36 protein-coding genes and 1 pseudogene are annotated in these 41,630 nt (G+C 58.9%); 28 read left to right on the forward strand and 9 right to left on the reverse strand.

Annotated features, from left to right (window positions below; genetic code table 11):
* From atpA to Q0U90_RS08350, 7 genes are all read left to right on the forward strand, one after another.
* Positions 1–1,633 (forward strand): F0F1 ATP synthase subunit alpha (gene atpA / locus Q0U90_RS08320; protein WP_297453484.1); only part of this gene is annotated, 1,633 nt, incomplete at its 5' end.
* A 53-nt stretch (positions 1,634–1,686) separates the two neighbouring features.
* Positions 1,687–2,667 (forward strand): F0F1 ATP synthase subunit gamma, encoded by a 981-nt coding sequence (locus Q0U90_RS08325; RefSeq protein WP_297453487.1) that lies wholly within the window; start codon positions 1,687–1,689, stop codon positions 2,665–2,667.
* A 2-nt stretch (positions 2,668–2,669) separates the two neighbouring features.
* Positions 2,670–4,109, forward strand: coding sequence for a F0F1 ATP synthase subunit beta (atpD, locus tag Q0U90_RS08330; protein WP_297453490.1), 1,440 nt, complete (start codon positions 2,670–2,672; stop codon positions 4,107–4,109).
* Between the two features lie 11 nt (positions 4,110–4,120).
* A complete protein-coding gene (locus tag Q0U90_RS08335) occupies positions 4,121–4,492 on the forward strand; it encodes a F0F1 ATP synthase subunit epsilon (protein ID WP_297453493.1) in 372 nt (123 codons plus the stop codon).
* Between the two features lie 217 nt (positions 4,493–4,709).
* Positions 4,710–5,213 (forward strand): DUF2550 domain-containing protein, encoded by a 504-nt coding sequence (locus tag Q0U90_RS08340; protein ID WP_297453495.1) that lies wholly within the window; start codon positions 4,710–4,712, stop codon positions 5,211–5,213.
* Positions 5,214–5,290: 77 nt separating this feature from the next.
* On the forward strand, positions 5,291–5,983 hold the full coding sequence (nucS, locus tag Q0U90_RS08345; protein ID WP_297453498.1) for an endonuclease NucS: 693 nt from the start codon (positions 5,291–5,293) through the stop codon (positions 5,981–5,983).
* A gap of 2 nt (positions 5,984–5,985) precedes the next feature.
* Positions 5,986–6,333 (forward strand): ATP/GTP-binding protein, encoded by a 348-nt coding sequence (locus Q0U90_RS08350; RefSeq protein ID WP_297453501.1) that lies wholly within the window; start codon positions 5,986–5,988, stop codon positions 6,331–6,333.
* A 3-nt stretch (positions 6,334–6,336) separates the two neighbouring features.
* Here Q0U90_RS08350 and mce read toward each other — a convergent pair whose 3' ends face one another.
* Positions 6,337–6,789, reverse strand: a complete 453-nt coding sequence (gene mce, locus Q0U90_RS08355) for a methylmalonyl-CoA epimerase (protein ID WP_297453504.1) — start codon at positions 6,787–6,789, stop codon at positions 6,337–6,339.
* Between the two features lie 31 nt (positions 6,790–6,820).
* On the opposite strand from mce, the gene Q0U90_RS08360 reads away from it, so the two are divergent.
* Complete coding sequence (locus tag Q0U90_RS08360; protein WP_297453507.1) at positions 6,821–7,126, forward strand: thiamine-binding protein; 306 nt, start codon at positions 6,821–6,823, stop codon at positions 7,124–7,126.
* A gap of 93 nt (positions 7,127–7,219) precedes the next feature.
* Positions 7,220–8,269, forward strand: coding sequence for a tetratricopeptide repeat protein (locus Q0U90_RS08365; RefSeq protein WP_297453510.1), 1,050 nt, complete (start codon positions 7,220–7,222; stop codon positions 8,267–8,269).
* Positions 8,270–8,279: 10 nt separating this feature from the next.
* On the opposite strand, the gene Q0U90_RS08370 is transcribed toward Q0U90_RS08365, so the two are convergent.
* Complete coding sequence (locus tag Q0U90_RS08370) at positions 8,280–8,675, reverse strand: TIGR02611 family protein (protein ID WP_297453513.1); 396 nt, start codon at positions 8,673–8,675, stop codon at positions 8,280–8,282.
* 208 nt (positions 8,676–8,883) lie between these two features.
* Between Q0U90_RS08370 and Q0U90_RS08375 the strand changes: the two genes are divergently transcribed.
* Positions 8,884–10,011 carry a serine hydrolase gene (locus tag Q0U90_RS08375; RefSeq protein ID WP_297453516.1) on the forward strand — a complete coding sequence of 376 codons (1,128 nt, stop codon included), beginning with the start codon at positions 8,884–8,886 and terminating at the stop codon, positions 10,009–10,011.
* 131 nt (positions 10,012–10,142) lie between these two features.
* On the opposite strand, the gene glgB is transcribed toward Q0U90_RS08375, so the two are convergent.
* Both glgB and Q0U90_RS08385 read right to left on the reverse strand, forming a co-directional pair.
* Complete coding sequence (glgB, locus tag Q0U90_RS08380) at positions 10,143–12,338, reverse strand: 1,4-alpha-glucan branching protein GlgB (protein WP_297453519.1); 2,196 nt, start codon at positions 12,336–12,338, stop codon at positions 10,143–10,145.
* 182 nt (positions 12,339–12,520) lie between these two features.
* Positions 12,521–14,551 carry an alpha-1,4-glucan--maltose-1-phosphate maltosyltransferase gene (locus Q0U90_RS08385; RefSeq protein WP_297453522.1) on the reverse strand — a complete coding sequence of 677 codons (2,031 nt, stop codon included), beginning with the start codon at positions 14,549–14,551 and terminating at the stop codon, positions 12,521–12,523.
* Between the two features lie 154 nt (positions 14,552–14,705).
* Between Q0U90_RS08385 and Q0U90_RS08390 the strand changes: the two genes are divergently transcribed.
* The 8 genes from Q0U90_RS08390 (at position 14,706) to Q0U90_RS08425 (ending at position 23,482) form a co-directional block, all read left to right on the forward strand.
* The gene (locus Q0U90_RS08390; protein ID WP_297453525.1) at positions 14,706–15,542 is read left to right on the forward strand and encodes an ABC transporter ATP-binding protein; all 837 of its coding nucleotides are present in this window, start codon (positions 14,706–14,708) and stop codon (positions 15,540–15,542) included.
* A gap of 6 nt (positions 15,543–15,548) precedes the next feature.
* The gene (locus tag Q0U90_RS08395; RefSeq protein WP_297453528.1) at positions 15,549–16,388 is read left to right on the forward strand and encodes an NUDIX hydrolase; all 840 of its coding nucleotides are present in this window, start codon (positions 15,549–15,551) and stop codon (positions 16,386–16,388) included.
* 53 nt (positions 16,389–16,441) lie between these two features.
* The gene (locus Q0U90_RS08400; RefSeq protein ID WP_297453531.1) at positions 16,442–17,626 is read left to right on the forward strand and encodes an SAM-dependent methyltransferase; all 1,185 of its coding nucleotides are present in this window, start codon (positions 16,442–16,444) and stop codon (positions 17,624–17,626) included.
* Positions 17,627–17,963: 337 nt separating this feature from the next.
* Positions 17,964–18,749, forward strand: coding sequence for an electron transfer flavoprotein subunit beta/FixA family protein (locus tag Q0U90_RS08405; RefSeq protein ID WP_297453535.1), 786 nt, complete (start codon positions 17,964–17,966; stop codon positions 18,747–18,749).
* A 54-nt stretch (positions 18,750–18,803) separates the two neighbouring features.
* A complete protein-coding gene (locus Q0U90_RS08410) occupies positions 18,804–19,748 on the forward strand; it encodes an electron transfer flavoprotein subunit alpha/FixB family protein (RefSeq protein WP_297453538.1) in 945 nt (314 codons plus the stop codon).
* Positions 19,749–19,995: 247 nt separating this feature from the next.
* The gene (locus Q0U90_RS08415) at positions 19,996–21,192 is read left to right on the forward strand and encodes a cysteine desulfurase family protein (protein WP_297453541.1); all 1,197 of its coding nucleotides are present in this window, start codon (positions 19,996–19,998) and stop codon (positions 21,190–21,192) included.
* Positions 21,193–21,292: 100 nt separating this feature from the next.
* Positions 21,293–22,414: a tRNA 2-thiouridine(34) synthase MnmA gene (gene mnmA / locus Q0U90_RS08420; RefSeq protein WP_297453544.1), complete on the forward strand. Its 1,122-nt coding sequence runs from the start codon at positions 21,293–21,295 to the stop codon at positions 22,412–22,414.
* A gap of 27 nt (positions 22,415–22,441) precedes the next feature.
* The gene (locus Q0U90_RS08425; RefSeq protein ID WP_297453547.1) at positions 22,442–23,482 is read left to right on the forward strand and encodes a methionine synthase; all 1,041 of its coding nucleotides are present in this window, start codon (positions 22,442–22,444) and stop codon (positions 23,480–23,482) included.
* Here the strand turns inward: Q0U90_RS08425 and Q0U90_RS08430 are convergent.
* The gene (locus Q0U90_RS08430; RefSeq protein ID WP_297453550.1) at positions 23,415–24,101 is read right to left on the reverse strand and encodes a TetR/AcrR family transcriptional regulator; all 687 of its coding nucleotides are present in this window, start codon (positions 24,099–24,101) and stop codon (positions 23,415–23,417) included. The genes Q0U90_RS08425 and Q0U90_RS08430 overlap by 68 nt on opposite strands.
* Before the next feature lie 183 nt (positions 24,102–24,284).
* On the opposite strand from Q0U90_RS08430, the gene Q0U90_RS08435 reads away from it, so the two are divergent.
* Positions 24,285–26,465, forward strand: a complete 2,181-nt coding sequence (locus tag Q0U90_RS08435) for an MMPL family transporter (RefSeq protein ID WP_297453553.1) — start codon at positions 24,285–24,287, stop codon at positions 26,463–26,465.
* 33 nt (positions 26,466–26,498) lie between these two features.
* Here the strand turns inward: Q0U90_RS08435 and Q0U90_RS08440 are convergent, their stop codons facing one another.
* On the reverse strand, positions 26,499–27,179 hold the full coding sequence (locus tag Q0U90_RS08440; RefSeq protein WP_297453556.1) for a 3'-5' exonuclease: 681 nt from the start codon (positions 27,177–27,179) through the stop codon (positions 26,499–26,501).
* Between the two features lie 107 nt (positions 27,180–27,286).
* Between Q0U90_RS08440 and ligA the strand changes: the two genes are divergently transcribed.
* A complete protein-coding gene (gene ligA / locus Q0U90_RS08445; RefSeq protein ID WP_297453559.1) occupies positions 27,287–29,374 on the forward strand; it encodes an NAD-dependent DNA ligase LigA in 2,088 nt (695 codons plus the stop codon).
* Here the strand turns inward: ligA and Q0U90_RS08450 are convergent.
* Positions 29,371–31,737, reverse strand: coding sequence for a glycogen/starch/alpha-glucan phosphorylase (locus tag Q0U90_RS08450; RefSeq protein WP_297453562.1), 2,367 nt, complete (start codon positions 31,735–31,737; stop codon positions 29,371–29,373). The two genes, ligA and Q0U90_RS08450, sit on opposite strands and share 4 nt — an antisense overlap.
* A gap of 101 nt (positions 31,738–31,838) precedes the next feature.
* Entirely contained in the window at positions 31,839–32,504 is a 666-nt protein-coding gene (locus tag Q0U90_RS08455; protein WP_297453565.1) for an amino acid-binding ACT domain protein, read from the reverse strand.
* Between the two features lie 227 nt (positions 32,505–32,731).
* On the opposite strand from Q0U90_RS08455, the gene gatC reads away from it, so the two are divergent.
* The 7 genes from gatC to Q0U90_RS08490 all read left to right on the forward strand — a co-directional run bounded on the left by gatC (position 32,732) and on the right by Q0U90_RS08490 (position 40,369).
* Complete coding sequence (gene gatC / locus Q0U90_RS08460; protein WP_297453568.1) at positions 32,732–33,025, forward strand: Asp-tRNA(Asn)/Glu-tRNA(Gln) amidotransferase subunit GatC; 294 nt, start codon at positions 32,732–32,734, stop codon at positions 33,023–33,025.
* Positions 33,026–33,040: 15 nt separating this feature from the next.
* Positions 33,041–34,555 carry an Asp-tRNA(Asn)/Glu-tRNA(Gln) amidotransferase subunit GatA gene (gene gatA, locus Q0U90_RS08465; RefSeq protein ID WP_297453571.1) on the forward strand — a complete coding sequence of 505 codons (1,515 nt, stop codon included), beginning with the start codon at positions 33,041–33,043 and terminating at the stop codon, positions 34,553–34,555.
* An 84-nt stretch (positions 34,556–34,639) separates the two neighbouring features.
* Positions 34,640–35,725, forward strand: a complete 1,086-nt coding sequence (locus Q0U90_RS08470) for an iron ABC transporter permease (RefSeq protein ID WP_297453573.1) — start codon at positions 34,640–34,642, stop codon at positions 35,723–35,725.
* Positions 35,726–36,526: an ABC transporter ATP-binding protein gene (locus Q0U90_RS08475; RefSeq protein ID WP_297453576.1), complete on the forward strand. Its 801-nt coding sequence runs from the start codon at positions 35,726–35,728 to the stop codon at positions 36,524–36,526.
* Positions 36,527–36,538: 12 nt separating this feature from the next.
* Positions 36,539–37,663 carry an ABC transporter substrate-binding protein gene (locus Q0U90_RS08480; RefSeq protein ID WP_297453579.1) on the forward strand — a complete coding sequence of 375 codons (1,125 nt, stop codon included), beginning with the start codon at positions 36,539–36,541 and terminating at the stop codon, positions 37,661–37,663.
* 53 nt (positions 37,664–37,716) lie between these two features.
* Positions 37,717–38,748, forward strand: coding sequence for an ATP-dependent 6-phosphofructokinase (locus Q0U90_RS08485; protein WP_297453582.1), 1,032 nt, complete (start codon positions 37,717–37,719; stop codon positions 38,746–38,748).
* Positions 38,749–38,905: 157 nt separating this feature from the next.
* A complete protein-coding gene (locus tag Q0U90_RS08490; protein WP_297453584.1) occupies positions 38,906–40,369 on the forward strand; it encodes a hypothetical protein in 1,464 nt (487 codons plus the stop codon).
* 31 nt (positions 40,370–40,400) lie between these two features.
* On the opposite strand, the gene Q0U90_RS08495 is transcribed toward Q0U90_RS08490, so the two are convergent.
* On the reverse strand, positions 40,401–41,234 hold the full coding sequence (locus Q0U90_RS08495) for a class I SAM-dependent methyltransferase (protein ID WP_297453586.1): 834 nt from the start codon (positions 41,232–41,234) through the stop codon (positions 40,401–40,403).
* A gap of 53 nt (positions 41,235–41,287) precedes the next feature.
* On the opposite strand from Q0U90_RS08495, the pseudogene Q0U90_RS08500 reads away from it, so the two are divergent.
* Positions 41,288–41,630: pseudogene (locus Q0U90_RS08500) on the forward strand (Asp-tRNA(Asn)/Glu-tRNA(Gln) amidotransferase GatCAB subunit B); the annotation flags it as partial.

Here is a 41,630-nt window from a genome sequence, read left to right on the forward strand (position 1 = left end):
GACGATCTCCTCCGATGAGATCCGTAGCGCGATTGCGAACTACACCTCGAGCTACTCCCCGGAGGCCTCCCGTGAGGAGGTTGGCGTTGTTATCAGTGCAGCTGATGGTATCGCCCAGGTTTCGGGAATGCCGTCGGTCATGACGAATGAGCTTCTGGAGTTCCCGGGCGGCGTCATTGGCGTCGCTCAGAACCTCGACACCGACAAGGTCGGTGTCGTGGTGCTGGGTAACTTCGAGTCGCTCAAAGAGGGTGACGAGGTAAAGCGGACGGGTGACGTCCTTTCGATTCCGGTCGGGGACAAGTTCCTCGGTCGCGTAATTAACCCCCTGGGCCAGCCGATCGACGGCCTGGGCGACATTGAGGCTGAAGAGGACCGCGTCCTCGAGCTGCAGGCACCGACTGTGCTGCAGCGTCAGCCGGTTGAAGAGCCGATGGCCACTGGTATCAAGGCCATCGACGCTATGACCCCAATTGGTCGTGGTCAGCGCCAGCTGATCATTGGTGACCGTAAGACCGGTAAGACCGCGGTCTGCCTGGACACCATCTTGAACCAGAAGGCTAACTGGGAGTCCGGTGACCCGAGCAAGCAGGTGCGATGCATCTACGTTGCTATCGGTCAGAAGGGCTCTACCATCGCTGGTGTGCGCCAGACCCTCGAGGAGCAGGGCGCACTCGAGTACACCACCATCGTTGCTGCCCCGGCGTCGGATGCCGCAGGCTTCAAGTGGCTTGCACCATTCGCAGGCGCCGCACTGGGTCAGCACTGGATGTACCAGGGCAAGCACGTCCTGGTCATTTACGATGATCTTACTAAGCAGGCAGAGGCCTACCGTGCCATCTCGCTGCTGCTGCGTCGCCCGCCGGGACGCGAAGCTTACCCGGGTGACGTCTTCTACCTCCACTCCCGTCTGCTGGAGCGTGCTGCAAAGCTCTCCGACGACATGGGCGCAGGCTCGCTGACCGCACTGCCGATCATCGAGACCAAGGCGAACGACGTGTCGGCCTTCATTCCGACCAACGTCATTTCCATTACCGACGGTCAGGTCTTCCTCGAGTCCGACCTGTTCAACCAGGGTGTCCGCCCGGCTATTAACGTCGGTGTGTCGGTGTCCCGTGTCGGTGGTGCCGCACAGACCAAGGGCATGAAGAAGGTTTCCGGTAACCTGCGTCTGGACCTCGCGTCCTACCGCGACTTGGAAGCATTCGCAATGTTCGCTTCCGACCTGGACGATGCCTCCAAGCGTCAGCTGGAGCGCGGTCAGCGTCTGGTTGAGCTGCTGAAGCAGAAGGAAAACCACCCGCAGCCGGTCGAGTACCAGATGACCTCCATCTACCTCGCAGGCGAGGGCGAATTCGACGACGTTCCGGTTGAGGATGTCCGTCGCTTTGAGGCCGAGCTGCTTGAGCACCTGCAGGACACTCAGCCTGCAGTCTTCGAGCAGATTGACGGCGGCGTTGCCTTCTCCGACGAGTCCAAGGCTGCTCTGAAGTCCGCTACCGCTAACTTCAAGAAGTCCTTCCAGACTTCCGAGGGCGCACCGCTGGCTTCTGAGGCTCCGGTCGAGGCACTCGACAAGGGCGAGCTCAAGAAGCAGCAGATTACGGTCTCCCGCAAGACTGCCCAGAACTAGGCAGGTTGAGCTATTCAATGACCGTTTTCGCAATTGAAGGGAGGGAATAGGACATGGCGAATCTTCGTGAACTTCGAGCCCGCATCAAGTCGGTGAACTCGACCAAGAAGATCACCAAGGCCCAGGAGCTTATCGCAACCTCGCGCATCACCAAGGCGCAGCGTCGCGTGGCAGACTCCCAGCCGTACGCCGACGAAATCGAGAAGGTCATCGGACGTCTCGCATCGGCTTCGTCGTTGGATCACCCGATGCTCGTAGAGCGTGAAGGTGCCCAGCGTGTTGCAGTTCTGGTTGTAACCAGTGACCGCGGCATGTGTGGCGGCTACAACCACAACGTCCTGAAGAAGGCTGCAGAGCTGCGTACCGCTCTGGAGGAGCAGGGGCATGAGGTCGTTCTCTACGTAACTGGCCGTAAGGGCACCGACTACTACGACTTCCGTGGTGTCGAGCTCGCCGGTACGTGGGAGGGCTTCTCCCAGGATCCGGACTACGCCGCAACCCACGACGTGCGTCGTCACCTCATTGATGGTTTCAACGCTACGGCCGAGGGCACTGCCAAGTACCGCGAAGGCCTGCGTGGCACCAACGGCGAAGCCGTTCAGGGCTTTGACCAGGTCCACGTTGTCTACACGGAATTCGTATCCATGCTTTCTCAGATTCCGCGTGCACACAAGATGCTCCCAATCGAGCCTGTGTACGAGGACGTCGAGATTGCTCAGGGTGAGGACATGCTTTCCGACGGATCGGATGACCTCAAGCCGGACTACGAATTCGAACCTGATGCAGACACCCTGCTGGCAGAGCTTCTGCCGCAGTACGTGTCCCGCACCCTGTTTGCAGTGATGCTCGAGGCCGCTGCCTCTGAGTCCGCTGCCCGTCGTAACGCTATGAAGTCTGCGACGGACAACGCTACTGAGTTGGTCAAGGACCTCTCCCGCGTTGCTAACCAGGCACGTCAGGCACAGATTACCCAGGAAATCACAGAAATCGTCGGTGGCGCCGGTGCGCTCGACGACAGCGGAGAAAGTGACTAGATATGAGCACAGCTCTAAGTGAGCAGAACACCACCACGGCTGTGGGCCGTGTTGTGCGTGTCATCGGTGCCGTCGTCGACGTGGAGTTCCCGCGTAACGAACTGCCGGCACTTTACAACGCGCTGACCGTGGAAGTTACCCTTCCGTCGGTCGCCAAGACCATTGTCCTCGAGACTGCTCAGCACCTCGGCGACAACATGGTTCGTACCATTGCTATGGCCCCGACCGACGGCCTGGTCCGCGGTGCAGAGGTCAAGGACACCGGTAATCCGATTTCGGTCCCGGTTGGTGACGTCGTCAAGGGTCACGTCTTTAACGCAATGGGCGACTGCCTGGATGAGCCGGGCCTGGGTCGCGATGGCGAGCAGTGGGGCATCCACCGTGAGCCGCCGGCCTTCGACCAGCTCGAGGGTAAGACCGAGATTCTGGAAACCGGTATTAAGGTCATCGACCTGCTGACCCCGTACGTTAAGGGCGGCAAGATTGGTCTGTTCGGTGGTGCCGGTGTCGGTAAGACCGTTCTGATTCAGGAGATGATTACTCGTATTGCACGCGAGTTCTCCGGTACCTCGGTCTTCGCCGGTGTCGGTGAGCGTACCCGTGAGGGCACCGACCTCTTCCTGGAAATGGAAGAGATGGGCGTTCTCCAGGACACCGCCCTGGTCTTCGGCCAGATGGACGAGCCTCCGGGAGTCCGTATGCGTGTCGCTCTGTCGGGCCTGACCATGGCAGAGTACTTCCGCGATGTTCAGCACCAGGACGTGCTGCTCTTCATCGACAACATCTTCCGTTTCACCCAGGCCGGTTCTGAGGTTTCGACCCTGCTGGGTCGTATGCCTTCCGCCGTGGGTTACCAGCCGACTCTGGCTGACGAGATGGGTGTCCTGCAGGAGCGCATTACGTCCACCAAGGGCCGTTCGATTACCTCTCTGCAGGCCGTTTACGTGCCTGCCGACGACTACACCGACCCGGCTCCGGCAACGACCTTCGCCCACCTCGATGCAACCACCGAGCTCGACCGCTCGATTGCATCGAAGGGTATTTACCCGGCAGTGAACCCGCTGACCTCGACCTCTCGTATTCTCGAGCCGTCGATCGTCGGTGAGGAGCACTACCGCGTTGCTCAGCAGGTTATTAACATCCTGCAGAAGAACAAGGAACTCCAGGACATCATCGCCATCCTCGGTATGGACGAGCTGTCTGAGGAGGACAAGGTGACCGTGCAGCGTGCACGTCGTATCCAGCGATTCTTGGGTCAGAACTTCTTCGTTGCTGAGAAGTTCACGGGTCTGCCTGGTTCGTACGTCCCGCTGAAGGACACCATCGTTGCCTTCGACCGCATCTGCAAGGGCGACTTCGACAACTACCCGGAGATGGCCTTCGACGGCCTGGGTGGCCTCGACGATGTCGAGAAGAAGTACGCTGAAATGCAGAAGAAGTAAGGGGCATCCTCATGGCTGAAATCACCGCTGAACTGGTCGCTGTTGAGCGACCGCTCTGGAAGGGCAAGGCCACCCTGGTCTCTGCTCAGACCACCGAGGGTGAGATCGGCGTGCTGCCCGGACACCAGCCGTTGCTTGGCCAGCTGGTCAACAACGGTACGGTGACCATCAAGACCGCAGACGGCAAGGTTCTTGTCGCCTCGGTACAGGGTGGGTTCATTTCCGTGTCTACCTCGAAGGTTTCGATCCTCGCGGACAAGGCAATCTGGGCTGACGAGGTTAACCTCTCCGAGGCCGAGTCCAACCTGACTTCGGATGACCCTGCAGTAAAGGCACAGGCTGAGTCGGAGGTTCGCGCGGCTCGTCGCGCTACCACCAAGTAGTCTGTCTGCCCGAACATCCGGTCGCACGACCGTATTCTTCCTGCTTCTTTAGACGGGGCGGGGAGCTAGCAAGAGATATCTTGTAAGCTCCCCGCCCCGTTTTTCTTAGAATATTTTCATGTGGGCTCAACAATCGGGTAAAGTTTGTAAAAAGCCTCTAATGCGCTTTTGAACCTAGGTTCGTCGTCTATTCACCCGGATGCGAGGCTGGCAGACAGTGTTTTCGAGCGTAACCATGATGTCAATCATGTTCATGATTATCGGTGCGATATTGATCGTCGGCGGGGCCCTTGCCCTGTGGCGTTTCGCCAGCCTGCACGCAAAGGGAACCCCCGTTATTGCTCGCCGTCTGCCTGCAGGAGATGGCTGCCACTGGCGCCATGGAGTCATGGTTTATTCCGAATCGACGTTGAAGATGTACAAGCTACGTTCACTGCGTCCCGGTTGTGATGCCGAATTTGCCCGTCACGATGTCACCATTGTTGATCGTCGAGATCCGACTGACGTCGAGGCGGGCTTTTTTGCTCCCGGGCTACGGGTAGTTCGGATTAAGACCCCACAGAATGCCGAATGGGAGTTTGCCATGGACTCATCGTCGGATACCGCGTTGGTTGCGTGGGTGGAGTCGAAGCCGTCGTCACGCCAGACGCGTGAGTTTCCCACAGACATCGAACGTCGCTTCCGTTCGGCCTACAACCGCGGGCGGGGAAGTCAGTACTAGGCACTGACGGAAGGTTCTTGCGCAGCCTGTAGCGGGTGCTGTTTTCTCCCGCGTGGCAGTCACGTTAGGCTAGGAGAATGCGCCTTGTGATTGCTGAATGCACCGTCGACTATGTTGGTCGCTTAAACGCCCATCTGCCACACGCCCCGCGATTGCTGTTGGTGAAAGCTGATGGTTCTGTTTCTGTGCACGCAGACGACCGTGCGTACAAGCCGCTGAACTGGATGACACCGCCGTGTACGCTGACGGAAAAGGACATCCTGGACGATTCAGGTGAGGACACCGGCGAAAAGCTCTGGGTTGTCGAGAATAAGAAGGGTGAGCAGCTCCGCATCACCATCGCGAAGGTGTTGGCGGATAGCACCTATGAGCTGGGAGAGGACCCCGGCTTAGAGAAGGACGGCGTGGAAGCGCATCTGCAAGAGTTGCTGGCCGACCAGTTCACGACATTCGGAGAGGGCTACACGCTAATCAGACGCGAGTATCCGACTCCCATTGGTCCAGTCGATTTGCTCGGTCGAAATCAAAACGGCGGCACTGTCGCAGTGGAGGTCAAACGCCGTGGCGGTATCGACGGTGTGGAGCAGCTCACCCGCTACCTGGAGATGCTGAACCGCGATGAGCTTTTGGCGCCAGTGGAGGGTATTTTCGCGGCCCAGGAGATTAAGCCGCAGGCAAAGACGCTCGCAGAAGATCGTGGTATTCGCTGTGTAACTGTGGATTACGATGCTCTGCGGGGTCTGGAATCCAACGAATTGCGGCTGTTTTAACTATGCCTAGGCGAAACCACAAGCGGCGCGGTAGCCGACGCGGCGAGCGTAATGGTCAGGGACAGATCCGCGGTAGCCTGCCCGCATTTGGCAGTTCTTTCCAGAACACTCGCACTGAGTCTGGGCCTGCAGGGTGGCAGGATGTGGACTTCTCGGTGCGCAATATCAGTGCCGGCCAGTCCACCAAGGCTTACCGCTGCCCGGGCTGTGATCAGGAAATTATGCCTGGGACCTCGCACATTGTGGCGTGGCCCCAGGATTATGGTGCGGGTACCGATGACCGGCGACACTGGCACACCAACTGCTGGCGCAACAGGGCACACCGCACCATTACGCGGCGCTGGGGATAGTTTTTACTTAGCTGGCTCAACCAGCTCCAGCAGGACGCCGCCGGCATCCTTCGGGTGGATGAAGTTGATGCGGGAACCCGCGGTGCCAATCTTCGGCTCCGGGTAGAGCACGCGGGTGCCCTGCTCCTTCAGGTGCGCCATCAGGGCCTCCAAATCAGTGACGCGAACTGCGTACTGCTGGATGCCCGGACCCTTCTTTTCCAGGTACTTCGCAATCGTAGACTGGTCATTCAGCGGCGCGAGAATCTGAACCAGAGTGCCGCCTTCAACCTTGTCAGCCGGGCCGAGCATAGCCTCGTGGACGCCCTGCTCTTCGTTGACTTCATCGTGGTAGTTGATGAAACCAAGGTTTGCGCGGTACCACTCAACCGCGGCATCAAAATCTGGAACTGCGACACCTACGTGATCTACAGCGACTACGTACTTATGGGGAACGGGAATCTGTGTCTCACTCATAGTTTCCAGAATACTCGCTATTATCGGCGCCATGATTGTCGCGTTTTCTGTCGCCCCCACTTTCTCCGATCCTGAGCAAGGAATGGCCGAGGCAGTCGCTGAAGCCGTCCGCGTTGTGCGCGAGTCCGGCCTACCCAATGAAACCAACGCCATGTTCACCCTGATCGAAGGGGAGTGGGACGAGGTTATGGATGTCATCAAGCGCGCGACTGAGGCAGTCAGTCGTGTCAGCCCACGGACGTCGTTGGTGATTAAGGCGGACATTCGCAATGGATACACGGGACAGCTGCGCGCCAAGGTCGATGCGGTGGAGGATGCCCTCAAAGCCACCGATTAGCAGTTCGCGCAGCTCGGAAAAGTAGGCTGTATGTAAGTTGTACGTAGGCTGTACTAGGGCTTTACGACGACACTGGAGAGGAAAACCAATACGATGCCAGCTGGACATGGTCACTCACATGGCCATTCTCATGGTCACTCGCACGGAGCAGACGGGCACCGAGAGTGCTCAACTCCTCCGCCACCGCCCGGAACTGTCGACTTGGAGCAGCTTCACCAGCGTGCTGAGGCCGAGCGTAAGCGCCGCGAGGCGATCGAGCGGGCAACCAGCGACCAGGGGGAGGGGCTGCCACCAGTCGTCGAAATTACCCCGCAGAATCTTGAAGCGGAGGTGGTCCTACGCTCGGAGCAGGTGCCGGTTATCGTCTTGATTGGCATGGCCGGTGCAGCCGATTCACTGCATCTTCGCGCTGAGTTGGAAGGCATGGCTCGTGAAGCCAATTTGAACTGGATTCTGGCGTGGGTAGATGCGGAGGAGCACCCGCAATTGGCCCAGGCATTCGGTGTGCAGGCCGTGCCGACAGTCACGGCTGTGGCCATGGGTAGCCCGATTGGCATGTTCGTGGGAGAGAAGACCCGCGACTGGCTGGAGCAGTGGCTGGCGCAGGTCATGGAGGCCACCCGGGGGCGTCTCAAGGGGCTACCGGCGGGAACTCGTATGGCTGGAGAAGACAGCGCGATAGAGGCACCGGAGCCGACCGACTTCTTCGGTAATCCCGTCCCCACAGATGATCCCCGTTTGGAGCAGGCAGAAAATCTGCTTGCCGAGGGCAATTTCGATGAGGCCCTGGCACTCTATGACTCCATGGTGCAGTCCGAGCCCGCGAACCAGGGGCTGAAGCGCGCCCACGCTAATGTGTCGTTCTTTGCCCGCGCAGCCAAGATTGATCGCAGCGCGGATCCGATTGCAAAGGCCGATGCCGAGCCTAAGAATGTCGCGCTCGCACTCGATGCCGCGGATGTCACGATGCTTGTCGACGATCCTGCCAAGGCGCTCGATCGTTTGTTGACGTTGCTTCCGCAGGTGTTTGGCAGTGACCGCGAGGCCGTTAAGACTCGTTTATTAGAGCTGCTTGCTCTGTTCGATACCACGGACCCGGTGGCGTTGGATGCGCGGAGAAGGATGGCGAGCGCACTGTATTAGTCCCTGGGGATTAGCCTGAAGCGTCGGTGTACGGCCAGTCTTCCGGTGCCATGAAATAATAGACGCTACCCATGACTGTCGTCATGAACGCTAGCAACAAGACGAACAATGTCGCTTTCATGGCAATATGACGCTCGGCATACCAGGCGTAAAAAGCATCGAGCTTTGATGCCAACCAGATGTTCAGGCGGCGTGTTGGCGGGTGAACCAGCGAGAGAATTCCCAGTGCCACAAAGATGCAGAGCCAACCGGGGGCGGGGGTCGGCAGAATAATAATGCCAACAATTAGTAGTGCGAAGCCCGCTACGAGCAGAACAGGGGAGAGTACCGGCCCGTACCAGGTATTGCGCATATGGGCATGCTGAATCTGCATGCGGTCCATCAAACGATGTACCTTTTCCTCCATCGCGATTCACTTCCTCTGGTTTTAGGAGCAACGTGGTACTTCCAGCAGTAATCTTGCGGGGCACGTCGATATTTCACCCATTGTGGCACAGATAGCGGTACTTGGTGCATCGAATTTGTTCCCAAGGTGGTAATCTGCCAACCGTTCAAACTGGCCTCACTGTGTGAGGTTTCTCTGATTCTCGGCTGTCACCAGCCAGGAGCTTTGCATGCGACTTCGCCCTAATGCCCGCCGTGCGACCTCGATTATGGCCATTGCTGTGCTTTCGGTCTCACCAGTGTTGGTAGGTTGCACAATTGATGTTTCTCACAACGCCGGGCCCACATCCGATACGGCGGTTGCGGCGCCGGAAAGCTCGCAGGACGGCTGGGATGTTGCCGAAGAAGTGGAGTGGACGGATGCGCAGGAGGTCCTCGATACGGCGGCTAAGAACTTTTCGGACAACTATGGCATTGATTTGGGTGTCTATTTGCGGGTCATCGATGGCCCGTACAAGGGGCTCACAGCGTCGGTAGGCAAGGACGAGAAACAGTATTCGGCCTCCACCATCAAGGCTGCGCTGGTGGTCACAGTACTGAAGAAGTTCGGAGATAATCTTGACAAGACCGTGACCGTCGATTGGGACAATGGCGTTGGCGGAAGTGTGATTGGCCCGGGGCAGTACACGTTAGACGGGCTGTTGCAGTACGTGATGCGGTATTCAGATAACACTGCGGCCAATGGGCTTATCGACGCGGTCGGGGATTTTGATGAGGTCAACAAGACCATTAAGGAGGCCGGTGTTGATGACGAGCGCTACCACCTGGGCAATAAGTTCAATATCCCCAACCCAAGTGGGGATCGCTCGTGGTTCACGCCCTCTCAGGCCGCGCTCTTTATGGCACGCCTCCAGGAGGTGGCCGACGGCACCTCAAAGCACAACTTCGTCACCAAGGACACGGCCCAAACTGCACTGACATACCTCACGTACGGAGGCTCGCAGAAGTTCGTGATGTATGTCGGCTCCGCGGTGCAGAAGACCGGGGATACCGCCGCTGGTGTTAATGATCACGGTATTTTGTACACGGCCGCAGGCCCCATCGCTTACGCAATTACGACGCGCTTCGAGGTTCCGCTCAATGAGCTTACCGACGGTCTGCTCGGCCAGCTCGGTTCGCAGATTGTCCCACTCCTGCCGGATTACAACCGCCTTGGCAAAGACGGTAAGCCACTGACTGCGAAGCAGGCTGCGACGTGGAGTGCACATGAGGATGGCTCCGGTTACACCGATGATTCGGATCCCTCGAACTACAACGAGTCCTTGGAACCCGACTGGTTTAATCCATTCCGAGAATAAGACCTGGGTAAGCTCTGTAAAACCGAAACTGCCCGTGTAGCAGGATTTTCTGGCCGGAACCCCAGGCCGCTGAAAACCGTGCAACACGGGCGATTTCTATTTAATTGTCTATTGTTTGGCTGGATTCGGGACTAGCCCTGCCACTTCAGCCACACAGCGGTGTTGGCCGGCAATACCAGGTCAACCGAGTGAGCTTGGCCATTCCAGCCTTCCTCAACTGCCGTAACGGTACCGTTTTCGCCGTAGCCGGAACCTTCGTAACGCGATGCGTTGGTATTCAGGATTTCGGTCCACTGGCCGCCGCGTGGCACACCAATCTTGTAGACCTCTTGCGTGCTTCCGGACAGGTTGTAGACGCAGGCGATGACCGAACCATCGGTGCCGTAGCGAACGAACGACACGACATTGTTCGCGGAGTCATCGGCGTTAATCCACTGGAAGCCCTCTGGGCGGTCATCCTGGGTGTAGAACGCCGGGTTGTCCTTGTAGATGACGTTGATGTCCTTGACCAACAGCTGAATGCCGCGGTGGAACTCACCGCCCCAGCCTTCGAGGTTGTCCCAGGCCACGGATTCATCGTGATTCCACTCGTGGTTCTGACCAAGGTCCTGGCCCTGGAAGAGCAACTGCTTGCCCGGGTGCGCCCACATGAAAGTCAAGAACGTACGCAGGCCGGCGGCCTTGTCCCAATCGCCGCCCGGCATGCGCTCCCATAGCGAGCCCTTGCCGTGCACAACCTCGTCGTGGCTAATCGGCAGAATGAACTCTTCCGAGTAGGCGTAGACCATAGCGAAGGTGAGCTCATGGTGGTGGTAGGAGCGGTAGATTGGCTCCTTGCTGAAGTACTCCAGCGTGTCATTCATCCAGCCCATGTTCCACTTCATGGAGAAGCCGAGGCCACCGTGTTCGGTTGGCGCAGTCACACCTGGCCAGGAAGTAGATTCCTCGGCGACTGTGAGGAATCCCGGGTGGTGCTTGTGCACAGTGGCGTTGAATTCCTGCAGGAACTGAACAGCATCGAGGTTTTCACGGCCACCGTACTGGTTCGGTAGCCACTCGCCCTCGTTGCGGGAGTAGTCCAGGTACAGCATGGAGGCAACAGCGTCGACGCGCAGACCATCGATGTGGAACTCCTCCGCCCAGTACAGTGCGTTGGCGTAGAGGAAGTTGCGGACCTCATTGCGTCCGAAGTCGAAGACGTAGGTGCCCCAGTCGCGCTGCTCGCCGCGGCGCCAGTCCGGGTGCTCGTAGCAGGCGGTGCCATCGAAACGGGCGAGAGCGAACTCGTCCTTCGGGAAATGACCCGGGACCCAGTCCATGATGACACCAATACCGGCAGCGTGGAAGGCATCAACCAGGCCACGGAACTGATCCGGAGTGCCGAAGCGGCTGGTCGGAGCGTAGTAACCGGAAACCTGGTAGCCCCAGGAGCCTGTGAATGGGTGCTCAGATACCGGCATGAACTCCACGTGGGTGTAGCCCATGTCGACGACGTAGCGCACCAGCTTCTCAGCCATGACCTCATAGCTCAGGCCCTGCTTCCACGAACCCAAGTGGACCTCGTAGATAGAGATAGGCTCTTCTGTCCAGTCAGTGTTGGCACGCTTTTCCATCCACGCCTGGTCACCCCAGGTGTAGTCGGAGCTCGTAACAATCGACCCAGTTGCCGGTGGCAGTTCAGCCGCACGCGCCATCGGGTCAGCCTTATCTCGGCGGTGTCCCTCCGGGGTAGTGATGGCGAACTTGTAGACATCGCCCTCACCAACACCCGGGATGAACAGCTCCCAGATACCTGCGCCACCCATAGAACGCATTGGGTACTGCGCGCCGTTCCACATGCAGAAGTCACCGACAACGGCAACGCCACGTGCATTGGGAGCCCAAACAGTAAACGAGGTGCCCTCGACCGTACCCAGTTCGGTGTCGTAACTATGCAGGTGTGCACCGAGGACCTTCCACAGCTCCTCGTGGCGTCCCTCTCCGATTAGGTGCAGGTCACCGGCGCCAATGGTGGGGAGGAAACGGTAGCCGTCGGCACGCTCCACGGTCTCGCCCGAGTCCCACGTAATGCGTAGGCGGTAGTCGAAGTCATCGCCTCCCGGGACGAGTGCGGTGAAGAAACCGTCGCCCAGGTTCTCCGCTTCGAATTCGCCGCGAGTGCTAACGACAGTAACCGTCTGAGCACCGAAAACCCTCGTGCGAATAACCGTGTCGCCGTCTACGACATGTGCGCCGTAGATGCTGTGCGGATCGTGATGGGTGCAGTAGCGCAGGCGATCCATATCGCCGGAATCAATTGCGAGGCGGGGATCTGTGTGGGCTCCCATGGAAGGTCCTTCCGAAGCGTTTCTAGGTAGGGGAATGTGAAGTTATTGAGTTCAGTTTTAAAGAAATAACGGGGACGTAGGGGAGAAGCAGGCTACTAACTCACCCGCCAGCCTAACGACGAAACGTTGTGACTGTGGCCAGGTCCGCAGCTCACTAACCCCGAAAGTTCCCAGCCGGCGTCCTAGCCCTCGTAGTCGGGGACTTCGCGCCAAGCCAACTTGTGGCGAAGCTTGACATCAATCTCCGGCAGCTTGATGATGTGCGCGACGTTTTCCCACGGAGCCAGGCGGACGTAGTTGTCCTTGCCCCAGTTGAACTGGTTGCCAGTAATCAAGTCGGTGACATCCATACGGTCGTGGTTGCGGTGACCGATGCGGTCCATGTCGAGGTGCAGGGTCGCTTCCTGGGCATTCCACGGATCGAGGTTGAGAACAACCAGGATGGCGTCGCCCGTGACCGGGTCAAGCTTGGAGTACGCCAGCAGGTTGTCATTGTCGATGTCGTGGAAGTGCAGGTTGCGGAGCTGCTGCAGCGCCGGGTGCTCACGGCGAATCTTGTTCAACGTGGCAATGAACGGTTCCAGCGAGTTTCCGGTGGCCAGAGCCTGGTCGTAATCGCGGCTGCGGAGCTGGTACTTCTCGCTGTCGAGGTACTCCTCGGAGCCGTCCTTGACCGGAACATTCTCAAACAGTTCGAAGCCGGAGTACATGCCCCAGAGCGGCGACAGTGTCGAAGCTAGCGCGGCACGGATAGCAAATGCGCCGCGGCCACCCTTGACGAGGAACTCATGCAAAATATCCGGGGTGTTTACCCACAGGGATGGGCGGGCGATGTCCGCGTGGCGGGTAATCTCCTCACCGAACTCAGTCAGCTCCTTCTTCGTGGTCTTCCACGGGAAGTAAATGTAGGACTGAGTGAAGCCGGCCTTGGCCAGGCCGTAGAGACGGGCCGGGGCAGTGAAGGCCTCTGCCAGGAAGATGACCTCTGGGTTGGTCTCGTGGACGGTCTCAATGAGCCATTCCCAGAAGTTGCCCGGCTTGGTGTGGGGGTTGTCCACGCGGAAGACCTTGACACCGCGCTTGATCCAGAACTTCACTACACGCAGGACCTCGGCGTACAGGCCCTTGGCGTCGTTGTCGAAGTTCAGCGGGTAGATGTCTTGGTACTTCTTCGGCGGGTTCTCTGCGTAGGCAATAGTGCCGTCCGGCAGTACGGTGAACCACTCAGGGTGAGCCTTAGCCCACGGGTGGTCCGGTGCACACTGCAGCGCCAGGTCGATAGCGACCTCCAGGTCGCGCTCCTTGGCGGCCGCGATGAACTCCTTGAAGTCCTTCTCGTCACCGAGGCTCGGGTGGATGGCATCGTGGCCGCCCTCATCGGAGCCGATTGCCCACGGAGATCCGACATCGCCCGGTTCCGGGGTCAGGGTGTTGTTGCGCCCCTTTCGGTTGATTTCACCAATCGGGTGAATCGGCGGTAGGTAGACGGTGTCGAAGCCCATGCGCTGGGCGCGGTCGAGCTGGGCAACCGCAGTCTTGAAAGTACCGTGCAGCAGTTCGCCGTTTTCGCCGAAACCGCCGTTAGAACGCGGGAAGAATTCGTACCACGAAGAGTAGAGGGCCTCGCGGCGGTCGACCTTAATCTTGCGGGTCTTGCCGCGGGTCAAAAGGTCACGCACCGGGTGTGCCTCCAGGATGGCCCTGGTCTCGTCGGAAAGCGCGGCTGCGATGCGGGCGCGGAGGTCGCCTTCACCACGCAGGCCTGCAGCGACGGAGCGCAGATGGTTGCGGTGGACAGCAGCGGCGCTCGTAGCGGCGCGGTCGAAGAGGCCGGCGCCAATCTCCAGGTCGTTGGCAAGTTCTGCCTCGCTCTGACCGGCCTCGAACTTCTTGGTGATGGCATTGCGCCACGTCGCCATTGGGTCCGACCAGGCATCAATGCGGATGGTCCACAGTCCGGGAACGTCAGGAACAAAGGTGGCGTTGACCTGGTTTGGATCGTGGTCAGAAAAGTGCATTGGAATGCGCTGCGAACGGGAAGCAAACGCTGATTCCTTCGGCCCCTTGACGTTGAGTGTAGCGTTCATCGCATCGTGGCCCTCGCGCCAGATGACGGCGAAGGTTGGGACGACTTCACCCACTACGGCCTTCGATGGAGTTGCACCACCGTTGATTTGGGGGCGGATGTCGTCAATACCGATTCGACCAGTCATAAAAGACGTTCTCCTAATTCTCGGCGAGCTGGGTGAAAATCGACGTGGAAAATCGAAGTAAAAGTCATCTCGAGCGAACTCGATTTGCTCCCTACCGAGGATAGTTGAGAATGTCCAAGCGCACATTCGGGCAAAGTTAAGGCACCATAGATGTGTGGCTGATTTGGAAGAAGACTTTAACGAAGATCTGCTCCTCGACTTTCGCGACGTAAACCTGGTTCGTGGTGGCCGTACGCTGGTCGGGCCTGTGGATTGGCAAGTAGAACTCGATGAGCGCTGGGTCATCATGGGCCCGAATGGTGCGGGCAAGACTTCTCTGATGCGCATTGCGGCAGCGGAGGAGTTCCCGTCTTCAGGGGTGGCTTATGTGATGGGTGAGCAAATTGGTCGAACCGATATGCGTGATTTGCGCACCATGATCGGGTTGACATCATCGTCGATTGCTCACCGCATCCCGAACGATGAGAAAGTCGCAGACCTCGTCATCTCCGCCAGTTACTCCGTCCTGGGGCGCTGGCGTGAAACCTATGAAGAGATGGACTTCGAACAGCTCGCCGAGATTCTTGAACGCATGGGCGCTGAGCATCTCGCAGATCGCACCTGGGGAACGCTCAGTGAGGGAGAGCGCAAGCGCGTGCTCATCGCACGAGCCATGATGGTTAACCCCGAACTACTGCTTCTCGACGAGCCGGGGGCCGGGCTCGACCTGGGCGGCCGCGAGGACCTGGTTGGGTATTTAGGTGAACTCGCACTCGACCCGGATGCGCCGGCAATGGTGATGATTACGCACCACCCAGAGGAAATTCCGTACGGCTTTACCCACGCGATGCTTCTCGACGAAGGAAAGATTGTCGCCCAGGGTCTTATCGACGACGTTCTGACCGGGGAGAATTTGACCAAGGCCTTCCACCAGGAAATCGTTGTGGATCGCATCGATGGGCGCTACTTTGCGCGCCGGGCACGACGTGCTGGAAAGCATCGGAAGAAGTAGGCGCTCATGTCGGCACCGACACCTGAAACACCTAAAATTCCCGCCACGCCGAAGCTCGCTGCAACGGTCCTCCTACTGCGTGACACCCACTGCGGTCTTGAGGTCTACGTCCAAGAGCGTGTGTCCTCCATGCGCTTCGCCGCAAACATGACTGTGTTTCCCGGCGGCGGTGTCGACCGGCGTGATTTTCCCGCCGTCGCAAATGAGGACGTGACTGCGCCCCAGAATCCCGGTGCTGACCCAGAGCTTCGAATTGCACAGTTGTTTAACGTCGACCGCGCACGGGCGCATGCCCTCACCTGCGCGGCGGTACGGGAGACATTTGAGGAAACAGGCACCCTCTTGGCGCGCGACGCCAGCGGAGAGCTTGTTTCTGACGGGCATCGCTTCCACCTCCAGCGGCGGCAACTGGAAGCGCACGAGTTGTCATTGACCGAGTTCCTCATTGGCGAGAACCTGACCCTCGACGCGGACCTGGTCAGCCCCTGGGCCAACTGGGTGACACCTGAGTCCAACCCCATCCGCTACGACACCTATTTCTTCCTCGCCGCGCTTCCCGACGGTCAAAGGGCCGACGGTGACACCTCGGAGGCCTCATCCTCCGGTTGGTTCCGGCCGACCACCATTTTGGACGGGTGGCGACGTGGCTTGCTTGGCCTCATGCCGCCGACCTGGGCACAACTCAGCCGCTTGGATCGAGTGAGTACTGTGGCCGAGGCGCTAGAGGTGGCTAGGAGCACCCCAGTACGCCGCACCAACAGTGACTTCCTCGGCGAACCCTTTATGGATGAGTACTTTGCGGTTGCTACCCACATGGGTCACTTGCGCAAAGGCATGAAGCGATAGTCGGCTACCCGCGCTATAAGCCGGCTAATCCCTTAACTGGAAGGAAAATACGAGTGTCCCTGTCCGCTGCAGAGGTGCGCGCCATTGCTGCACACCCGGAGTGGCTGTATGAGGCAGACCACCTCGCCTTGACCAAGAAATCTCTTATTGCAGATTCCGCGCACCTTCGCGAGCACTGCGGTGAGTACGGTCGCGCGGTCATTGAAGTGGCCACTGCCCGACGCTCGGCGGCTGCAAAATTGCCTGGAGCCTGGATTTTCTCTTCCGAAGCAGCGCAACAGGCCACGCCCTTTGTCGTGGCCACCGCTCGTGCTCGTAGGCTTGCGCAACTGGGAGTCGAGGCAGTAGCCGATGTGACCTGCTCCATTGGCACGGAGGTGGCAGCTATTGACCACGAGGGCCTAACAGTTGTCGGCTCCGACCTCGATTCCGCACGCCTGTCCATGGCGCGGCACAACGTCGGCAAAGACATCTTCGCGCAGGCCGATGCTTTGCAGCCGGCCTTCGACGCACCCGTCATCGTCGCTGACCCCGCACGTCGCTCCGGTGGGCGCCGAATCACCAACCCGGAGGATCTGCTTCCACCGCTGTCTTCACTCATCGCAGCGTGGCCGGGCCGAGAATTGGCTATCAAATGCGCGCCGGGGCTCGACTTCAGCGAGTGGAGCGGGGAAGTGGCTCTCACTTCGGTGGATGGTTCAGTCAAGGAGGCGTGTCTATATACGCCAGGGCTGGCCGGTGTTACCGATGGGCGACCAGTAACGCGGTCGGCGATGGTTATCCAGGCCGTCGATAAGCACAAACCGTTGGAACTATCGGCGGCGCACGTGCAGACGTACGACGACACCATGTCTGACGATGTCGATGTCCAATCTGCTGGCCGTTACATCATTGACCCGGATGGGGCGGTTGTGCGCGCCGGGCTGGTGCGACATTTCGCGGCGGCGCATGGGCTGTGGCAGCTCGATGAGCGGATTGCACACGTCAGCGGCGATGTATTGCCGCGGGGAATTGCCGGTTTTGAGGTTATTGAGCAAGTTGGGCTGAAACAGGTTCGTAAGGCCTTGGCGGCATTGGATTGCGGGTCGGCGGAGATTCTCGTGCGCGGTGTAGATGCGAATCCGGATGTGTTGCGCAAACAGTGGAAGCTGAAAGGCACCAGGGCGTTGGCGGTGGTGGTCACGCGCATCGGACGGAGCGCGACGGCGTTCATCTGTCAGCCGCGCGAGGTCGGTTAGAGACCGCTTTACGACGGAAAATTGGTGGGGGTAGCCTGTTGGGGATCGGTGTTTGCTGTTGGCGAATACTGCCGAGCCGGCAGCGGCCGATTGCGTATTATTAACCTCTGACATGCGGGAATGTCATGTTTGTGGATGGGGTGGGTCCGTGGCGCCAGAAAAAATTTAAAAAAATAACGACATTGTTATCTGGATCACCTTCGCATTGGCGACAGGTTCTGTTATCTTCAACACAGACGACCTAGAGCGTGGCCTGGTTCACTTTATTGTGAAGTGGTTTGCGAAGTAAGGTCAGATAAACGTTCACCAGTAATCAACCAGTAAGGACGACAGAAAAATGCCGAACATCGTGGTTCTGGTCAAGCAGGTTCCGGACACCTGGTCCGAGCGTAAGCTCACTGACGACAAGTTTGTCCTCGATCGTGAGTCTGCAGACGCAGTTCTCGACGAAATTAATGAGAACGCAGTTGAGGCTGCACTGCAGCTGAAGGAAGAGCACGGCGGTAAGGTTACCGTCGCAACTGTTGGCCCGGATCGTGCCGTCGAGGCACTGCGCAAGGCTCTGTCCATGGGTGCTGACGATGCCGTCATCCTCTCCGACGACGCACTTGAGGGCTCCGACGCAGTCCAGACTGCCTGGGCTCTGTCCAACGTCATTGACACTCTCGAGGATGTTGACCTCATCATCACCGGTAACGCTTCCACCGACGGTGGCACCGGTTCTGTCCCGGCAATTCTCGGTGTCTACCGTGACCTCCCGGTTCTGACTCACCTGCGCTCCGTCGCTATCGAGGGTGACTCCATCACCGGTGAGCGCGAGGTTGAAGACGGCATTTACCAGCTGAAGGCATCCCTGCCGGCAGTTGTTTCCGTCACTGAGAAGGCAAACAGCCCGCGCTTCGCATCCTTCAAGGGCATCATGGCCGCTAAGAAGAAGCCGGTCACCGAGCTGACCCTGGACGATGTCGCTGCTGAGGCAGAGCAGGTCGGTCTCGAAAACGCTGCTACCGGCGTCACTGGCTCCACTCCGAAGCCGGCTAAGACCGCTGGTGAGCGTATTAACGATGAGGGTGACGGCGGTGCCAAGCTAGCCGAGTACCTCAAGGCCCAGAAGTTCATCTAAGGCGCTTGACGCGAATAGAAGACAAATAGAGACACAAGTAGGAGAAAGATCACTATGACCGACGTCCTCGTTCTCGTCGAGCACGCAAATGGCGAGCTGAAGAACACTACCACTGAACTGCTGACCGCTGCTTCCGCATTCGGCACCCCGGCTGCAGTTGTCGTGGGTACCCCGGGCACCGCTGCTGGCTTCGCAGACACCCTGGCTTCCTACGGCGCTGGCGAGATCCTCGCAGCTGAGTCCGACGATGCCGACAAGTACCTGATTACCCCTGAGGTTGACGTTCTCGTCGGCCTGGCCTCCGAGCGTGAGGTTCCGGTGCTGGTTTCCGCTTCTGCAACCGGCAAGGAAATCGCTGGCCGCGTTGCAGCACTGACCGGTTCTGGCCTGCTGTCCGACGTCACCGCTATCAACGACGACGCTTCCGTGAAGTACTCCATCTTCGGTGGCGAGTACATTGTCGACGGCGTCGGCTACGGCGCATCCCCGGTCTACGCTCTGCGCCCGGGTTCCGTTGACCCGGAGGAGAAGTCCGGTTCCGCTGACGTTACCGAGATTGCATTCCCGGAGATTGGCAACAACGCTGTCGAGATTGTTTCCTTCGCACCGGCTGAGGGCGGCGACCGTCCGGAGCTGACCGAGGCTAAGCTGGTTGTTTCCGGTGGCCGCGGTGTCGCCTCCGAGGATGGCTTCAAGAACGTTGTTGAGCCGCTGGCAGACGTTCTCGGTGCTGCTGTTGGTGCTTCCCGTGCTGCTGTTGACGCTGGCTACTACCCGGGCCAGTTCCAGGTCGGCCAGACCGGTAAGACCGTTTCCCCGGACCTCTACGTTGCTCTGGGCATCTCCGGTGCAATTCAGCACAAGGCTGGTATGCAGACCTCCAAGACCATCGTTGTGGTCAACAAGGACGAAGAGGCTCCACTGTTCGAGATTGCTGACTTCGGTGTCGTCGGTGATCTGTTCGACGTCGTCCCGCAGGCCATCGAGAACCTGAAGTAATACACGCCTGTTGCAAGGCCACAAGGCTGCTAGCCGGCAGCCCACTGGTTGGTAACTCCATGCTCGGGGTGGGCACAGATTTCCATGTCTGTTCCCGCCCCGAGCATTTTTGTTGGTTGTAACTGATTTCTTGTTCGCCCCTGATTGTGTCCGTGTGGGCTGCCGGTGTGGACTTCCCGCGTGGGCAGAGAGTCTTAGCCTGTGGCGGGTAGTGAGCTTTAGGTGCGCCCGGCGTTATACTGCCTGCATGATTAATGACCACAGTGCTGCCGCTCCGAGCAAAAGGAGTGACGTGAAGTTGTCTACGAAGGCGCGCCACTTTGTGGATCATGCCGCCACCACACCACTGCGCCCAGAGGCACGCGCTGCGATGGTCGATAACCTAGATTTGGCCAATCCTTCGGGGCAGTACGCTACTGCCCGAATCGCGAAAAAGGTCCTGGAAGAGTCTCGCGAAGAGATTGCGGAGCTGCTCGGTGCTGATCCGATCGAGGTAGTTTTCACCTCTGGCGGTACGGAGGCTGACAATCTGGCGATTTCGGGCCTGTATTTCAAGGCCCCTGGCTCTGACATTGTGGTTCCGCCCATTGAACATGACGCAGTGTTGAAGACCTGTCGTCATGTGGAAAAGGAACACTGGGCGCGAATCGTCCCCGCCCCGGTGGACGCTGCTGGAAGGGTGGATGTAGAAGCCTTGCCCACGCTGGATAGGAACTCCACTGCGTTGGTTACCTGTATGTGGGCCAATAATGAAACTGGCGCTGTACAGCCAATCAGTGAGATTTCAGCACTCGCTAAAAAGGCGCGTGTTCCCTTCCATATTGATGCAGTGCAGGCTGCTGGTCACCTCCCCATAGATTTCCATTCCTCGGGTGCCGCAACAATGGCCATTTCGGCACATAAGTTTGGCGGACCCCGTGGAATCGGAGCACTGCTGGTGCGCCGAGACGTAACACTGTGTCCACATAACAATGGCGGCGGGCAGGAACGCGGCTTGCGGTCCGGAACTCAAGATGTCGCATCGGCAGCGGGCATGGCGGCTGGTTTGCGTGCGGCAGTTTCTGAGATGCAAGCCGAACAAGAGCGGGTAAAGAATCTCACTGAACAGCTCACCCATGCGATTGCTGGTATTGACGGTGCGATTGTGCACACCACTCAGCCGGCATTAGCTGGGCACGTGTACGCCAGTTTCCCCGGTGCAGAAGCGGATAGCCTCATTATGCTCTTCGATGCTGCCGGTATTGATTGCTCTACTGGTTCGGCATGCAGCGCAGGCGTTAATCGCCCCTCTCATGTGCTCGCAGCGATGGGTGTGAGTGAGCCGGAGGCGCGTTCGGCAATTCGGTTTACGTTGGGGTGGACGTCGACGCAGGGCGACGTCGATGCTGTTATTGCTGCATTGCCAGAAACCGTGATGCGCGCACGCAAGGCAGGTATGGCGTAGCAGGCGGCGCGCACTATGCGGGGAGCCGAACGATGGTACGGTGACACGAGCTTTCCAACAGTGGCAAAGCTAGGTGTACAGATCACAGAAAGGATTCACTATGCGTGTTTTGGCGGCTATGAGCGGTGGCGTCGATTCTTCGGTGGCAGCTGCTCGCGCACTAGCAGCAGGACACGAGGTTGTGGGTGTGCACTTAGCCTTATCGAAGGATCCGCAGTCCGTTCGTGCGGGCTCCCGGGGATGCTGTTCTCTGGAAGACTCCGGCGACGCGCGACGGGTATGCGATGAGCTGGGAATTCCGTTCTATGTGTGGGATTTTTCCGAGCGCTTCAAAGAAGAGGTCATGGATGACTTCTATGATTCGTACGAACGCGGCGAAACTCCCAATCCCTGCCTGCGTTGCAACGAGCGCATCAAGTTCGCAGCTCTGCTGGAACGAGGTCTGGCGCTCGGCTTCGACGCGGTGGTAACTGGTCACTACGCCTTGCTTGGCGACGATGGCCTGTTGCGCCGGGGCCGCGATATGAAAAAGGACCAGTCGTATGTCCTCGGAGTGCTCGACCGCGAGCAACTTAGGCACTCCCTTTTCCCGGTCGGCGATACCGAAAAACCCGAGATTCGCGAAGAAGCGCGCGATATGGGGCTGGGCACGGCAAATAAGCCAGATTCTTACGACATTTGTTTCATTCCGGACGGCAATACCCAGGCCTTTCTCGGCGCTAAAATTGGGCGTCGACCTGGTCTCATCGTAGATAAGGAGACCGGCAACACCGTTGCTGAGCACGACGGTGTCTACGGGTTCACGATTGGCCAGCGCAAGGGCATTGGCCTGCCGGGACCAATGGCTGACGGAAAGCCGCGCTATGTCACGGGAATCGATGCGGATACGGCAACGGTGACCATTGGCACTGCTGATGACCTCAACGTCAATGTGCTACAGGCTGACCGCGCTATCTGGTTGGCAGAACCTTCCGAGGTTGTGGCAGCGGCAGCTGATGGGAAACTACAGGTGCAGGTGCGTGCCCACGGCAAACCTGTGGACTGCACTATAGAGGTTACTGCTGGTCCCGATGACGAGGTCACTGGTCGAGGTGGCTCCTTTGAGCTAAAGCTCTCTGAACCAATGCGAGGCATCGCTCCTGGCCAGGCGGCAGTGCTTTACTACACTGATCCCGCTGGCGACTACGTGCTCGGTTCTGGCACGATTGTTGCTACTGTTTAACCCTTTCTTCAGGAGAGCGCGTTTTCCGTGACATCCTTTGTCGGTTTAGGCCCCATGCCGGGAATCAATCCCCACGAGGCAGCAGAGATCATTATTGGTGAATGCTTGGACGGACATGTAGCGCTGCCATTACTTCCTGCGCGCGGCCTCGGTGCTGATTTGATTGGCCGCACGGCTGTACTCATGGCCGACCTGAACGTGGATAGGGGAGCGCGGAGCTGGAAGATAGCCGACAGAGCCGGCCGGCTTCAATCCCGGGCACGTGATTTTCTCGCCCGTGACATTGATGCCTGCGAAGAACTGTGGGAAACGGCGCCTCAGCTGGTTCGCCTGGTAGCAGCTGGCCCCTGGACTATGGCAGCTTCCGTGGAAACTGCCGGAGGCAGATTAGTAGCAACAGATCATGGCGCGGTTTCCTACTTTGCTGAATCGCTGGCTGCTGGGCTCATCTCCCAAGCTGCTGACGTGCGGCGTCGCTTTGATTGCGCCGTGGAAGTCCTTCTCGTTGAACCGATGCTCAGCGCCGTTGCTCGCGGGGCAGTGCGCGCCCCATCAATGATGCTTGGGGTCAATGGCTACCTTCCAGCTGTCGGTTCGCGAGAGATTGCCGAGGAGTACCGCCGTCTTACAACCGAATTGCTTAACGACGGTATTGAGACCGTAATCGCCGTGGAGAAAATTGACGGCATTGATTTACGCGCAATCTCTGACTCCGGTGCCACCGGGCTGTGGATTCCGCATACTGAACTCTCGACGAATGCACACTTGGACTTTGTCGCTGCTGCGGTCGATAAGGGATTAGAGCTGCAGCTTGGCATCGTGCCCGTGCATGTCGCGGAGCGGGACGAATTTAGCGGAGAGGCCATCGGTAGCTCTCCCCGCGGAGTAGCTGAGCAGGCTGCACGGTTGTGGGAGGAATTGGGGTATTCCCATCAGGACCGCGCAACCAAGCTATCAATCGCTCCGGTGTCAGGGTTTGCGCACAGCGATGTTGATGAAACTATTGCTCAGCTTCGTGCGGGGCGCGAGACGGCTGAGCTGATGCGTCGCGCTGCGGGGGATTTGTAGCCTGTGCGGTAGCGGAGACCAAAATCGCTTCCACGGCTTCTTCATGCCACGCAATGTAGGTTTTCAACTGTTCGTCGTTAAGCGAAAGTGCTTCTACGGCGGTGACGGCAGAGTTGACAATGTTTTGGATTGTGCGGGCGACGAGAAAGCCCTGAGACTCGGCGAGACTGTCGAGCTTCGTGATTGCGACGACGAGAATGTCGTGTAGTTCGGCGTGGATTGCCCCGATTTCGCGCTGGGCATCTTGGTGAAAGTGGTAGGAGAAAACTGCCGTTCGCCACGCGTGTTTTGAGTCGCTGGCCATGCTGATGTTGGCGCGGACGAATGCGCGAGCAGCGGAAATAGGGTCCGGGGCCGCTTTCACGGATGTGGCAACGGCGGTTTTCCATTGGGGAAAATCACGCAGGACGAGCGCTGCGACCAGATCATCGACAGTGTTGTAGTAGCGATAGAAACTGGACCGAGCAATTCCGGCCTCCTTTGCGATCTCACCCACCTTAAGGGGTGCCTCTATGTCGCTAACTGCTTGTTGTGCGAGCAGGCTGCTCGCAGCATCCATCAGCTTTTCATTGACTTGTCGACGGTGTTCGACAACGGTGGCCGCAGAAATTCTAGGCATGGCGAAATCCTTGGTTTCTGAGAAAGAACGGAGCGTTCTTTCCGCTGATTTTATAAGTCACGGTGTTCTCATAATCTCAGGAACTGGAGATAATCCACAAGAATAGGCAGATAATCACCTAGAAAGGACATCCGCGTCATGTATCGGCGATTCAACGCTGCTTTATTTGGCACCAAACGACGCATGTGGCTCACCATCGTTATTTCGGTGCTGATAGTGGGGCTTCTATCAGCGGTGGCGCCCTCCGTGGAGGACGTAAAGACGAACTCCGGCGAAGGCCCGTCAGAGACGGCGCAGTCAATGGAAGCGAAGCAGCGTCTCCATGAGGCTTTTCCCACAGAACCCAATCTTCTACCTGCCGTCGTAGTGCTGACTTCAGACTCGGCGAAGACCACTGAGAAAGCTGCGCACGATGTCCTCGCCAACCTAGCTGAGCGAGACGGTGGATTTACTCGAGCACCGATTAGCCCTGTGTGTACCAGCCTGGGCAGCCAGGTCCTTCGTGAAGGTAAGTGCATCCCGGGCTCGCCGGAAGGAACCCGCAGCGAGGATGGAAAGACCGTAACCATCGTTGTCCCCACGGTGGGCGATGCTACTGAGAAGTCCTACCGCGATGACATTGATGCGCTGCGCGAGGATATCGCAGCGATTGCCGACAAAGCTGGCCAGGCTAATAATGTTGGCACGGTTGAAACTCACCTCACCGGCCCAGCGGGCATCGTCACCGATACTGTGAAGGTCTTTTCCTCAGGTGACCGAGTGCTCATGCTCGGAACCATTCTCTTGGTCCTAGTTATTTTGCTGCTGGTCTACCGTTCGCCGGTTCTTGCAATCCTGCCGTTGCTGGCCGTTGGCGTGGCAATGCAGCTGGCCCAGAGTGTCGGCGCGCTGCTCGCAGATGCTGGTGTGATTGAGATTAGCTCGCAGACTGCGTCGATTATGACGGTGCTGCTCTTTGGTGTTGGTACTGACTACGCGCTAATTATCAATGCGCGCTATCGAGAAGCCTTGGCTGCCCAGCGAGCGGCGGGGCAAGAGCTGGACCGCAACGCTGCAATGGTGGATGCAATGGGGCGTACGGGCGAGGTGCTCGCCAGTTCGGCAGGCACCATCATCCTGGCAATGATGGCGCTGCTATTTACTAAGTCGCCAGCGCTGCAGGGCTTCGGTCCGTACCTCGCTATTGGTGTGGCCTCAATGGCCATCGTCGCTGCCGTGTTCCTACCGGCCTTGTTCATCGCTGTGGGGAAGGCCGCATTTTGGCCGGGAGGCTATGACAAGGCGCTCCAGCGGGTTGACTCGAAGATGTGGACGAAGGTCGCCAATACCGTCGACAAGAAGCCAAAGGCCGTTCTGGCTGCAGGCTTGGCCCTGCTGATTGTGATGTCGCTGGGTTCCCTGAACTACAAGGAGTCTTTCAACTTCCTCACCGGTTTCCGCGTGGACACCGACTCGGCGGCAGGACAAGAAATCGCAGCCCGCGATATTGGTGCGGGCGAAATCGCTCCGACTACCTTGCTCATCGAAGGGAAGAATCTCAATTTACTGCAGCTGCAGCAGGCCGCTGATGACGTGGCAAAGAAGGATTCTGCAGATATTGCCCGAGTCAGTGTCACCGCCCGTGATATCACCGATGACGGTCAGACGGCGCGCATGACGGTTGTGCTCAATCAGGATCCGTATATCACAGAGTCCATGGAAGCTTTGGAGCCCATCAGCAATGATGTGCGCGATGCACTGAAGGCAGTTGGTGCTTCCGCAGACACGACAGTGACCGCAACTGGCGAAACCGCTGAGCTTCGCGACGTTCGTGCCGATCTCGACCGCGATATCAAGATGCTGGTGCCGGTGATGATTATCATCGTGGCAATCGTGTTGGCAGTATTACTCCAATCCTTGCTAGCACCGCTGTACCTGGCGGCGACACTGTTGCTGTCGTTCGCCGCCACGATGGGGCTGACTGTCCTTATCACGCTGAATATTCAGGGCGATGAGGGCATCGGTAACCGCGTGACCGCCTACATTCTGGTGTTCCTGATTGCGCTGGGTGTGGACTACACCATCTTTGTGATGAGCAGGCTGCGGCAGGAGATGAAGCACCACGATGTGCGTGAAGCGATGAAGATTGCTGTTGCCCGCACTGGCGGTGTGGTTTCTTCGGCAGGTCTGATTCTGGCGGCTACCTTCGCGGTGCTGATGACCCAGCCAATCCGTGAGCTCTACCAGTTCGGTTTGGGCTTAGCGCTAGGTATTCTGCTGGATACCTTCGTGGTCCGACCCTTCATTGTCCCGGCCATTGTCAGACTGATTGGCGCTAATGCACTGTGGCCGACGAAGCCGGAAACAGTGCCGGTAGAGAGCTAGTAAAAGATGCGCCGACTTTAAACGTCAGAGAAATCAAGCATCAGCGACGTCGGTCGGCCACCCGAAAGTGAAGTCCGATACATCGCGGCCTTGATTCGCCAGCCGACGCTGCAGGTTCTTCTTGTACTGGTAGTACGTGACGGCCTGCAGCTCCATCAGTTCTTCTCCCGACTTTTCGGTTAATTCCCGGAAGTGACGCGCCATCACCCATGCGATGCGCGCGGCAGCGAGAGCATCTTCGGTGGCATCATGTGCCCCGTCGAGGCGCACCTGATAATGGCGGGAGACATCAGTTAGAGTGCGCTTTTCGCGACGGTCTGGATCAAAGTAGTGGTCCAGCACGAACGGATCGACCACGAGGCCGTCAACGGTAAAACTGGGATCCTGCGAGCGCAGTACCGTCAAATCATAAGCCGCGTTGTAGGCCACGACGGTCAGCCCATCGCGCCAGGCGGCTTGCAGGCCCGCAATGGTATCCGCCAGTACTTCATCATGCGGATGCCCCTCCGCGCGAGCTTTTTCCGTGGTGATGCCATGCACATCGGCCGCAGCTTGCGGAATTTCGACACCGGGATCGGCGAGCATGATGGTGGAATCTTTGCCTTGCTCAGTCAGCCGGACCAGCGCAGAAGTGACAATTCTGCAGGTGCGGGGGTCCGTGCCGGTCGTCTCCAGATCAAACGCGAGCATGCGTCGCGGATCGAAATTATGCATGTCTCAACTGTAGCGGAGACCGCGGATTCGCAGAGAAGAGCAGGGACGGGACAGGGGCGGGCCAGGAGAATTTCAGTTCGATCGACGCATCCGGGCAATGACATAGAATGAGCGACGTGACTTCCTCGACCGATGAGAACTCCGACCTGTCAACTTCCGAGCCGGCTCCGGCAGATGTCCGGGAGAGGTGGCAAGATTTAGCAACTCGCATCCGAGAAAACGCCGCGCTGTATTACACCGCACAGCCGGTTATCTCTGACGCTGAGTACGACGAGATGTTCCGCCAACTGCAGCGGCTAGAGGAGCAGTGGCCCGACCTGGCGGTGTCGGACAGCCCGACGCAGCAGGTTGGTGCGCAGGTAAACACTCCTGCAGACGGTGAAGTATTCGAACCCGTTGAACACCTCGAACGCCTCTACAGCTTGGACAATGTTTTCGATGAGCAGGAGTTGCGCAGCTGGCTGGTCCGCACTCCGGCCAGCACGTACCTGACAGAGCTGAAAATCGATGGCCTATCCATCGACCTGGTCTATGAGCAGGGCCGCCTCGTTCGAGCCGCCACCCGTGGAGATGGCCGGGTGGGCGAAAACGTTACTGCCAATGCACGCACCATCGCAGATATTCCGCACGAAATCAGCGGCGAGAACATCCCGGACGTGCTCGAAGTGCGTGGTGAGGTCTTTATCTCGCTGGAAGAGTTCGAACGCATCAACGCCGACCGTGTCGACGCAGGCCAGAAGCCGTTTGCCAATCCCCGCAACGCCGCCGCCGGTTCACTGCGGCAAAAGGACGTTGCAGAAGTGGCAAAGCGCCGTTTGTCCATGATCTGTCATGGAATTGGTCATATCGAGGGCTGGCGTCCGCAGTCCCAGCACGAGGCCTACCGCGCCTTGGACGAGTGGGGCTTCCACGTGTCGCCGTATACAAAACAGGTTCATTCCGCGGATGACGTCGTCAAGCAGATGCAGTACTGGGGCGAGCACCGCCACGATGCCATCCACGAGATGGACGGCCTTGTGGTCAAGGTCGATTCTCTTTCTGAGCAGCGTGCACTGGGGGCGACCTCTCGTGCGCCGCGGTGGGCGATTGCCTATAAGTATCCGCCGGAAGAGGTTACGACCGACCTGTTGGATATTCGCGTCTCCATCGGCCGAACTGGTCGAGCGACACCGTATGCAGTCATGAAGCCAGTCTTTGTGGCGGGTTCGACGGTGGAGATGGCGACACTGCACAACCCGTCTGAAGTGCACCGAAAAGGTGTGCTCATTGGTGACCGCGTGACTATCCGCAAGGCCGGTGACGTGATTCCAGAGGTGCTCGGTCCCGTGGCCGATCTCCGCGACGGAAGCGAGCGCAAGTACATCTATCCGACCCTGTGCCCTGAGTGCGGTACACGTTTGGCGCCGGCAAAGGACAGCGACGCCGATTGGCGTTGCCCCAACACCCGCTACTGCCCAGGTCAGCTGCGTCGTCGAATTGAATTCCTCGCCTCCCGTTCCGGGTTCGATATTGAAAACCTGGGGGAGCGGGGTGCTGCCGATTTGATTCATCGCGGCGTGCTTGACGACGAGTCCCTGCTCTTCGACCTCACTGAGGAAGATTTGCTCGGCACTGAGGTCTACACCACGGCTTCGCGCAAGTCGCTCAATGCCAATGGGAAGAAGCTGCTGGCCAACATTGAGGCCGCCAAGGACAAAGAGCTGTGGCGGGTGTTGGTCAGCCTGTCCATTCGTCATGTGGGGCCGACAGTGGCGCGGACCTTGGCGCAGAAGTTTGGTTCGATGGAGGCGCTGCGGGTTGCGAGCCGCGAGGAGATTTCGGCCATCGATGGCATCGGTGAGATTATCGGCGATTCCGTGGCCGATTGGTTCGAGGTGGATTGGCACCGCGAGGTTGTCGAACGCTGGGAAGCCGCGGGCGTGCGCATGGCTGATGAGGTTAACGACCGGCCGGAGCAGGTGCTAGAGGGGCTGACCGTGGTGGTCACCGGTTCGTTGGAGGACTTCACTCGCGACAGCGCAAAGGAAGCCATTATCTCCCGCGGCGGCAAGGCAGCGGGGTCGGTGTCGAAGAAAACCGACTACGTGGTGGTTGGCGAAAACGCCGGCTCCAAGGCCACAAAGGCCGAGGAGCTGGGCTTGCCCATCCTCGATGAGGATGGGTTCAAGCGGTTGCTGGAAACTGGGCAGGCCTAAATCTTGGTCTCTTCCAGCTTCCAGACGTCGTTGGCGTAATCGCGGATGGTGCGGTCGGAGGAGAAGCGGCCCGAACGGATGACATTCAGGAAGCACTTCTTGGCCCATGCCAGCTCATCGCGGTAGTCCTCGGCCATACGGTCGCGAGTTTCACGGTAGTCGGCGAAGTCGCCGAGGACGTAGTAGACATCGGCCGGCTCGTACCCGTTGGACTCCAACAGCGAGAAGTGCAGGTCATGGAACATTCCGCTGCCACCGTCATCAAAAGTGCCGTCGATAAGCGAATCGACAGCGCGCTTGAGACCCGGCACCGTTTCGTAGGTGCCACGCGGGCTGTAGGTGCGACGCAGCTCTGGCAGGTTCTCTTCCAGCGCGCCGAAGATGTAGGCGTTCTCTTCGCCGGCGGCGTCGACAATCTCGACGTTTGCGCCGTCCATGGTGCCCAGCGTCAGCGCGCCGTTCATCATGAACTTCATGTTCGAGGTACCCGAAGCTTCCTTACCAGCAGTGGAAATCTGCTCCGAGACGTCGGTGGCCGGGATGATGTGCTCGGCCGGGGTGACGTTGTAGTTCTCAACGAAGGCGACCTGCAGGCGGCCGTCCATGTCCGGATCGTTGTTGACCTTCTCGGCGATAGCGTTGATGAACTTAATAATGGCCTTGGCGCGGACGTAGCCCGGAGCCGCCTTGGCGCCGAAGATGAATACGCGCGGCGGCACATCCAGAGCCGGATCTTCCTTGAGGCGGTAGTAGAGATCCAGGATGTAGAGCGCGTTGAGCAGCTGACGCTTGTACTCGTGCAGACGCTTAATCTGGGTATCGAAGATGGCATCCGGGTTCACCGAAATGCCCTGGCGGTGCTCCAACCAGGTGGCGAAGTCCTTCTTGTTCTCGTGCTTGATGTCGAGAATCTCACGCAGGACGGCCTCGTCGTCGGCGAACTTTTCAAGCTCAGTGAGCTTATCCAGATCGGTGACCCAGGCGTCCGATCCCGACAGGCGAGTCAGCAGAGCCGACAGGCGCGGGTTGCACTGGTTGAGCCAGCGGCGCGGAGTGACGCCATTGGTCTTGTTGTTGAAGCGCTCCGGCCAGATGTCGTGCCAGTCCTTCAACGTCTCGCGCTTAATGATTTCCGTGTGCAGAGCCGCAACACCGTTGATGGAGTAAGCGGCGTAGCAGGCAATCCATGCCATATGGATGCGGCCGTTGGAAATCGGTGCCATGTAGTCGATTTTGCCCTGGTCGAAGCCGCGCTCCGCCAAGTCTTCGCGGAAGCGGCGGTCAATCTCACGGGTAATTTCCAGGACGCGGCCGAAGAGGCGGTCAAAGATGGAGTATTCCCAGGTCTCCAGCGCTTCTGCCAGCACGGTGTGGTTGGTGTAGGCGAAGGTGTTGGACACGACGTTCCAGGCGTCGTCCCAGCTCATGTCGTGCTCATCCAGGAGCAGACGCATCAGCTCTGGGATGGCGAGCACCGGGTGGGTGTCATTGAGCTGAATGGAATTGTACTTGTGGAAGTCACGCAGGTCCTCGCCGTGATTCTCAATGTAGGAATCAATCATCGTCTGCAGTGACGCGGAGACGAAGAAGTACTGCTGGCGGACACGCAGGACCTTGCCGTCATAGGTCGAGTCATTCGGGTAGAGCACACGGCACAGGTCGTGGACGCGCTCGCGCTCGACGATGGCGTCGGTGAAGCGCTGCGAGTTGAAAGCGTCGTAGTCGAACTCGCGCATCGGCTCTGAGTGCCACAGGCGCAGCGTGCCGACGTTATCGGTGCCGTAGCCGGTAATTGGCATGTCATACGGAACTGCGCGAACGACCAAATCATCAAAAGCGACAATCTTGGACAGTTCCTCGCGGCGAATGACGAAGGGGTAGCCCTCTTCCATCCACGGGTCCGGGTGCTCCTCCTGGAAGCCGTTTTCGAAGGTCTGCTTGAACAAGCCGTAGCGATAGAGGATGCCGTAGCCGGTCACCGGCAGATTCTGTGTTGCACAGGAATCCAAGAAGCAGGCTGCCAGGCGGCCCAGACCACCATTGCCGAGAGCGGCATCGTGCTCAGCCTCCAGCACATCGGACAGGTTCTTACCGTACTTTTCCACCGCGGCAGAGGCCTCATCCACCAGGCCCACATTGAGTAGGTTGTTCAGCAGGGCGCGACCCATGAGGAACTCAGCGGAGAAGTAGTGCTGCTGGCGGGTGGCCGCGTACGCCTCCGTGGTGCGCTGCCAATTGTCTGCAAGGTCATCGACAACAACCCGTGACAGACCGGACCAGAATTCCATCTCTGTGGAGGACTGGGGAACGCGGCCGGACTCGGCGCGAATATGGGACCCGACGAGGTCACTCAAGTTCGACATCAAAGAAGCTCCTTATTGGACTGGTTTCGCTTCCAGACTCTACCGTTAAGCGCGAAACGATGCGCTTCATAGGGGAGGAGCCACTCCTCGTCAAACTACTGCTAGTCGATAATTGCCCCGACAATCGTGCCAATGCGTCCCAGATGCTCAACCTCACTGGGCAAAAAGTCCGGCCCTCCGGGGCGGCCAATGATGAGGACCAGGCCCTTGCCCATTGGGGTAGCGGCAATGGAGGAATCCATAACTGTCCAGTCCTCCGGCAACCATGCATCTGCTTCCGGGTCCAGATTGCGCGGTGAGTGAATTGGGGCAGCCGGTAGCGTCTTGCCGTTGTCCTCGGGGGCCGCGCTAGACGAAGCCAGGCGCACCCACTGCCCATCGCTGTGCTCTCCGAGCACAATTGCCCAGCCTGCAGTCATCGTCTGTGGCAGGCCGTCGACAATCTCGCCGAGGGCGCGGTCCAGGTTGTTGGTGTGCTGCGAGAACTTGGCCAACAGCGCAATCTGGCCGCGGCGGTCAACTGATCCGGAAAAGGGTCGAATCGAATCAACTTCGACTCCGCTGATGGACTGAGCGGCGGTAATCAGCGTGTCCGGCAGCATTCCCGTAGGCAGGTCGACCACGATGTCGTCGATAACAATGCCGCCAGTGCCGTGGTGTACGACATCGACGCTGCGAATGTCACCATCTACTTCGCCCAGTGCAGCCGCGACGTATCCAAGCGAGCCTGGTTCGTCGGGAAGCTGGATACGAAGGAGGTAACTCATGGCTGTGTGCACAACCTTTCGGATAACTGATAGTGATTCTTGCGGTGTAACTATAGAAGCAGTGATTTAGGCTACAGGGTAAACCTTTGAAATGTAAGACCCTGCGGACAACTGCTTGACGGCAACGACTACTGTAAGCAAGTACAGCCCGCTAGCGCGGTTTACATTCAGTTTCAACTAAACTTCGGTGCACTAGCTTCGTACGAAGAAATGAAAGGGGTACTAGCGTGCCAGCTATCTCACGTGATGAGGTCGCCCACCTAGCGCGATTGTCCCGTCTGGCTCTGACTGACGCGGAACTCGACGAGTTCGCCGGTCAGATTGACGGCATTATTAACCACGTCCAGGCCGTTCAAAAGGTGGCTGCGGATGATGTGGAGCCGATGAGTCACCCCTCTTCGCTGTCCGGTGTGATGCGCGAGGACGTCGTCAAGCCGACACTGACTGCGGAGCAGGCCCTGGACCAGGCGCCGTCCCAGGAGCGTCAGCGCTTCGAAGTTCCCCAGATTCTCGGCGAGTAGGAGTACGTGGAAGAAATGACTGCAGCTAACCCGAACCTGCATGCCGCTGTTGCCGAGGACCCGATTCTGGGTCTGAGTGCTTTCGAGCTCGCACAGAAGATTCACGCTCGTGAGCTGACCTCGGTGGAGGTTACCCAGGCGTTCCTCGACCGCATCGCGGCGATCGATGAGGACATTCACGCATTCCTGCACGTCGGTGCTGAAGAGGCACTGGCGGCAGCTCGCAAGGTCGACGAGTCGCTGGACGCTGGCGAGGAGCCGGCCTCCGCACTGGCCGGTGTGCCGCTGGCGCTGAAGGACGTCTTCACCACCACCGACGCCCCGACGACCTGTGCGTCCAAGATGCTCGAGGGCTACATGAGCCCCTACGACGCGACGGTTACCGCCAAGCTGCGTGCAGCCGGTATCCCAATCCTGGGTAAGACCAATATGGATGAGTTCGCCATGGGCTCGTCGACCGAAAACTCCGCCTACGGCCCGACCCACAACCCGTGGGACGTGGAGCGCACCGCAGGTGGCTCCGGTGGCGGATCCTCGGCAGCTCTGGCCTCCGGTATGGCTCCGCTGGCAATCGGTACCGACACCGGTGGCTCTATCCGTCAGCCGGCAGCTCTGACCGCAACGGTCGGTGTGAAGCCGACGTACGGCACGGTATCCCGCTACGGCCTGGTTGCCTGTGCCTCCTCGCTGGACCAGGGCGGCCCGACCGCGCGCACGGTACTGGACACCGCGTTGCTGCACGAGATTATTGCTGGCCACGACGAGAATGACTCGACCTCTACGGATCAGCCAATCGCTGACGTGGTGGCTGCCGCCAAGGAGGGTGCTACTGGTGACCTTTCGGGGGTCAAGGTCGGCGTCGTCAAGCAGTTTGACCGCACCGACGGCTACCAGGAAGGCGTGTTGGACAGCTTCCACGAGGCCGTCGACAAGCTGAAGGAAGCCGGCGCGGAGGTCGTCGAGGTCGACTGCCCGAACTTCGACCACGCACTGAGCGCGTACTACCTGATTCTGCCGTGTGAGGTCAGCTCCAACCTGGCTCGTTTCGACGGTATGCGCTACGGTCAGCGCGTCGGTGACGACGGTACCCACTCGGCCGATGAGGTCATGGCTATGACCCGCGCCGCTGGTTTTGGTGATGAGGTCAAGCGCCGCATCATCATCGGTACCTACGCGCTGTCGGTCGGCTACTACGACGCCTACTACATCCAGGCACAGCGTGTCCGTACCCTGATTCAGCAGGACTTCGAGCGCGCCTTCGAGCAGGTGGATGTCCTGATTTCGCCGACCACTCCGACCACTGCATTCAAGCTGGGGGAGAAGGTCGACGATCCGCTGAGCATGTACATGTTTGACCTGTGCACGCTGCCGCTGAACCTGGCCGGTATGTGCGGTATGTCTGTGCCGTCGGGCCTGGCGGGAGACACCGGCCTGCCGGTGGGTCTGCAGATTATGGCTCCGCGTCATGGCGATGACCGGCTGTACAAGGTGGGCGCTGCCTACGAAAAGGTGCGCGGTCCAATCGCCTAATAGGTGCTAGCAGGTTTGCAACCGTCGTTTTCTCACTCAGGTGAGGAAGCGGCGGTTGTCGCCGTTTTGGGGAAAGTTTCATATATGCGCAGGAGCGCAAACAAGGAAAGAGTAAGAGCGAAGGAGCCACCGCGCTTTTTGCCGTGGATTTATGGGCTGGTCATTATAATTGCCATCGCGGTCAGCCTGGTCGCGGCCGTGGTTTTCGGCTCGGCGGACATCACCTGGTCCACCACGACGCAGGTAATCTCGCACCACTTGTTCGGCACTGAGCTGGATGAGTCCGTCCCAGCGAGCTCGGACACCATCATCTGGAATCTCCGTGCTCCCAGGGGAATTCTCGCCGCCATTGTCGGTGCGGGGCTGGCGGTCTCTGGCGTGGCTATGCAGACGCTAGTGCGTAACCCACTGGCAGACCCGTATCTGTTGGGTATTTCCGCAGGCGCCGGTGCCGGTGCTACCGCAGTGATCATCTTCGGTGCTTTCTCCGGCAGCCCCATCGCGCCGCTGACGTTCGGCGCGCTGCTCGGTGCGGTGATGGCAACGCTCGCAGTCGGCGCCTTCGCCAGGGCCGGGGGAGGGCTGACCCCATTGCGCCTAGTGCTGTCCGGCGTGGTGCTTTCCGCGGCGTTTTCGGCGCTGAGTAGCTTCATGGTCTTCGCAGGCCCCGACCCGAGAGCCGCTCAGTCGGTGATGTTCTGGATGCTGGGCTCCGTCGCTGGCGCGACGTGGATAAAGACGCTCTTTCCACTGGTTGTTCTCATTGCAGTGCTACTGTTTTTCCTGGTCAAGGCCCGACATCTGGACGCGCTGGCAACTGGTGAGAGCACTGCGGCGGCCGTGGGCATCGATGTTTCGCGGCTACGTACGCAGGTATTTGTGCTACAGGCGGTGCTCGTCGGCACGCTCGTGGCGGTCTCTGGTGGCATTGGGTTTGTCGGTCTGGTGATTCCGCACTTGACCCGCATCTTGGTGGGCGCCACGCATCGCGTTGTCTTGCCAGTGGCCGCGCTCATGGGTGGACTGTTTCTCATCTGGGTGGACATCATCGCTCGTGTAGTTGGCGGCAGCCAAGAAATGCCGCTGGGTGTGGTAACGGGACTTGTCGGTGCGCCACTCTTCCTCTATCTGATGAGTCGCTCGCACTACAGCTACGGAGGTGCCGAGTAAATGACTACCCCACAAAAGTCTGTACTTTCCGCCAAGGATGTGCGTTGCGATATCGCCGGTCGCACCATCGTCGGCGGCGTCAATCTCGACTTCGGCACGGAACCCATGACTGCCATCATCGGAGTCAACGGCGCGGGCAAGTCCACTCTGCTGCGTGCTCTCGGTGGAATCACGAAGCCGTCTGCTGGTGATGTCGAGATTAACGGCACATCCATGACCGCGATTAGCTCGAAGAACCGTGCCCGCGCCCTCGCCTTTGTCGCGCAGAACGAAGTTCCACCCGCGGAAATGCGGGTACGTGACTTCGTCTCACTCGGCCGCTTGCCCTACCAGCGCCTCTTTGCTGGCAACACTGCCGAGGACAATTCCCATGTCGATCGCGCATTGGAACTCGTAGGGCTCGAAGCGGTCGCGCAACGCCCGTGTGGGCAGCTCTCGGGTGGGCAACGGCGTCGCGTGTGTCTTGCGCGTGCCATCGCCCAGGACTCGCCAATCATGCTTCTCGACGAGCCCACCAACCACCTTGACGTGCGCCACCAGCAGTCCGTACTGCGCCTGGCCCGCTCCAGCGGAGCCTGCGTCATCGCCGCCATCCACGACCTGGACCTGGTGATGAACCACTTCGACCGCGTCATCGTGGTCGCAGACGGCGGTATCGCGGCCGATGGTATCCCCGAAGAAGTGCTTACCCGCGACTTTGTCGCCGACATCTTTCAGGTCGAATCCTGTCAGCTCAATTCCCCCTCCGGTCGCCGCCACCTCGCCATCGACAGCGAGCTAGGTGTGACCACCAACAGTTAGGAGTATCCTACCATGAATAACACACACGCTTTCCGACGTCCCTTGCGCGCCTCAGCCGCTGGTGTCGCTGTGGCCGCACTGGCATTTGGAGTTGCCGCCTGTGGTTCCGACGAGGGTACGCACGCGTCGTCGTCAGGCATTACCCTCACCAACTGCGGTGAAGAAGTCAGCTACCCGGGTGTGGCGAAGAAGCTGCTGATCAATGACGGCAATATTGCTTCGCTGGCGCTGGCTGTGGGGGCCGCAGATGAAATCACGGCAGTGAGTTCCATGGCTTCGCACCTGCCGGTGCTGACTGCAGCCTACGGTGACGAAATTGCCCAGAAGCCGGAAGTGGCGAAGGAGTACCCGAATCTGGAGCAAGTTATTGCGGCCGAGCCGGACTTGATGCTGGCGGGCTGGGGCTATGGCTTTAGTGAAGACAAGGGGATTACCCCGGAGTCGCTGTCCGAGCACGGGATCGGCGCTTATATTCTGACCGAGTCCTGCCGCAGCAGTGACGATGCCGCAGCAGGTGAGGGCGGCAGCGGTGACCCTGGGCATGTCCGTGGCCTGGTGGATCCGTGGGAAGCCGTCAAGCTTGACTTGAAGAACATCGCTACGCTGACCGGTCATGACGGTGAGGGCGACAAGGTCATTGCCGATATTGATGACCGCCTGAAGGCACTGGACGACGCACCGAAGGGCGACAAGAAGCCGGTGGGATTCCTCTTTGACTCTTCAGGCGATGCGCCGTTTACTTCCGGTTCTTTCGGCGCGCCACAAGGCATCATGGACAAGGCCGGCGCGGCCAATGCCGCCGAGTCAATCAAGGACACGTGGACCACGATGTCCTGGGAACATGTTGCGGAAATGGAACCCGACTTCATCGCGCTCGTGGAATACCCGGGTCAGACCTTCGAAGAGAAGATTAAGGTCCTGCGTACGAACCCGGCGACCAAGGATTTGAAGGCGGTCAAGGAGAATCGCTTTATTAATCTGCCGTATGCCATGTGGACAGAGTCGCCACTGAACGTCGATGCCGCCGAGTACGTGCGCAAGGCGCTGGAGGAGTACGGTCTCCTGCCGGCATCGGATGTCACGACGAAGATGGAACTGCCATCCGAGTTGCCGGGGCAGGAATACCTGCAAAAGTAGTTTTGACCAATGCCGTCAAGCACGAACTGACTAACGCGACTAAGGTAGGCATCATGCGAATTGCGACCCTTACCTCCGGTGGAGATTGTCCCGGTCTGAATGCCGTCATCCGTGCAATTGTCCGTACCAGCTCGAGCGAGTACGGCTCAACCGTCGTCGGTTTCGAGGACGGTTGGATTGGCCTCATGGAAGACCGTAGGGTTCAACTTTATGACGATGAGCGGATTGACCGCATGCTGCTGCGTGGCGGCACCATGCTGGGCACCGGTCGCGTACACCCGGACATCCTCATGTCTAACCTCGACCGCATTAAGGAAAACCTCGCTGATGCGGGAATCGATGCCCTCATTCCAATTGGCGGCGAAGGCACGCTGAAGGCTGGCAAGTGGCTTTCAGACAACGGTGTGCCGGTTGTTGGTGTCCCGAAGACCATTGACAACGACGTCAACGGAACTGACTACACCTTCGGCTTCGACACGGCCGTGGCGGTTGCCACAGACGCTGTCGACCGCCTGCACACCACGGCGGAGTCACACCAGCGCGTCATGATCGTTGAGGTCATGGGGCGTCACGTTGGGTGGATTGCCCTGCATGCGGGCATGGCCGGTGGTGCACACCATATTGTCATTCCGGAAAAGCCGTTCGACATCAACGAGATTGTGAAGTCGATGGAGCGCCGCTTCCAGATGGGCGAGAAGTACGGCATTATTGTCGTTGCTGAAGGCGCGACTCCGAAGCCGGGCACTATGGATTACGAAGAGGGCGGTGTTGACCAGTTCGGTCACCAGACCTTCAACGGTATCGGCCAGGTCATTGGCGCGGAGATTAAGAACCGCACTGGCTATGATGTCCGTACTACGGTGCTGGGGCACATCCAGCGTGGTGGTACCCCAACTGCGTACGACCGCGTCCTGGCCACCCGCTACGGTGTCCACGCTACCCGCGCAGTCCACGAGGGGGACTTCGGCAAGATTGTCGCGCTGCACGGCGAGAACATCGAACGCATCGACATCGACGATGCGGTCTCCGAGCTGAAGGTCGTCCCGGAAGGCCGTTACCGCGCTGCTGCTGCGCTGTTTGGTTAAGCGTGTCGGTTAAGCACGCTTTGCTAAACAATTAGGCAATTCTTTATAACAAAATAGACATACTGCCCGGGTTGGTGTATTAATCACCTGCCCGGGCAGTATGCTTTATAGAGTTCCGATTTTTGAAAAATAGACATATATTTAGGATTTTCTCGCTATGTGGAAAAGAGCCACAGCAATTGCAATGGCCTTCGTGGGCCTAACTGTCGGTGCCGGATTCGCGTCCGGCCAGGAAATGATGCAGTACTTCGTGGCATTCGGCACAAACGGCCTATGGGGCGTCATTCTCGCCTCCGTCGTGATGATTGCCAGCGGTTTGGCAGTGCTGTCAATCGCCAGCTACTTGCAGGCAGACGAGCATTCCGAGGTCTTCGACGTCATCACCCGAAACTGGGTTTCGAAGATTCTGGACATCGCCGTGATGATCACATTGTTCTGTACCGGCTTCGTCATGTTTGCCGGTGCGGGTGCGAACTTGAACCAGCAGTTTGGACTGCCGGTGTGGATTGGTGCCGTGATTATGGTCGCGCTGACCTTGGGGGTCGGCATGCTGGATGCGGACAAGGTCAGCCGAATAATCGGCATGATTACCCCGTTTATCATCGTGTTCCTGCTCGGTGCCGGTATCTACACTCTGTTCACCAACGACACGTCGATGTCGGAGGCCGCGCAGTACACCACTGAATTGTCGACTTCGTTGCCGCACTGGTCAATTTCCGCCCTGAACTATGTCGGTTTCTGTGTGATGGTGGCCGTATCGATGTCCATCGTCATTGGCGGTAGTTACCTGAACCCACGAGAGGCCGGCATCGGTGGTTTCATGGGCGGCACCATCTACGCAGGTCTGTTGACACTTGTGACCTTCGCTCTCTTCTTCAAGGTCAAGGACGTTGGACACGAGGATATGCCGACTTTGGCAATTGTCAATGAGATCCACCCAGTTCTGGGCACCGTGATGGCAATCATCATCTACGCGATGATCTTCAATACCGCCATCGGCATGTTCTACGCGCTGGGCCGCCGCCTGACGCGCAACACCCCGCACCGCTTCCGTTTGGTGTTCATCGTGACCGTGCTGGTTGGCTTTGGCCTGAGCTTCTTCGGTTTCAAGACTCTGGTCGGCTCTATCTACCCGGCCCTTGGTTATGTCGGTATCGCTCTTATCGTGATTCTGTGCGGCGCGTACCTGACTGGACGCAACAAGCTGATGGAAGAGTCGAAGCGTCGCGGTCGCATCCGCAAACTCGCTCGCCGCAAGATGCACCCGAACAAGAAGTTCACCACGGCGGATCAGAAGAAGCTCGACCGCGCTTTGGCAAACTCCAACATCTCCAATGTCGACCTTCAGGAAAGCGTCCGCGACGACATCGTGGAGGAACTGGTCAGCGACGACAATGTTGACTTCACCGAGGACGACGCCGAGCGCATCGTTGAAAAGGACAACGAGCGACTGGAGAAACTCTCCGAAATCGAAGAAGCTTCTGACGAAGACGACCCCCGCGAGACTGCGAAGAACTCCTTCCCAGGCGAAGCTACAGCTACTGCGCCGAAGAAACTGGCCGGACAGACTAAGAACGCAATCAAGCGTGTGGCGAAGCCGAAGCCGAAGAAAGAAAACTAGCCCGTCTCACTAGCTCGTCTGGCTAGCGCGACTAACTAACGCGAAAATAGAAGGCATCGCACCGATAGGGAAGGGCGATGCCTTCTTCGTATGTGTGCCCCAAATGCTCGTGGAGGTACCAGTGTAAGTTTGCCTCCACCTTCTCGCGTGTGGCTGGTTTCGAGCGAAGCCAGTAGGAGCGTGTCCGAGCCAGTAGTACGACATCCTCGATGGTCACGGTCTGTTCCCAGGTCAGTCGTACTTCATCGACCAGATCCAATTCTGGTCCTACCTCCGGGTAAAAGCCGGGGCGTAACACGTCACCGGCGTGCATGATGCGGCTAAGCCGATGTACCCACGGCACGGAGACATCCAAAGTGTTCCACACCAGCATGGCCACGCCACCCGCACGCAACACCCGCGCACATTCTCTACTTGCAGCGGCCGTGTCCACCCAGTGCCAGGTCTGCGCGCACGTTGCCACATCGACGCTGTCAGATTCCAGCCCCGTGTGCTCCGCAGTGCCGTCCAGGCATTTCGCCGCTGGCACATTGTGCGGTAGCGCCTGCCGCATCGCGGTGGAGGGATCGAGGGCCAGCAGGGTGGCGTCGCGGTAGACGTCGGCAAGCGAGGCGGTGAACTTTCCGGTGCCGGCGCCGATATCGACGACCACCTGTGGGCACGGCGCGAGACGGGCAAGCGCGTCAATGACCGCCGGCGGATATCCGGGCCGCACGCGGTGATAACCGCCCGCACCGTCGGCACTTTCCTGCAGGTTCTCGTCGAAAGTGGCACCTGCGCGGTGGCGATCGGCAGCGTCGCGGAACGTCGGCGTATCGCGCGCTGACGTCGGGGGAATCGGTGGGTGTTCGTTAACTTCGGGCACGAGATATACCCTAGGGCACGCGCGCGGTGCCATCGCTAGTAGACTTTACAAACATGACCGCTGCATACGCTGATGACTTGATGGACTTTGATGAGGTCCTCGAACGTTTTGACCCAGTAATGGGCATGGAGGTCCACGTCGAGCTTTCGACGAAGACCAAGATGTTCTCCTCCTCCTCGGCAAACTTCGGTGCCGAGCCGAATAGCAACGTCGATCCCTGCAGCCTCGGCCTGCCGGGTGCGCTGCCCGTGGTTAACCGTCAGGGCGTTGAGTGGGCTATCAAAATTGGCCTGGCGCTGAACTGCCAGATCGCTGAGTCCTCTCGCTTCGCGCGCAAGAACTACTTCTACCCGGACCAGCCGAAGAACTACCAGATTTCGCAGTACGACGAGCCGA

The sequence above is a fragment of the uncultured Corynebacterium sp. genome, assembly GCF_946998835.1.
GTDB lineage: Bacteria > Actinomycetota > Actinomycetes > Mycobacteriales > Mycobacteriaceae > Corynebacterium.

Excerpts from the sequence above, each read along its gene's own strand:
- Q0U90_RS08450 (WP_297453562.1), bottom strand. The coding sequence starts at position 31,737 with ATGTCGAACTTGAGTGACCTCGTCGGGTCCCATATTCGCGCCGAGTCC.
- Q0U90_RS08405 (WP_297453535.1), top strand. The coding sequence starts at position 17,964 with ATGCCGAACATCGTGGTTCTGGTCAAGCAGGTTCCGGACACCTGGTCC.
- Q0U90_RS08365 (WP_297453510.1), top strand. The coding sequence starts at position 7,220 with ATGCCAGCTGGACATGGTCACTCACATGGCCATTCTCATGGTCACTCG.
- glgB (WP_297453519.1), bottom strand. The coding sequence starts at position 12,338 with ATGGGAGCCCACACAGATCCCCGCCTCGCAATTGATTCCGGCGATATG.
- Q0U90_RS08325 (WP_297453487.1), top strand. The coding sequence starts at position 1,687 with ATGGCGAATCTTCGTGAACTTCGAGCCCGCATCAAGTCGGTGAACTCG.
- mce (WP_297453504.1), bottom strand. The coding sequence starts at position 6,789 with ATGAGTGAGACACAGATTCCCGTTCCCCATAAGTACGTAGTCGCTGTA.
- Q0U90_RS08475 (WP_297453576.1), top strand. The coding sequence starts at position 35,726 with ATGACTACCCCACAAAAGTCTGTACTTTCCGCCAAGGATGTGCGTTGC.
- Q0U90_RS08385 (WP_297453522.1), bottom strand. The coding sequence starts at position 14,551 with ATGACTGGTCGAATCGGTATTGACGACATCCGCCCCCAAATCAACGGT.
- Q0U90_RS08435 (WP_297453553.1), top strand. The coding sequence starts at position 24,285 with ATGTGGCTCACCATCGTTATTTCGGTGCTGATAGTGGGGCTTCTATCA.
- atpD (WP_297453490.1), top strand. The coding sequence starts at position 2,670 with ATGAGCACAGCTCTAAGTGAGCAGAACACCACCACGGCTGTGGGCCGT.
- Q0U90_RS08360 (WP_297453507.1), top strand. The coding sequence starts at position 6,821 with ATGATTGTCGCGTTTTCTGTCGCCCCCACTTTCTCCGATCCTGAGCAA.
- Q0U90_RS08410 (WP_297453538.1), top strand. The coding sequence starts at position 18,804 with ATGACCGACGTCCTCGTTCTCGTCGAGCACGCAAATGGCGAGCTGAAG.
- Q0U90_RS08350 (WP_297453501.1), top strand. The coding sequence starts at position 5,986 with ATGCCTAGGCGAAACCACAAGCGGCGCGGTAGCCGACGCGGCGAGCGT.
- Q0U90_RS08470 (WP_297453573.1), top strand. The coding sequence starts at position 34,640 with ATGCGCAGGAGCGCAAACAAGGAAAGAGTAAGAGCGAAGGAGCCACCG.
- Q0U90_RS08480 (WP_297453579.1), top strand. The coding sequence starts at position 36,539 with ATGAATAACACACACGCTTTCCGACGTCCCTTGCGCGCCTCAGCCGCT.
- mnmA (WP_297453544.1), top strand. The coding sequence starts at position 21,293 with ATGCGTGTTTTGGCGGCTATGAGCGGTGGCGTCGATTCTTCGGTGGCA.
- gatA (WP_297453571.1), top strand. The coding sequence starts at position 33,041 with ATGACTGCAGCTAACCCGAACCTGCATGCCGCTGTTGCCGAGGACCCG.
- Q0U90_RS08485 (WP_297453582.1), top strand. The coding sequence starts at position 37,717 with ATGCGAATTGCGACCCTTACCTCCGGTGGAGATTGTCCCGGTCTGAAT.
- Q0U90_RS08430 (WP_297453550.1), bottom strand. The coding sequence starts at position 24,101 with ATGCCTAGAATTTCTGCGGCCACCGTTGTCGAACACCGTCGACAAGTC.
- Q0U90_RS08335 (WP_297453493.1), top strand. The coding sequence starts at position 4,121 with ATGGCTGAAATCACCGCTGAACTGGTCGCTGTTGAGCGACCGCTCTGG.
- nucS (WP_297453498.1), top strand. The coding sequence starts at position 5,291 with ATGCGCCTTGTGATTGCTGAATGCACCGTCGACTATGTTGGTCGCTTA.
- Q0U90_RS08490 (WP_297453584.1), top strand. The coding sequence starts at position 38,906 with ATGTGGAAAAGAGCCACAGCAATTGCAATGGCCTTCGTGGGCCTAACT.
- Q0U90_RS08440 (WP_297453556.1), bottom strand. The coding sequence starts at position 27,179 with ATGCATAATTTCGATCCGCGACGCATGCTCGCGTTTGATCTGGAGACG.
- Q0U90_RS08395 (WP_297453528.1), top strand. The coding sequence starts at position 15,549 with ATGTCGGCACCGACACCTGAAACACCTAAAATTCCCGCCACGCCGAAG.
- Q0U90_RS08455 (WP_297453565.1), bottom strand. The coding sequence starts at position 32,504 with ATGAGTTACCTCCTTCGTATCCAGCTTCCCGACGAACCAGGCTCGCTT.
- Q0U90_RS08375 (WP_297453516.1), top strand. The coding sequence starts at position 8,884 with ATGCGACTTCGCCCTAATGCCCGCCGTGCGACCTCGATTATGGCCATT.
- Q0U90_RS08415 (WP_297453541.1), top strand. The coding sequence starts at position 19,996 with ATGATTAATGACCACAGTGCTGCCGCTCCGAGCAAAAGGAGTGACGTG.
- Q0U90_RS08370 (WP_297453513.1), bottom strand. The coding sequence starts at position 8,675 with ATGGAGGAAAAGGTACATCGTTTGATGGACCGCATGCAGATTCAGCAT.
- ligA (WP_297453559.1), top strand. The coding sequence starts at position 27,287 with ATGAGCGACGTGACTTCCTCGACCGATGAGAACTCCGACCTGTCAACT.